The organism is Phenylobacterium sp. (assembly GCF_041913825.1).
Taxonomy (GTDB): domain Bacteria; phylum Pseudomonadota; class Alphaproteobacteria; order Caulobacterales; family Caulobacteraceae; genus Phenylobacterium.
This window is the reverse complement of the sequence record NZ_JAYSEO010000002.1, coordinates 1-54,665: the sequence shown is the minus strand read 5'-3', so window position 1 is coordinate 54,665 and position 54,665 is coordinate 1. Positions and strand designations below refer to the sequence as shown.

Genomic DNA, 54,665 nt, shown 5'->3' with positions numbered 1-54,665 from the left:
AGATCCGCCTCAAGCTATCCGAGGAGCTGCACGTCCCGGTGACGCGGATCATCATCGCCGGCGACCGCGGGCCGTTCTCCGACCGCCGCGTGGGCCGGATCCTGCGCGACCGGCTCGCCCGCCAGGGCGGGCTCCGCGACGAGGCCTTCCTGGTGGACCCGTTCCAGGTGGCGATCGCTCGGGCCGACGGGCGCTGGCTGGTGGTGCGGCCTGTGAAGGGCTTCGGGCTCAGTCCCTGGCAGCAGCGGATCGCCCTGTGGTTCGTCCTCTCGGCCATGGCCATGGCGCCCGTGGCCTATGTCTTCGCCCGGCGCCTCTCCGCCCCGATCCGCCTGTTCGCCGACGCCGCCGAGCGGCTGGGCCGTGATCCGCAGGCGCCGCCGCTGGCGGTGAAGGGCTCGGCCGAGATCGCGGTGGCGGCCGGCGCCTTCAACGAGATGCAGGAGCGGCTGCGCCGCTACGTGGAGGACCGCACGGCCATGGTGGGCGCCATCGCCCACGACCTGCGCACCCCCCTCACCCGCCTGAGGTTCCGCATCGAGACCCTGCCCGACGACGAGCAGAAGGCGAAGATCGCCGCCGACATCGACCAGATGGAGGAGATGATCTCCGCGGCCCTGACCTTCGTGCGCGACACCACCCGACCCGGCGAGCGGACCCCGCTGGAGCTCTCCTCCCTGTTGGAAAGCCTCTGCGACGAGATGGCCGAAACCGGTGCGCGCACCGAGGTGGAGTTCGGCGAGAAGGTGGTGCTGCACGGCGACCCCATGGCGCTGCGGCGGCTGTTCTCCAACCTGCTGGAGAACGCGGTGAAGTTCGGCGGGGGGGCCCGGGCGCGGATTCTGCGCGACGGGGCCAACGCCGTGGTCGAGATCGACGACGACGGCCCCGGCATCCCGTCCGCCGAGCAGGAGCGGGTGTTCGAGCCCTTCTACCGCCGGGAGCCGTCGCGCAGCCGCCAGACCGGCGGGATCGGCCTGGGCCTCGCCGTCGTGCGCTCCATCGCCCGCGGCCACGGCGGGGACGTGGCGCTGAGCAACCGGGCCGGCGGCGGGCTCACCGCCAGGGTCACCCTGCCGCTGTGAGCGGCGGCGGAGTCACGCATTTGTTAGGTCCTGCGGCACGCCCACGTTGAGGGGCGGCGGCGCACGCGACCTCACGTTCTCAGCAAAACCGTCATTTTCGAACGCAACCTCTGCTGCGCCTCAATGGTTAGCCTGACCGCAACCCAAGGCGAGACGCGATGTCCGAGCTGGACCAGCGACACGAAGACGAACCGCAGCCGGAGCCCGGGCGTGCGAACGGCACGCCGCCCGGGAACGCCGCGGACCGGGATGAAAAGCCGGTCCCCGGGGGCGCCTCGCCAGACCTACCCCTGTCGTCGCCCGATTGAGGAGAGCAGTACTGATGGCCAGCGTTGACACTGGAAAGCCGCGAGCCCGCCGAGGCTTCGCCGCCATGAACCCCGAACGCCGTCGCGAGATCGCCCGCAAGGGCGGCGCCTCGGTCCCCGGCGAGAAGCGCAGCTTCGCCAAGGATCGCGACCTCGCGGCCTCCGCCGGCCGCAAAGGCGGCGAAGCCAGCCGCGGCGGCGGCCGCAGCCGGGGCCGCGAAAGCTAGGCCCTGAGAAGGACCACGGCGAAGGCTGGGGCGGGGCTCACCCATTCCCGCTCCAGCCGCCAGCCCGCCCGTTCCGCCAGGCGGGCGAACCCGTCCACGGTGAACTTGTAGGAGTTCTCGGTGTGCAGGGTTTCGCCGGCGGAGAAAGCAAAGGCCCGGCCCGCCACATGGACGGTCTGGGCCTTTGTGCTTTCCAGGTGCATCTCGATGCGGCTCTCGTCGGCGTTCCACACCGCCCGGTGAGCGAAGGCGTCGAGGTCGAAGTCGGCGTCCAGCTCGCGGTTCATGCGGGCCAGGAGGTTGCGGTTGAAGGCGGCGGTGACGCCCAGCCCATCGTCGTAGGCGGCGACCAGGGTCCCGGCGTCCTTCACGAGATCGATGCCGACCACGAAGGCGGCGCCCTCCCCCAGCAGCCGCCGTGCGCCGGCCAGGAACGCCTGGGCCTCGCCGGGCGTGAAGTTGCCGATGGTGGAGCCCGGGAAGAAGCCCACCACCGGCCGCCCCGACGCGGCACGGGGCAGCTCCAGAGCGCGGGTGAAGTCCTCGACCAGCGGCGCCACCGTCAGCCCGGGGTAGTCGGCGGCGATGGCCCGGGCGGCGGCGGCCAGCGCCTCGGGGCTGATGTCCACGGGGGCGTAGACCGCGAGCTGGGGCGCCGCGTCGAGCACCAGCCGGGTCTTGCTGCTCGCCCCGCTCCCGAACTCCACCAGCGCCGCACCGTCCGGGATAGCGGCGGCGATCTCGGGCGCGATGCGGCCGAGCAGCGCCGTCTCGGTGCGGGTCGGATAATATTCGGCGAGTTCGCAGATCGCCTCGAACAGCCGCGAGCCCTCGGCGTCGTAGAAATACTTGGGGGGCACGGACTTGCGCGGCCGCGCGAGGCCCTCGAGCACGTCGTCCTCGAAGGTCGAGGCGCCGGAGACGCCGTCCTTGGCCAGGCGCACGCCGGAGAACATCCAGCGCTGCTGGGGATAGAAGAAGTTGCGGTAGCTCGGCCGCACGTGGCCGGCCGGCGTCACGCAGGCTCCGCCGCGCATCACGAACTGCCCGGCCATGAACTTGCCGTTGTACTCGCCCACGGCGCCCCCGGCGGGCCGGAAGCCCGGATAGGGCGAGTAGGCGCTGCGGGTCCATTCCCACAGGTCGCCGAACATCTGCTTCAGGCCGTGGCCGGGCGCGGCGGGCGCGGGCTCGAGCCGGCCGACGCCCGGCAGGGCGCCGTCGAGCGCGAGGCCGCCGGCGGCGTGCTCCCATTCGGCCTCGGTGGGCAGGCGCGCGCCGGCCCAGGCGGCGTACGCCTCGGCCTCGTAGAAGCTGACGTGGCTCACCGGCTGGGGCGGGTCCACCGGCCGCAGGCCGTGCAGGGTCATGGCCTTCCAGCCGCCCTGGTCCCGCTCCCAGTAGAGCGGCGCCTCCCAGCCCTCGGCCTGAACGCGCGCCCACCCCTCGGACAGCCAGAGCTCCGGCCGCCGGTAGCCCCCGTCGGCCATGAAGGCCAGCCACTCGCCGTTGGTGACCAGCCGATCGGCCAGGCGGAAGGGCTCCAGCCAGACCTTGTGGCGCGGACCCTCGTTGTCGAAGGCGAAGCCCTGCCCGCCATGGCCGATCTCCACCAGGCCGCCCTGGAAGTCCAGGAAGGCCATGGGCGGGGCGGCGGCCGCGCCCGGCGCGGCGCGCGGCGGGGCGTAGGCGGGCTTCAGCGGCGAGCTGGAGAACAGGTGCAGGATGTCCATCAGGATCAGCTCCTGATGCTGCTCCTCGTGGGCCAGGCCGAGGTCCAGCAGCTCGGCGAAGTCTTCGGCGCCGTCGGCCAGCAGCCTGGCCATGCCGGCGTCCACATGGGCGCGGTAGGCGATCACGTCGGCGAGCGACGGCCGCGTGAGCAGGCCGCGCTGCGGCCGCGGCTGCCGCGGCCCGAGGGCCTCGTAGTAGGAGTTGAACAGGTAGTGGAAGCGCGGGTCGAAGACCTTGTAGCCGGCCAGCCGCGGGGCCAGCAGGAAGGTCTCGAAGAACCAGGTGGTGTGCGCCAGATGCCACTTGGTGGGGCTCGCGTCCGGCATGGACTGGGCGAGCTGGTCCTCGGGGGTCAGGCTGCGGGTGAGCGCCTCGGTGGCGTGGCGCACGGCCCGGTAGCGGGCAAGCGCGGCGGCCTCGGCGGCCGGGGCTGGCGCGCGGAGGCGGGCCTCTTCGGGGATCTGCGCCATGGGCCCTCCGCTTGTGTCGTTTCCCGGAGATGGGGACGGACGGCGGCCTTCTCAATTGTTGAGCTTGCCCCCTGCACGGCCCCAACGTCGGCCTGTCGACGAAGTTCCGGAAACGGCATGGTTTTCGGGCTGTGGACTGCCGGAACAGATGGAGGGGGGTTGCGTTCATCCGGCGCCAAAACCGGCAGATCGTGAAAAGAGCCCCGGGTTGGGCCGACAAGAGGGCGCCCATGAACGCGACGACCAACTGGCGCGACCAAGTCGTCGGATTGATCCCTGCGCTTCGGGCGTTCGCCTGGTCGCTGAGCCACAACGGCTCCGACGCCGACGACCTCGTGCAGGACACCCTGATCAAGGCCTGGACCAACCGCGACAAGTTCGAACCGGGCACCAACCTGCGCGCCTGGCTCTTCACGATCCTGCGGAACACCTACTACACGAACGTGCTGCGCCGCCGGCGTGAGGTCCGCGACGAGACGGGCGAGTACGCCTCCACCCTGAAGGCGGCCCCGACCCAGGACTGGAGCGTGGCCATGCGCTCGCTGCAGCAGGCGCTGCAGCAACTGCCGGACGAGCACCGCGAGGCGCTGATCCTGGTGGGCGCGGCGGGCCTCTCCTACGAAGAGGCGGCCGAGATCTGCGGCTGCGCCCTGGGCACCATCAAGAGCCGGGTGAACCGGGCCCGCGCCCGCCTGCTGAAGATCATGGACGCCGAGGACGCCACCGACGTGATGGCCCTGGACGACGTGATCGCCGCCCGCGCCTAGCCCAGCCTGCGGACCCGCTCGGGGGCTTCTTCGTCGAGCTGGTCGACCACAGACTTGATGCGGTCCGGGATCGCCCGGACCTCGATCCCACGGAACATTCGCACGAGCGCCTGGTCGAGGGCTGCGGCCTGCTGGCGGCGCTTGGCGGTCCGGTGGGTCATGGCGCGGCATGTCGGACATGGCCCCGCGCGCCGCAAGCGGCGCCGCGACGCCTGCGACAATCGGGGTCAGGCTGCGGCGCGGCCGGAACAGCGCCTCCGCCTCGTGGGTTCAGCCCGCAACAATTGCCGAGGAAGGAGTCAGCAATGGCCAACCGGGACGATTATCGAGGCTATGGCGGCCAGGGCCGCGACCGCTGGCGGCGCGACGACGACCAGCGCCAGATGGGCGGGCGCTATGGCGGCCGCGGCGACGAGCGCCGCTCGTTCGGCGACGAGGGCCGCTTCAATTCGGACCAGGCGCGCTCCGGCGACGGCTGGCGCGGCGGCGGCGGCGACGGCGGCGGCTGGCGCGGCGGCCGTGGCGAGGGCGAGCAGGACGCCTGGCGGCGCGACCGCTACGGCTCACGCTTCGACCAGGACCGCACCAACTACGGTTCGGGCTACGACCGCCAGTCCGGGGACTACGGCCGCGGCGAGGGCAGCGGCTACGGCGGCCAGGAGTACGGTCTGGAGGGCGGTGGGAACCGCAATCGCGGCCAGGGCGGTCAGGGCGGCCAGTTCGGGGGCCGCAACGAGCGCGAGCAGTGGCGCCCCGAGGGCTCCAGCCCCTACGGCCACACCGAGCTGAACCCGAGGGCGAGCGGCGTCGAGGAGTTCGGCGCGCCGCACGACTACGCCTACCATCCGCGGCAAGGGCACGAGTTCGACGCCGACTACACCCGCTGGCGCGACGAACAGCTCCGTGGCCACGACCGCGACTACCAGGAATGGCGCCGCCACCAGCACGAGCAGTACGACGACGAGTACCGGAAGTTCCGGGCCGAGCGGCGGGACACCTTCGGCAAGAACTTCCACGAGTGGCGCTCGCAGCGGAACATGTCGACCGGCATGGGCCGCCAGGACATCGCGCCCGGCATGCATGGCCAGCACAACTTCGCCGGCGGCTTCGGCGGCGGCAGCGACATGCCGTCCGGCCGGTTGGAGAGCCGGTCGGCGCTGACCAACAGTCCGGCCATGACCCAGACCGGCGGCCAGGCCACCGGCCACACGGGCGGCCAGACCGGCAGCGGCCAGACCGGCAGCGGCCAGGCCAGCGGCGGCCAGGCCAGCGGCGGCCAGGCGACCGCGGCCAGCGGCGGCTCCGAGTTCGGGAAGGTCGCCCCGGCGGTGAAGGCGGCGTCCGACGGCGACATCCGGCGCGACACCGACAACGACCACGACAACGACGACAAGCGCACGGGCGGCGACGCCGACAAGAGCTGAGCCGGTCCACGGCGCTGACCAGGGGCCCCGGCGGGCGACCGCCGGGGCCTTTGCGCATGGTGGCGCGGCGCGCCGTTGCGCCGTAAGACCCGCTCATGACCCGCGACGACGCCCGGGCGCTGGACGCCCAGGACCCCCTCGCCCGCTTCCGCGACGCCTTCGACCTCCCTCCGGGGATGATCTACCTGGACGGCAACTCCCTGGGCCCGCCGCCGAAGACCGCGCTGGCTGGCCTACGCGACGCCGCCGAGCGGCAGTGGGGCCGGGACCTGATCACGAGCTGGAACGTCAACGGCTGGATCGACGCGCCGCTCCGGGTCGGCGGCAAGATCGCGGGGCTGCTGGGCGCCCGGCCGCACGAGGTGGCCGTGGCCGACTCCACCTCGGTCAACCTCTTCAAGCTGGCCGCCGGCGCGCTCGGCCTGCGGCCCGGCCGGCGGGTGATCCTGTCGGAGACCGGCAACTTCCCCACCGACCTCTATGTGCTGGAGGGCCTGGCGCGCACCGCCGGGGCGGAGCTTCGCGCCGTCCATCCCGACCGGCTGCTGGACGCCCTGAACGAGGACGTGGCGGTGCTGGTGCTGACCCACGTCCACTACCGCACCGCCCGGCGGTGGGACATGGCCGCCCTGACCGCGGCGGCTCACGCGAAGGGCGCGCTCGTGCTCTGGGACCTCAGCCACAGCGCGGGCGCCGTGGCCGTGGACCTGAACGACTGCGGCGCGGACCTGGCGGTGGGCTGCGGCTACAAGTACCTGAACGGCGGCCCCGGCGCGCCGGCCTTCCTGTTCGTGGCCGAGCGCCACCTGGGCGCGATCCGCTCTCCCCTGTCCGGCTGGATGGGCCATGCGGAGCCCTTCGCCTTCGAGCACGGCTACCGGCCTTCCGGGGACATCCGCGCCCAGCTCTGCGGCACGCCCGGCGTGCTCGGCCTGGCGGCGCTGGAGGCCAGCATCGACCTTCAGGTCCAGGCCGACCCTGCCGCCATCGAGGCCAAGGGCCAGTCGCTGTGCGACCTGTTCATCGCCGAGACGGACAGCCGCTGCGGGCGGTTCGGCGTCGAGCTCGCCACGCCCCGGGCGGCGCGCGAGCGCGGCCTGCACGTCTCGTTCGCCCACCCGCAGGGCTACGCCGTCGTTCAGGCGCTGATCGCGCGCGGCGTGGTCGGCGACTATCGCAGCCCCGACCTGATGCGCTTCGGCTTCTCGCCCCTCTACCTCAGCCACGCCGAGGTGTGGGACGCGGTGGCGATCCTCGAGGAGGTCCTCGCGACCGGCGCCTGGGACCGTCCCGAGTTTCGCGCCCGGGCGGCGGTGACCTGAGCCTCGTGGCTCAGGCGTCGGGCTTGTAGCCGTACGGCAGCAGGTAGCGGTAGCCGCTGATCCCGGTGGGCGCCTTCTCGTCCGATGCGCCGACCGGTGTGAGGTCCCAAGGCGGCTGCTGGCCTTTCGGGAAGGCGGCGACGTTGACATCGCCGGTGCCCACGTTGCCGGGATAGGCCTTGGGCGACGTCGGCGTCGCGAAGGGCGCGTAGAACCAGTAGAGGTCGTAGCCCGCCTTGAAGAAGACCTCGTTGACCTCGGCGCGGGCTTCCGGCCGACTGCCCACCGCCTCCACCAGCCAGACGGCCGAGCGGTTCTCGATCAGGCGGCGCGCGCCGGCGATCACCTGCGGCTCGAAGCCCTCGACGTCGATCTTCACCAGCCGGGTGTCGGGGGGCGCGATCTCGTCGAGCGTGAGCATGCGGACGGCTTCCTTCGGCCCTTCCATGTCGACGTTCAGCAGCCCGAAGCGCATGTCGGTCGAAAGATCGATGGCCGGGAACTGGATGAGCCCGGGCTCTGCCCCGGCGGCCGCGTGCACGGCGTCCACCTTGTAGAGCCGATTGTTGAGGGCGTTGGCCGCCAGCAGGCTGGCCATGCCGCGGTGGGCCTCCACCCCGATCACCCGCCATTCCGGCCGGCGCTGGGCGAACGGCAGGGCGATGGCCCCGAGGTTCGCGCCGACGTCGATGAAGGTCCCCCGCTCGCCGGCGCAGGCGACCAGGAAGTCGATCTCCGGCTTGGCGAATTCGCCATAGAACCGCAACGAGTTGCCGATCGCCCGGTCGAGGGCGGGCACCAGGAACGTCAGCCCGTAGGCGATGGTGGAGTCCAGCATGGCTCCCGGATAGCGAGGCGCCCGGGTGCTGGCAATGCGGCGCTCAGGCGTCCGGCTCGAAGGCCAGGAAGCCCATCTTGGCGAGCACGCCGGCGGCGAGCGCGACGCTGCGCACCGGGCGTCCGAGCGCGGCCGCCGCGGCCTCCAGGGTCGTGGCCCCGCCCTCCAGCAGCCCCCAGAGCGGCGCGGCCGTGGCCTGGGCGGCCGCCCCGCTGGGGAACAGCGGGTGGTCGGCCAGGGCGCGGTAGGCGGCGAGCGTCGCGCCCGGGCGCAGCGCCACGCGGGTCTGCGGGCCGAAGGCATGGGTCGGATAGGCTGCGAAGGCGGTGAACGGGTCCAACTGCGCGCCGGGACGGACGGCCTGCAGGCCCGCGCCATCGCGCCGCCGGCGGGCGTCGAGCTCGCCCCAGAGCTCCACGTACCGCCCATAGACGCGGGCCCAGTCGAACTCGGCGCGGGCCCGGGCCTGGCCCGCCGCGCCCATGCGCCGGCGCAGTTCCTCGCTGACGACCAGCTCCGAGAGGGCGCGGACCAGTCGCTCGGGGTCGACGGACGTGGCCGCCGCCGCCCCCCAGCTCAGGGTGTCGTCGGTGATGGTGCGCGCCTGGTGGGCGTAGGCCAGGTGGGCGCCCAGGCCGGGGGCCGGCGCCCAGGTGGGGATGAGGAAGCCGTCCACTCCGTCGCGGACCGTGTCGCGGTAGCCGTCCCAGTCGCTCGCGACCACCGGCAGCCCCGCCGCCATGGCCTCCAGCGGCGTGAGGCCGAAGGTCTCCTGGATGTTGTCGGAGAGGGAGATGAAGAGATCGGCGGCGTTCCAGGCGTCCGCACGGGACAGGGGATCGTTGCCGTCCACCCGCAGCCGCCGTACGCCGGGCGCGAGCAGCGCGCCGCCGCGCTCGAACGCCAGGCGATCGTTGTCGGTCTTGGGCCAGCCGCACTCGATGAGGACGAGCCGCCGCCCGGTCCGCGCGGCCGCGACCTCCAGGCCCTGGTACATCTGCCCCGGGTGGGCCTTGGACATCAGCGAGAGCCGGCCCACGAAGAGCGCCGCCACCTCGTCCTCGCCTACGGCCAGGGCCGAACGGGCGGCCGCGCGGGCAGCGTCGGGGCGCAAATGGTCCTCGCAGTGCACGCCCAGCGGGATCACCGGCAATTGCGGCAGCGACGGAGCAGCCTCGGTCCCGTAGCGCCAGCGGGCGTACTCGAGTTCGGCCTCGAGCACGGCGGCGACGGCGGCCCGCAGGCTGTGCGAGGTGCAGACGAGCGCGTCCCACGGCATCAGCGGCTCGCGGGCCAGCAGCGCGAGCTCCGGCAGGCGGTTGAACACGGTGTGGGCGACCGCGGTGATCGAGTATCTCCCCAGGCCAACCCAGGCCCGCGCCGCCACCTCCGCCTGGATGGCGGGATCCATGCGGTGGACCGCCCCCTGCGCGGCCAGCTCCTCGGCGTCGGTGGTCAGCAGCCAGCGGGCGGGCGCCGCGGGGTCGATGGCCCGCACGGCCTCGGCGAACGCGCCGGCGTGCCCCGCCTCGTAGCCGTAGCCGACCACCTCGCCCCCGCCGCGCCCGGCGACGGCGGCGCGCAGGAAGGCGGTATTGGCAACGCGGCGGCCGAGGGCGGCCTGGCCGGCGTGGTAGGTGTCGGGCGTGAAGCTGAGCGCGGCGCGGACCATGCAAGGGCGGTGTGAGGCTGACGCGAAGGCCTTATCGCGGGTCGCCGGGCATGACCAGAACGGCGGCTCCGGCAGCTCCGCCAGAAACCCTCACCCACGCGTTGCCCAATCTCGCCACTTTCGATATGGAGAGCCCTCCCCGCGCCGGAGCCGCCCCCAAGGCGGCGCCAGCGGTCGCAAGACACCGGGGAAACGGGAGAAAACCCGTCCAAAATCAACTGGTGACGTGGCCGAGTGGCTGAAGGCAACGGTTTGCTAAATCGTCATACTCGAAAGGGTATCGAGGGTTCGAATCCCTCCGTCACCGCCACCTTCCCCTGAAGCTCCGGAAGACCGCCGCCGCCCCGTTCGCCGGGCGGCGATTTTTTTTGCGCGAGCGCGGATGGAGCGCCGCGCGCCTGTCGTTGGATCATCAGACGGTCGCCTCCCGTCCCTCTTTGGCGACCGTTCCGTCGGCCCCCGGCGTCGCCCCCTGGCGGCGTCGGGGGATCCGCAGGCGAGCAAGCTGAACTATACAATTTACGCGTGAGCCCAACCTGGGTTAGTGTTGGCCGGGCCAGGGCGTGACAACATCTAGTCGCCAATACGGGGACGGCGATGCGCACCTTTTCTCTGTTCATCGAGGACCGGCGCTATTCCGCGCCGACACTGCAGTTCGTCATCGCGGCCGACGAACACCGCGCCCGGGAGCTCGCGCTGCGCGAGCTGGTGGCGTCGGGCGAACACCTCTCGGTCGAGGTGCAGGAGAACGGCCGCACCCTCTTCCGCGAACAGCGCCGCGAAGACCAGGCGGCCTGCCGCTAGGCGGCCCGGCTCAGCCCTGGGCCAACCACTCGCGCGCCTGGCGCTGGGCCTCGGCGATGTCGTCCGCGCCCATCTCGCCCGAGAGCTCCTTGCGGTAGACCTTGGCCTCGACCGAGCCGCGCATGGCCGCCAGGTTGAACAGCATGTGCGCCGAGACGTAGTCGAGCGGCGCGCCGCCCTGACCCGTCGAATACAGCAGCCCCAGTCGGAACAGCTCGTCGCCGCTCGCGTCCGGCGTCGGAAGCGGCAGGCCTTCGCTCACCATTTCCATGCTCGCAGGCATGATTCCAAATCCCTTCTTGGCCGCCCGATTCTGGGTCCATGGCCTTATGGGGACATAGGAAACGCGCGTTAGGCTGAACACATGGTTAAGCCTGCCGTTGTCCGGCCTTCATGTTCAGAAGAGCGGCCAAGCATTCGACCGCTCTTCTGAGTGAAAGTCTCAGCGGGCCCGCTGGCCGAACAGGATGCGGCGGGCGTCTTCCGCCTCCTTGCCCGAGGCGTTCAGCCCGGGGCCGCGGCGGATCTCCTCGGCGCGCTTCAGCGCGCGCTGGACGGCCTCGCGCTGCTCGATACGCTGGTACCAGGCCTTGAGGTTCGGGAACTCGTCGAGGATCACGCCGAAAGCCTTCCAGCCGGTGATCCAGGGCCAGGACATCATGTCGGCGATGGAGTAGTCGCCAGCGAGATAGTCACGGCCGTCCAGGCGCTTTTCGAGCACGCCGTAGAGCCGGTGCACCTCGTTGGAATAGCGGATGGCGCCGTAGGCGATGTGCCGCTGGTCGGAGGTGACGCTCGGGGCGTAGTTGCGGAAGTGGTTGGCCTGGCCGCTCATGGGGCCGAGGCCGGCCATCTGCCACATGATCCACTCGTCGACGGCTACCCGGGCGCGCTCGTCCTGCGGGTAGAACTGGCCGGTCTTGCGGCCGAGGTACTGGAGGATGGCGCCCGACTCGAACACCGAGATGGGCTCGCCGCCCGGCCCTTCCGGGTCGACGATGGCCGGCATGCGGTTATTGGGGCTGATGGCCAGGAACTCGGGCTTGAACTGGTCGCCCCGGCCGATGTTCACCGGCACGATCTCGTAGGGCAGCCCCATCTCCTCCAGCGCGATGGTCACCTTGTGGCCATTGGGGGTGGGCCAGTAGTGCACCTCGATCGGCTGGGGCATGGGCGCGTCCTTTTGTCTCGTGGATTGAAGCCTGGCCGATAGATGGCGCCGCCTGCGCCCGAGGCAAGCGGCGATGCGGAGCCCCGGCGCGCGCCGTGCGTTGTTGACCGCGCCCCGGCGCCCGGCGAGGCTTGACCATGCCTGGGCGTTCTCGGCCGTTTTCAATCGCTTGCCGCCGCGTTCAGCCACAGTTCACGCGTCTGGCGGCAAGGTCGCGACGGAACAAGGAAGATTCGAGTTCACGACCCGCACCGATGAAGCGCCTGCTCGCCATATTCCTCGCCGCCGCGACCGTCGCGGGGCCGCTCGCCACGGCGCCGGCCCTGGCGCTGGACGGCGACCGCTGGGCCCAGCGCGGCGACCGCGGCCGGGGCGGCTACGACGCGCCCGGTCGGCGCTGGGGCGCGGACGATCGGGGGCCGGGCCCCGGCCGGGGCCGCGGGCCGGAGCGACGCTACGAGCGCGACGACGGACGGAACTACTACGGCCCGCCGCCGGGGGCCTATGCGCCGCCCAGGGCCTACGGCCTGCGCCGCGGCGGCTACCTGCCGCCGGAAGCGCGCGGCTCGGCCATCGAGGACTACGGCCGCCACCGCCTGCGGCCGCCGCCGCGCGGCTTCCGCTGGATGCGGGTGGACGGCGCCTACGCGCTCGTCGGTCCCGACGGGCAGATCTTCGACATGATCCGCTAGCGGCCCCTCCCCGTCATGGGGAGGGTTCCGCCGTCAGAGGCCCAGCTTCGACTTCAGGAGCTGGTTCACCGTGCCCGGGTTGGCCTTGCCCTGGGTGGCCTTCATCACCTGGCCGACGAACCAGCCGATGGCCTGGGGCTTGTCCTTCACGGCCGCCGCCTGGCCGGGGTTGGCGGCGATCAGGTCGTCGATGATCTTCTCCAGCGCGCCGGTGTCCGAGACCTGCTTCAGGCCCTGCTTCTCGACGATCTCGGAGGCCCGGCCCTCGCCCGCCCACATGCGCTCGAACACGTCCTTGGCGATCTTGGAGGAGATCACACCCTCCTCGATGAGCTGGACCAGCTCGGCGATGGCGTCGGGTGCGATGGGCGAGTCCCCGATCTCCAGCCCGCCCGCCGTGAGCTTGGCGGCCAGGTCGTTGGTCACCCAGTTGGCCACCAGCTTGGCGTCTCGGCCCTTCGCCGCCGCTTCGTAGAAGTCGGCCTTGGCCTGGTCTGAGATCAGCACGCCCGCGTCGTAGGCGGACAGGCCGTACTGCGACTGGAAGCGCCCCTTCTTGGCGTCTGGAAGCTCCGGCAGGTCGGCCTCGATGCGCTTGATCCAGGCCGGGTCCAGTTCCAGCGGCAACAGGTCGGGATCGGGGAAGTAGCGGTAGTCGTGCGCCTCTTCCTTGGAGCGCATGGACCGGGTCTCACCCTTCACCGTATCGAACAGGCGGGTCTCCTGGTCGACCTTTCCCCCGTCCTCGAGGATCTCGATCTGGCGGCGCGCCTCGTACTCGATCGCCTGCTGGATGAAGCGGAACGAGTTGACGTTCTTGATCTCGCAGCGCGTGCCGAGGTGGCCGAAGTCGCCGGAGGCGCGGAACTTCTCGTAGTCGCCCGGGCGGCAGACCGAGACGTTCACGTCGGCGCGCAGGTTGCCCTTCTCCATGTCCCCGTCGCAGGTGCCCAGGTAGACAAGGATGGTGCGCAGCTTCTTGACGTAGGCCGCGGCCTCTTCCGAGGAGCGCATGTCCGGACGCGAGACGATCTCCATCAGCGCCGTGCCGGCGCGGTTCAGGTCCACGTAGGTGAAGTTCGGATCCTGGTCGTGCAGGCTCTTGCCGGCGTCCTGCTCGAGGTGCAGGCGCTCGATGCGCACGGTGAAGGTGGAGCCGTCGTCGCGCTCGACGATGACCTCGCCCTCGCCGACGATCGGGTCCTTGAACTGGCTGATCTGATAGCCTTGCGGCAGGTCCGGGTAGAAGTAGTTCTTCCGGTCGAAGCGGCTCTTCAGGTTGATCTGCGCCTTGAGGCCCAGGCCGGTACGCACCGCCTGCTCGACGCAGTGGCGGTTGATCACCGGCAGCATGCCCGGCATGGCCGCGTCCACGAGGCTGACCTGCTCGTTCGGCCCCGCGCCGAAGCCCACCGCCGCGCCCGAGAAGAGCTTGGCGTTGGACGCGACCTGGGCGTGGACTTCCAGGCCCAGCACGATTTCCCAGGGGCCGGTGCGGCCTTGGATCACCTTGGTGTTCTCGCTCATGGCCGCTTCCCTACTGCCGGTCGCCGCGCAGGTGAAGCGCGTTCACAAGGCCACTTGCGCAATCGTCGCAAAATAGCCTCAAGCTTGGGCGCGCTTAGACGCTCCAACACCCCGGGGGAAGGAACACCCACATGAAGACCATCGCGCTCGCCGCCGTCGCCGCGGCCCTGATCGCCGGCCCGGCGCTGGCCCAGGAACACAACCACGCCAATCACGCCGCCGCCGCGGCCCCGGCCGCCGGCAAGCTGTCGGTCGAAAGCACCCCGATCGGCGAGATCGTGAAGAACGAGAAGGCCAAGGCCGCGCTCGAGAAGGCGCTGCCGGAGATCACCGCCTACTACGACCAGATCAGCACCATGACGCTGGCCCAGGTCGCCCCCATGAGCCAGGGCGCCATCGACGACGCCAAGCTCAAGGAGATCCAGGCCGAGTTCGACAAGCTCTGATCGGATCGCTCCCCCACCGGGGGAGCCGCCCCGAAAGGGCTGAGGGGGTCCGCTCAGGCCTGGGCCGACCCCCTCCCTCTCGCCGCGTCGCGGCGAGCCACCTCCCCGACGGGTAGGACCTCAGGTCACCTCACCACCACTTCTGGGGCTTGGCCTTGAAGTCAGCGGCCTTCTCGATGGCGCCGCCAAGCGAGAACAGGGTGCCCTCGTCCAGCGCGCGGCCGATGAGCTGCAGGCCCAGCGGCAGCCCGTTGGCGTCGACACCCGCCGGCACGCTCATGCCCGGCAGGCCGGCCAGGTTCACCGTCACCGTGAAGATGTCGTTCAGGTACATGGCCACGGGGTCGTCCGACTTCTCGCCGAGCGCGAAGGCCGCGGAGGGCGCGGTGGGGGTGAGCAGCGCGTCCACCTTCTCGAACGCCTGGTCGAAGTCGTCGGCGATGCGCCGGCGCACCTTCAGCGCCTTCAGGTAGTAGGCGTCGTAGTAGCCGGCCGAGAGGACGTAGGTGCCGATCAGGATCCGGCGCTTCACCTCCGCCCCGAAGCCCTCCGCGCGGGTGTTCTCGTAGGTGTCGGTCAGGTTGCCGCCTTCGACGCGCAGGCCGTAGCGCATGCCGTCGTAGCGGGCGAGGTTCGACGAGGCCTCGGCCGGCGCGATGATGTAGTAGGCCGGCAGCGCGTACTTGGTGTGCGGCAGGGAGACCTCGACGATCTCGCAGCCGGCGTCCTTCAGCCAGGCGATCCCCTGCTCCCAGAGCTTCTCGATCTCGGGCGGCATGCCGTCGACGCGGTACTCCTTCGGGATGCCGACCCGCAGGCCCTTCACCGGCTTGCCGACGAACTGGGCGAAGTCGGGCGTCTCCACCGGCAGGCTGGTGGAGTCCTTCGGGTCGTGGCCGCACATGGAGGAGAGCAGGATCGCCGCGTCCTCGACGGTGCGCGCCATCGGGCCGGCCTGGTCGAGCGACGAGGCGAAGGCGACGATCCCCCAGCGCGAGCATCGGCCGTAGGTCGGCTTGATGCCGACGGTGCCGGTGAAGGCGGCGGGCTGGCGGATCGAGCCGCCGGTGTCGGTGGCCGTGGCGCCCAGGCAGAGCTCGGCGGCGACCGCCGCGGCCGAGCCGCCCGAGGAGCCGCCCGGCGTAAGCTGGGCGTTGCCGCCCCGGGCCCGCCAGGGGTTCACCACCGGACCGTAGGCCGAGGTTTCGTTGGACGAGCCCATGGCGAACTCGTCCATGTTGAGCTTGCCCAACATGACCGCGCCGTCGCGCCACAGGTTGGTGGTGACGGTGGACTCGTAGGTCGGCCGGAAGCTGGCGAGGATCTTGGACGCCGCCGCGCTCTGCACGCCCTCGGTGCAGAACAGGTCCTTGATGCCGAGCGGCGCGCCTTCCAGTCGGCCGGCCTCGCCGCGGGCGCGGCGCTGGTCGGAGGCGCGGGCCATCTCCAGCGCCTTCTCCGGCGTGGCCACGGAGAAGGCGTTCAGCGCCTTGGCGGCCTCCACGGCCTCGACATGGGCCTGGGCGAGCTCCACGGCGGAGAACGACTTGGCGGCCATCCCGTCGAGGGCGGCCTTGAGGGTCAGCGAGGTGAGGTCGGACATGGCTATTCGACCACCTTCGGCACGACGAAGAAGTTGTTCACGGACTTGGGGGCGTTGGACAGCACCTTGGCCGGGTCGCCGCCGTCGGTGACCACGTCGTCGCGCATGGGCAGCGGCGTGTGGATGGCCGTGGTCATCGGCTCGACGCCGTCGGTGTCGACCTCGTTGAGCTGCTCGATCCAGCTCATGATCGCCGTCAGCTCCCTGGCCAGCGGCTCCAGCTTCTCTTCGGGCTCGGCGATCCGCGCGAGCCGGGCGACCTTGCGGACGGTCGCCGCGTCGATGGCCATGACCATCCCTCCTTGAACTCAGGCGCGTGGGTTAGCCGTGGCGGGCGTGCTTTTGCAAGCTATCCCGCCTAAAGAGCCGCCATGGCCGTGATCGACCTCCTCGAGCTGCCCGCCGCGACGGCGCCCTACTCGCCCCTCGTGGGCCTCGACCTGGGCGAGAAGACCATCGGGGTGGCGGTGTCGGACGCGACCCGCACGGTGGCCTCGCCGCTGGAGCTGATCCGCAAGACCAAGTTCACCGACGACGCCAACGCCCTGTTCCGCGCGATGGAAAGCCGCGGAGCCCAGGGCATCGTCATCGGCCTCCCCGTCAACATGGACGGGACGGAAGGCGCGCGCTGCCAGTCCAACCGCGCCTTCGCCCGCAACCTGCTGCGGCTGAAGGACATCCCTATCGCCTTCTGGGACGAGCGGATGAGCACCATGGCGATCAACCGGATGCTGATCGGCGAGGCCGATCTGACCCGCGCCAAGCGGGCCGAGGTGGTCGACCGCGCCGCCGCCGCCTGGATCCTGCAGGGCGCGCTGGAGCGCCTCAGGAACGCCTAGCGGCGAACACCCCGTGGAAGGACACCGGCAGGGCGACGTCCGCCCGCCAGGTGCAGAGCGGCCCGTCGGCAAGATGGCGGGCGTCGAACACGTGCAGCTCGGTCGCCCGGGCGTCGAGGTTCACGCTCGTCCCCACCAGCCAGCCGTCGAACTCGCCTGCGCCGCGCGGCACGAAGACCATCTCCTCGACCAGCGTGCGAGGACCGAAGTCGAACACCTCGGTGCGGTCGCGACGCCAGTCCTGCACCGCCACCGCCTGGAAGAAGGGGCTCCTCGGGTCGGTGCGGGTGAGGACGACGGTGCGGGCGCGCGCCCGGCCGGCCACTCGCGGATCGGAGCGCGGGAACTCGGCCGGGGTGGCGGTGTGCTCGATGGCGCCCGAGCCGTCTGGCCGAAGCGTGACGAAGCTGAGCCGCGTGGCGTCCGCCCCGGCCGGCGCGCGGCCGGCGACGAGGTCACGGGCGCCCTGCACCGCGAACTCCGGCGTCGGCGTCGTGCAGATGTCGAAGCGGATCGTCCCGTCCGCATCCTCCCAGGCGTCGCCCATGTGGAAGGCCGAGAAGGCCGGCAGCTCGTAGACGCGGCGCCGCGAGAGGTCGTCCTTGTCGAGCACCAGGACCTGGGTTCCGGCGTCGGCCCGCCAGACGTAGCCGGCCGAGACCGGCGCGACCATGCGCTCATGGATCCAGGGCTGCAGGACGATGACCAGGTGGCGCGCCGTAGCCGTGAAGTCGTGCAGGTAGCTGGCCCTGGGCAGGGTGAGAGGGGTGGCTGCCTCCAGGGCGCCGTCGGGCGAGAGCCGCCAGACCACCGCCCGGCTGCCCGAGACCCCGAGATTCCAGACGCGGCCGTCCGGCTCGACGCGCGGGTGCGCCAGGAAGGGCATGCCCTTCAGGTCGGGCCGGAAGGTGTGGAAGCCGCGGGTCTCCAGGGTGTCAGGATCGAGCGCAGCCGGGGAGCCCGCTTCCCACAGGGCCCACAGCGCCTGGCCGGCCATCATCACCGAGGTGTTGGCGGCGTTCACGTCATCCGGGCCCCGGACCTGGGCGCCGGGCCCGGCCGCGGTGCCGAAGCCGGGGGTGACGATGGCGCCGACCGCGGTGTCGACCCGCCGCTTAGGCGTATCCACGAAGCGGGCGGCGAGCTGCGCCTGGCCATCGGCGATCGCGTAGCGGCGCACCAGGCCGTCCCCGTCGAACCAGTGGCCCACGGCCGAGCCGCCCCGGCGGAACCGGGCCGGCCCATTGCGGTAGAGGACGCCATCGAGGCCGGCCGGCGCGCGGCCGTGGACACGAGCCAGCTCCCGCGGGGCGACGTCGCCCTCCACGTCGGCGAGGCCCAGGGTCCAGTCGGCGCCGTTGGCGGCGGCGGCGAACACGGTCTCGGGCGAGAAGGCCAGCGCGCCGAGACCGGCGGCGGCGGAGAGGAAGGCGCGGCGGTTCATCGGATGGCTCCGGGCTTCGGCGGGGTCAGTCAAGGGTGATGGTCTGGGCGCCGGCGCCCGGGCCGAAGGCGAAGGCCGCCTCGGCCCACTTGGGCGGCCCCATCATGCCCCTGGCGTTGTTCGAGAAGGCGAACGGCTCCGTCGGGATGCCGAAGGGATTCGTCCCCATCCGCCCGTCGCCGTCGACGTCATGGAAGACCTTGATGCCGTAGCGGCCGGCCGGCAGCTCGAAGCGCGCCGTGGCGGCGGCCCCGGTGACCGGCACGGCGAGCGCGCGCAGCGGCTTGCCGCCACGGTCGAAGCTCGCCTCGGCGTCGTAGAGGGCGACCATCAGGGCGCCGGCGGGGGTCTTCAGCCCCTCGAAGGCTACGGTGAGCGGCGCGTCCTCGGCGCGGGCCAGATCCGGCGCGGCGAGGGTCAGGACCGCAAGGGCGAGGGTCACAAGGGCGGGGCGGGACATGGCGGGCTCCGGGTTGCGTCGGAGCCGTCCTGCCAAGCCCTCCCCTCCTCTGTCCCGGGCCTATGCGCCGCCCGCCGCAGCGGGTTCGTGAACCGCCGCCGGCCGCCGTTCACGCATCGCGAACGACGGCGTTGGGACTCAGAGCCCGCCGGCGAAGAAGTCCCGTTTGCCGAGCGCCGCGCCCTTATGACGGGCGATGGCGTAGGCCATGGAGAGGTGGAAATAGAAGTTGGGCGTGGCGAAGCCGGTCAGCCACTGGGCGATCGGCAGCGTCGGCTCCATGACGCCGATGTTGAACGTCAGCGGGACCTCGTCGCGGCCCTGGAACTGCTCGGGCTTGAGGGCCGAGAGATCGGCCTTGGCCTCCTGGATCGCGCCGAGCAGGCCCGGCAGGTCGAGATCGTCGGCCAAGGCCGGCGGGACCTCGACGCCGGCGGCGCGCGCCGGCCAGCCGCGCGCGAAGCTGAGCACCGTGTTGGCCTGCTGGCGCAGGTTGAACATGTCGGGCGCGAGCCGCCAGTCGAGCATCTCGGCTTCGGAGACGCCGACGGCGCCCGCGTGATCGCCGGCCTTGGTGAGCACATTGGCCAGGACGTCGAGGCCGCGGCTGTAGACGCCGACGGTGGTGTAGAGATCGACCTTCATTGTTTCCCCCTTGCTGATCCGTGACCGCTGATATGGCGCTGCGGCCAAGCTTCGGAAAGGGCTTTCCGGCGGCCCCAGCCTCGTCTAGGAGGGCGCTTTAATGAGCGGCGCCCCTCCTGGTCTGAACGAGGTCCTCGGCCGGACCTTCCCCTTCCCGAAGCGCCACTTCCTGTCGGTGACGGACCTGAACGAGGTCGAGGTGGCGAGCCTGCTCGACCTCGCCGACGGGTTCGTGCAGCTCAACCGCCAGACCTCGAAGAAGCTCGACCTCCTGAAAGGTCGGACGCTGATGAACCTGTTCTTCGAGAACTCCACCCGCACCCAGAGCTCATTCGAGCTGGCCGGCAAGCGGCTGGGCGCCGACGTGGTCAACATGAGCCCCCGCTCCTCGTCCATCGCCAAGGGTGAGACCCTGATCGACACGGCGGTGACGCTGAACGCCATGCAGCCGGACCTGCTGGTGGTGCGGCATTCGTCGTCCGGCGCGGCCTCCCTGCTGTCGCAGAAGGTCACCTGCTCGGTGATCAACGCCGGCGACGGGCAACACGAGCACCCGACCCAGGCGCTGCTCGACGCGCTCTCCATGCGGCGCGCGTTCGGGCGGATCGCAGGGCTGAAGGTGGCCATCTGCGGCGACATCCTGCACAGCCGGGTGGCCCGCTCGAACATCGCCCTCCTGCAGATGCTCGGCGCCTACGTCCGGCTCGTTGGCCCGCCCACCCTGATCCCCACCCAGGCCGACCGCTGGAACGTCGAGATCCACCACGACCTGCGCAAGGGCATCGACGGCTGCGACGTGGTCATGATGCTGCGCCTGCAGCTCGAGCGGATGGACGGGGTGATGGCCCCCTCGCAGCGCGAGTACTTCCGCTATTGGGGCCTCGACCGCGAGAAGCTGGCGCGCGCCGCGCCGGGCGTGCGGGTGATGCACCCGGGGCCGATGAACCGCGGCGTGGAGATCGACTCGGAAGTGGCCGACGACCTCTCAGTCAGCCTGATCCAGGACCAGGTGGAGATGGGCGTGGCCGCGCGCATGGCGGTGCTGACGGCGCTCGCCGCGCGCCTGGACAATCAATGATGGCCGCCCGTCCCCTCGCCCTCACCAATGTGCGCCTGCTGGACCCGGCCTCCGGCTACGACGGGCCGGGCGCGGTCATCGTCACCGAGGGCGTGATCGCCGACGTGGTGCGGGCCGGCGATCCGGGCGCGCTCGGACCGGACGTCGAGGTCGTCGACGGCGGCGGCAAGCTGCTGATCCCGGGCCTCGTGGACCTACGGGTGAAGACCGGCGAGCCGGGCGACGAGCCCAAGGAGACGCTGAAATCCGCCTCGCTCGCAGCGGCGGCCGGCGGCGTCACCTCGATCGTCGTCCAGCCCGACACCAAGCCGGTGGTGGACGACCCGTCCGTGGCCGACTTCATCCTGCGGCGCGCCCGCGACATCGAGCTGGTGCACGTCTACCCCGCCGGCGCGGCGACCAAGGGCTGCGACGGCCAGCGAATGGCCGAGATCGGCCTGATGCGCGAGGCGGGCTGCGTCTACGTCAGCGACGCCGACCGGCCGATCGTGGACTCCAAGGTGTTCCAGCGGGTGCTGGCCTACGCCAAGCAGTTCGGAGTGCTGGTCGCCCACCGCCCGGTGGACCCCTGGCTGACGGCCGGCGGCGCCGCCACGTCGGGCGAGTTCGCCTCGCGCATGGGCCTGCCGGGCCAGCCGGCCATCGCCGAGCGGATCGGGCTGGAGCGCGACCTGGCGCTGGTGGAGCTGACCGGGGCGCGGCTGCTGGTGGACCAGGTGACCACCGCGGGCGCTCTGGAGACCCTGCGGCGCGGGCGAGGGCGCGGCCTGCCGGTCACCGCCTCGACCTCGATCAACCACCTGTCGTTCAACGAGATCGACATCGGCGACTACCGCACCTTCTGCAAGCTCGACCCGCCGCTGCGCGGCGAGGACGACCGCAATGCGCTGATCGAGGCGGTCGCCTCCGGGCTCGTGCAGATCGTCGTCTCGGCCCACGCCCCCGCCCCGGCCGAGGACAAGCGCCGGCCCTACGACGAGGCCGCCCCGGGCGCCATCGGCCTGCAGACCCTGCTGCCGGCCCTGCTCACCCTGCACCACGAGGGACGCGCGCCGCTGATCGACCTGGTCCGCACCGTGACCAGCGCGCCCGCCGACCTGCTGGGCCTGCCCGCCGGCCGGATCGCCAAGGGCGCGCCCGCCGATCTGGTGCTGCTCGACCCCAACGCCCCGATCCTGGTGGACGCCGACAAGCTGATCTCCAAGTCGAAGAACTCGCCATTCGACGGACGCCGGCTGCAGGGCAAGGTCCTGCGGACCCTGGTGGACGGGCGCACCGTCTACCAGGCCTGACGTTCACCCTCTGTTCGCAAGCGTCACGGCTGTGCTAGGCTGGCGCGACACGCTGGGAGCGTGACGGGCCGGGACGGCGCAGCTACGACTGCGGACCGGAATCGGGGGAGTTTTCGATGTCTGACGTCCTGATGCTGCTCGGCGCCGTGGCGCTCGGCGGCTACCTGCTGGGGTCGATCCCCTTCGGCGTCATCGCCACCAAGCTGGGCGGGGCCGGCGACGTCCGGTCCATCGGCTCGGGCAACATCGGCGCGACCAACGTGCTGCGCACCGGTCGCAAGGACCTGGCGGCCATCACCCTGATCGGCGACGGCGGCAAGGGCGCGGTGGCGGTGCTCATCGCCCACCTGATCAGCCTGGACCTCCCGGCGCAGCAGCATGCCCTGCTCGTGGCGGTGGCGGCCGGCGCGGCCTTCCTGGGCCACCTGTTCCCGGTCTGGCTGGGCTTCAAGGGCGGCAAGGGCGTGGCGACCTTCTTCGGCACCCTCCTGGCCGCCGCCTGGCCGGTGGGCATGGCGGCCGGCGCCACCTGGATCGTGGTCGCCTTCCTGTTCCGGATCTCCTCGCTGGCGGCGCTGGTCGCCGCGGCGCTGGCCCCGGTCTACGTCTTCGTGTTCGGCCGCCCGACCGAGATGGCCTGGCTCGCCTTCTTCATGGCCGCGCTCATCTATATCCGCCACACGCCCAACATCCGCCGCCTCCTGAAGGGCGAAGAGCCGCGGATCGGCGGCGGCAAGAAGGAGGCGGGCGCGGCGTGATCCGGGCGCTGTCGGAGGCCCAGCGGCGCGACTGGCTGCGGCTGGCGCGCACGGAGAACGTCGGCCCGGTCACCTTCGACCAGCTTATCCAGCGCTATGGGGAGCCCAGCCTGGCGCTGGCCGCCCTGCCCGACCTCGCCCGCCGCGGCGGTCGCATCAACCCGATCCGGATCCCAACCGAGGCGCAGGCCGAAGCCGAGCTCGCGGCCGGCGCGGCGCTCGGCGCGCGGCTGATCTGCGCCTGCGAGCCGGACTTCCCGCAGCCGCTCGCGGCGCTGGACCCGCCGCCGCCGCTCATCTGGACCCGCGGCAAGATCGAGCTGCTGCGCCGGCCGACGGTGGCCATCGTCGGGGCGCGGGTGGCGTCGGCCGCCGGTCAGCGGTTCGCCCGCGGGCTGGCCGCCGAACTGGGCGAAGCCGGCCTCGTGGTGGTCTCGGGAATGGCCCGCGGCATCGACGGGGCGGCGCACGAGGCGGCGCTCGGGACCGGAACGGTGGCGGTGCTGGGCGGCGGGATCGACGACGTCTATCCGCCGGAGCACGGCGAACTCTACGGCCGCATCTGCCGTGACGGCTGCGTGGTCTCGGAGAGCGAGCCCGGGCGCACGGCCGTGGCCCGGGACTTCCCGCGGCGCAACCGGATCATCTCGGGCCTGTCGCAGGCGGTGGTGGTGGTCGAGGCCGAGCTCCGCTCGGGCTCGCTGATCACCGCCCGGCTGGCGGCCGAGCAGGGGCGCGAAGTGCTGGCGGTGCCCGGCTCGCCGCTCGATCCGCGGGCCAAGGGCTGCAACGACCTGATCCGGCAGGGCGCGGCGATCTGCGAGGGGGCGGAGGACGTGCTGCGCGCCCTGGAAGGCCTGCGCGGCTTCCGCGAGCCCGACCGACGGTTCGCGCCGCCGCCGGGTCCCGAGCCGGACGACGGGCTGCGCGAAAAGGTGGCCGCCCTGCTCTCCCCCACCGCAGTCAGCCGCGACGAGATCGCCCGCGCCGCCGGCGGCCCGCCGGCCGCCGTGTTCGCCGCGCTGGTGGAGCTGGCGCTCGCCGGCCGCGCCGAGCTGCAGGCCGGCGGCATGGTGGCGGCATGTTGATCCGACGAAGTTCCCCCGTAGGGGGAAGCGGGCGGACGGCCCGGCGTGCGCCGCCGAGGCCCGTTGACAGGGCTTGGGCGCCGCCCCCACCTTCCGCGCACTTCGAACCGGGCCTGCCGCCCGGGAAAGGCTGCCTCAGGACAATATGAAAGTCGTCGTCGTCGAGAGCCCGGCCAAGGCCAAGACCATCAACAAGTACCTGGGCTCGGACTACAAGGTCCTGGCGTCGTACGGTCACGTGCGCGACCTGCCGGCCAAGGACGGCTCGGTCCGTCCGGACGAAGACTTCGCCATGTCCTGGGACGTGGATGCGAAGGCCGCCAAGCGGCTGGCCGACATCGCCGACGCCGCCAAGGGCGCCGACCGCCTGATCCTCGCCACCGACCCCGATCGCGAGGGTGAGGCCATCTCGTGGCACGTGCTGGAGGTGCTGCAGAAGAAGCGCGCCCTCAAGGACGCCGCGGTCGAGCGGGTGGTGTTCAACGCCATCACCAAGTCCGCCGTCACCGAGGCGATGAAGAACCCGCGCCAGCTCGACATGGAGCTGGTGGAGGCCTACCTCGCCCGCCGCGCCCTGGACTATCTGGTGGGCTTCACGCTCTCGCCGGTGCTGTGGCGCAAGCTGCCGGGCTCGCGCTCGGCCGGCCGGGTGCAGTCCGTGGCCCTGCGCCTGATCGTCGACCGCGAGATCGAGATCGAGCGCTTCAAGACCCAGGAATACTGGACCGTCGAGGCCGAGGTCAGCGCCGGCGCCGACCCGTTCACCGCCCGCCTGGTCAAACACGAGGGCAAGCGGCTCTCCAAATTCGACCTGGCCAACGAGACCAGCGCGTTCGCCGCCCGCGACGCGGTGAAGGCCGCGACCTTCAAGGTCGCCGCGGTGGAGAAGAAGCCGGCCCGGCGCTCGCCGCCGCCGCCCTTCACAACCTCGACCCTGCAGCAGGAGGCCGCCCGCAAGCTCGGCTTCTCGGCCCAGCGCACCATGCAGGCCGCCCAGAAGCTCTACGAGGGCGTCGACATCGGCGGCGAGACCGTCGGCCTGATCACCTACATGCGGACCGACGGCGTGCAGGCCGCGCCGGAAGCCATCGACGAGGCGCGGACGGTGATCGGCGGCCTCTATGGCCGCGAGTACGTCCCCGAGGCGGCGCGGGTCTACAAGACAAAGGCCAAGAACGCCCAGGAGGCCCACGAGGCGATCCGGCCGACCAGCCTGGCCCGCAACCCCGGCCGCCTGCGGCTGGAGGGCGATCTCGGCCGGCTCTACGAGCTGATCTGGAAGCGGATGATCGCCTCCCAGATGGAGAGCGCCCGGATCGAGCGCACGACCATCGACCTGGAGAGCCAGGACGGGAAGACGGGCCTGCGGGCCACCGGCCAGGTGGTGCTGTTCGACGGCTACCTCGCCGTCTACGAGGAAGGCCGCGACGATCCGGACGACGAGGAAGGCGGCCGCCTGCCGCAGGTGGCCGAGGGCGCCGCCGCCAAGGTGGCCTCGGCCAAGGCCGACCAGCACTTCACCGAGCCGCCGCCGCGCTATTCCGAAGCCAGCCTGGTGAAGAAGATGGAGGAGCTCGGCATCGGGCGCCCCTCCACCTACGCCTCGATCCTGACGGTGCTGCGTGACCGCGCCTATGTGCGGATGGAGAAGAACCGCTTTGTCCCCGAGGACAAGGGCCGCCTGGTGACCACCTTCCTGGAGGCCTTCTTCCGGCAGTGGGTGGAGTACGACTTCACGGCCGCGCTCGAGGAGAAGCTCGACCAGGTGTCGGCCGGCGAGCTCGACTGGAAGGTGCTGCTGCGCGAGTTCTGGCAGGACTTCCACGCCAAGACGGAGGAGATCGGCCAGCTCCGCACCCGCGAGGTGCTGGACTCGCTGGACGAGGCGCTGGCGCCCTTCCTCTATCCTCAGAAGGCAGACGGCTCGGACGCGCGCACCTGCCCGACCTGCGGCAGCGGCCGGCTGGGCCTGAAGACCAGCCGCTACGGACCGTTCGTGGGCTGCTCCAATTACCCGGAGTGCCGCTACACCCGTCCGATCGCCCAGGCGGAGGACGCCGACGGCCAGGCCGAGAGCGGCGACCGCGAGCTGGGCGTCGATCCCGAGACCGGCGAGACCGTCTATCTGAAGAGCGGCCGGTTCGGCCCCTATGTGCAGCTCGGCGAAGGCGACAAGCCCAAGCGCGCCAGCCTGCCCAAGGGCTGGAGCGCGCCGGACATGGACCTCGAGAAGGCGCTGCGGCTGCTCAAGCTGCCGCGCGAGGTGGGCGCCCACCCCGAGGACGGCCAGCCCATCCTGGCCGGCATCGGCCGCTACGGGCCCTTCGTGCAGCACGCCGGCACCTACGCGAACCTGTCGTCGGTGGACGAGGTGTTCGAGGTCGGGCTGAACCGCGCCGTGGCCGTGCTGGCCGAGAAGCGCGCCGGGCGGGCGGGCCGCGCCGAGGCCGCGGCGCTCGCGGAGCTGGGCGCCCACCCCGCGGACGGACAACCGGTGCGCGTGCTGTCGGGCCGCTACGGCCCCTACATCAAGCACGGCTCGACCAACGCCAACGTGCCGCGCGGCAAGGAGCCGACGCAGGTGACGCTGGAGGAGGCGGTGGCCCTGCTCGCCGAGCGCGAGGCGAAGGGGGGCGGCAAGAAGAAGCCTGCCCGCGCGACCAAGGCCAAGGCCGAGCCCAAGGCGGCCGCAGCCAAGAAGGCGCCCGCGAAGAAGCCCGCGGCCAAGAAGCCGGCCGCCAAGAAGGCGCCGAAGGCGAAGGAGCCGGCGTAGGGGGGCGCCCCTCGCTCCGGAGCATCCGGCATGCCTTTGGCCCAGGTGAACGGGATCGAGCTCTACTATGAGCGTGCGGGCTCCGGCCCGCCGCTGCTGTTCGTCAGCGGCACGGGCGGGGACCTGCGCAACAAGCCCAACCAGTTCGACGGGCCCCTGCCCCGCAGCTTCGACATGGCGAGCCACGACCAGCGCGGGCTCGGCCGGTGGGAAAAGCCCGACGTCCCCTATTCCATGGCCGACTACGCGGACGACGCGGCCGGGCTGCTGGACCACCTGGGCTGGGAGACCGCCCACGTCATCGGCGTCTCGTTCGGCGGGATGGTGGCCCAGGAGCTGGCGCTCAGGCATCCGCAGCGGGTGCGCCGGCTCGTCCTGGCCTGCACCTCGCCGGGCGGCGCGGGCGGGTCGTCCTTCGCCTTCCACGAGATCGAGCACCTGCGCGGGGAGGCCCGTGCGCGGCACATGATCCCGATCTCGGACATCCGCCGCGACGCCGCCTGGGCCGCCGCCAACCCGGACCAGTACGAGAAGCTTGTGGCGCTCTCGGCCGCCGAGCCGTTCGCCGACGAACCCGGCCACGCGGCCGGCGCGCGCCGGCAGCTCGAGGCGCGGGCGAAGCACGACACCTGGGACCGGCTGCCGGAGATCCGCTGCCCCGTCCTGATCGCCGCCGGCCGCTACGACGGGATCGCGCCCATGGCCGTCCAGACGCGGATGGCGGCGCAGATCCCCGGCGCCAAGCTGCAGGTGTTCGAGGGCGGCCACCTGTTCATGATCCAGGACCGGACCGCCACGCCGGCCATGGCCGCCTTCCTTCTCGAAAGCTAGGCGGCGAACCGCCCGCGCGGGTGGGCGTTCGTGCTAAGCAAGACCATGGCTCGACCCCGCATCCCCAAGGCCGCGCGATTCCCGCAAGGGCTTCCCGACCGCGACACCCTGATGAACTACCTGCGCGAGACGGGGGAATCCGACCGCGCCGCCATCGCCCGCGCCTTCGGCCTGAAGGGCGCCGACCGCCGCGCGCTGCGCGAGATGCTGAAGAGCCTGGAAGAGGAAGGCGCGCTGTCGCGCCGCGGCCGCAAAGGGTTCTCCGAGACCGGCGCCCTGCCCGAGGTGGGCGTGGTGGACGTGGCCGAGCGCGACCCGGACGGCGACCTGCTGGTGCGGCTGACCAAGGGCGAGGATGCGCCGCTGGTGGTGCTGGCCCCCGATCGCAAGGCGGAGGCCGGCCAGGCGCCGGGTCTCGGCGACCGGCTGCTGGTGCGGTTCGTGCGGCTCGAGAGCGGCGACTACGAGGCGCGGCTCATCAAGCGCCTGGGGCAGAGCGCCCACCGCATCCTGGGCGTGGTCCGCAAGGCGCGCCGTGAGATCCGGGTTGAGCCGGTGGACCGCCGCTCCAAGGAGACCCTGCTGCTGTCGGAGGCCGAGGCCGGCGATCTACGCGACGGCGACCTCGTCGTGGCGCAAGTCGGCCGCAGCGAGAGCCGCTACGGCCCCAAGCGCGGCAAGCTGCTGGAGGTGGTCGGCCGGGAGGACGAGCCGCGCGCCGCCTCCCTGATCGCCATCCACAGCCACGGCATCCCGACGGGCTTCTCCGACGCCGCCCTGGCCGAGGCCGAGAGCGCCCAGGAACCGACCCTGGCGGGCCGCGAGGACCTGCGGGAGATCCCCTTCATCACCATCGACCCGGCCGACGCCCGCGACCACGACGACGCGGTCTACGCCGAGCCGGACACCGACGAGAAGAACCCCGGCGGCTGGATCGTCTGGGTCGCCATCGCCGACGTCGCCGCCTATGTCCGTCCGGACAGCGCGCTGGACCGCGAGGCGCGCGACAAGGGCAACAGCGTCTACTTCCCCGACCGGGTGGAGCCGATGCTGCCCGAGCGGCTGTCCAATGGCCTGTGCAGCCTGCGGGAGGGCGAGAACCGCGCCTGCATGGCCGTCCGGATGGTGTTCGACGCCAGCGGGCGCAAGCGGTCGCACAGGTTCGTGCGGGGCCTGATGCGGTCGGCGGCCAAGCTTTCTTACGAGCAGGCCCAGGCAGCCTCCGAGGGCCGCACCGACGACAAGACGGGCCCCATCGCCGAGACCATCATCAAGCCGCTGTGGACCGCCTACGGCGTGATGAAGAAGGGCCGCGACGCCCGCTCGCCGCTGGCCATCGAGAGCCTGGAGCGGAAGATCCACATCGACGAGATGGGCCGCATCGCCTCGATCATCCCCCGGGAGAGCCTGGAGGCCCACCGGCTGATCGAGGAGATGATGATCCAGGCCAACGTCTCGGCCGCCGAGACGCTGGAGGCCAAGCGCACGCCGCAGATCTACCGGGTGCACGACGAGCCCAGCCAGGAGAAGCTGCAGGCGCTGGTGGACTTCCTGCAGACGCTGGAGATCCCCTGGACCAAGGGCGAGGCGCCGCGCACCGAGCGGTTCAACCGCCTGCTCGAACAGACGCGCGACACACCGCACGCCGAGATCGTCAACGAGGTCGTGCTGCGCAGCCAGATGCAGGCGATCTACTCGAGCGAGAACATCGGCCACTACGGCCTGAACCTCGCCCGCTACGCCCACTTCACCTCGCCGATCCGCCGCTACGCCGACCTGATCGTCCACCGGGCGCTGATCCGGGCGCTGGGTCTCGGCGACGACGGTCTTTCCGACCGCGACATCAGCCAGATCAAGGCGACGGCCGAGATGATCACCGCCGCCGAGCGCCGGGCCATGGCCGCCGAGCGCGACGCCACCGACCGCTACATCGCCGCCTTCCTGGCCGACCAGGTGGGCGCGGAGTTCGACGGCAAGATCACCGGCGTCACCCGCTTCGGCCTGTTCGTCCGGCTGCGCGACACCGGCGCCGACGGCCTGGTGCCGGTCTCCAAGCTGGGCTCGGAGTACTTCGTGCACGACGACCGCTCGCACGCCCTGGTGGGCGAGCGGACGGGCGCGCGCTGGCCGCTCGGCATGGCCGTACGGGTCCGGCTGGAGGAGGCGACCCCGGTGACCGGCGGGCTGCTGTTCGAGATGCTGAGCGAGCCGGCCCCGCCCGACCGCAACACGCCCCGGCCGAGGCTCGGCATGCGCGCCCGCGGCGACCGCCGCCCGGGCGGTCCGAAGCCGCGCAACGGCCGGCCGCCGGGCATCAAGAACACCCGCCAGCGGAAGATGGGCGGCAAGCGGCGCTAGTTGACGCTGGGTCGCACTATCCCCCGTGGCCCGGGCGGTCATACAGTTGTTCGCATGAGTGACGATCCGCCCGATCCGCCGGGCTTCAAGCCCGAGGGGCCGCCCCGCGTCCCCGGCCAGAGGGCGGTGCGGCCGAAGAACGCCGCCACGGTGATGATCATCCGGCGCGACGGGCCGAAGCCGCGCGTGCTGATGGGACGCCGCCATGGCGGGCACAGCTTCATGCCGGATCGCTGGGTGTTCCCGGGCGGGCGCATCGACCGCGCCGACTACCGTGCGCCGTTCGCCACCGACCTGCGCCCGGACGTCCAGGCGGTGTTCGACGCCTACCTGAAGCCCGGCCGCGGCCGGGCGCTGGCGCTGGCGGCCGTGCGCGAGACCTGGGAGGAGGCCGGGCTCCTGCTCGCGCGCCCTGCCCCCGTGCGACCCTCCGCGGGCCCGTGGCGTCCATTCGTGGACCAGGGCGCCCTGCCCGACCTCGAGGCGCTGGACGTCATCGCCCGCGCCATCACCCCGCCGATGGTCGGCAAGCGGTTCGACACCTGGTTCCTGCTGGCCGACGCCGAGCGGCTGATGAGCCTCGAGCGGCAGGCCGACTGCGGCGAGCTGGACGAGATCGCCTGGGTGGATTTCGACGAGGCGCAGGCGCTGCCCCTGCCCTCCGTCACCCGGATGATGTTGCGCGAGGCCGTGGCGCGGATGCAGGACCCGAACCGGCCCAAGCCCTTCCTGCGCTTCCGGGCGGGAGGCATGACGCCCAGCCACCTCTAGGCGGGCGGCAGGTCGTCGAGCGACAGTCCGATCACGAACAGGCTGTAGCCGGCCTCGGCGACGGCGGTGCGGACGTCAGGGTTGGTGTCGCCGGCGTCGCGGGTGCGCGTGTGATCCCAGTCCTCGGACCGGGCCCCCTCCGGCCAGGGTGCGCCGTCCTCGATCACCAGCCGGTAGCGGGGATCGCGCCGATAGACGTAGAAGCTGTAGCGCATCGCGTCCTCCGCCATTGACTTCCCGCTGCGGATTCGTATTTTCCGCCGCTCTTTCGAACACCCGCCGGCGGTGCGATCCGCTTTGGCCCCGCCCGAGGACGAGACCCATGGCGAAACCCGCCTCCATCAAGATCCGCCTGAACTCCACGGCGGACACCGGCTTCTTCTACGTGACCAAGAAGAACGCCCGCACCAAGACGGACAAGATGGTGCTGAAGAAGTACGACCCGATCGTGCGCAAGCACGTCGAGTTCCGCGAAGGCAAGATCAAGTAAGCCACGCGGACAACGCGCCTTTCGAACGCCCGGCCCGCAAGGCCGGGCGTTTTGCGTTGTAGGGCGTGTCAGGCGGCGTGGGCGATGACGCGGTTGCGGCCGGCGGCCTTGGCTTCGTAGAGGGCGTCGTCGGCGCGCTTGAGCAGGGCCTGCGGCCGCTCCTCGCCGGGCAGGCTCGCAGCCACGCCGATGGAGATGGTGACGGTCAGGAGCTCCTGGCCGGCCATGACGCGGAACGGCGAGCCGGCCACGTGCAGGCGGATGCGCTCGGCGATCCGGCGGGCGTCCACGAGCTGCGTGTCCGGCATGACGATGACGAACTCCTCGCCCCCGTAGCGCACCGGCAGGTCCACGGCGCGGACGTTGGAGGCCAGCCGCACGGCGAACTCCTTCAGCACCTCGTCGCCCACGTCGTGGCCGAACCCGTCGTTGATCTTCTTGAAGTGGTCGATGTCGAGGACCAGCACCGAAACAGGGCTGCCGCCCTGGGCGGCGCGCTTCATCAGCGCCTCGAGCTGGCCGCCCATGTAGCGACGGTTGTGCAGGCCGGTGAGTTGGTCGGTGACCGCCAGCTCCAGCGAGTGGTCGAGGTTGTCGCGCAGGTGCTCGGTGTAGCGCTTGCGGCGGATCTGGGTCTTGGCGCGGGCCGCCAGCTCCTGCGGGTCGATGGGCTTGGCGAGGATGTCGTTGACGCCGATCTCCAGCGCCTTCACCAGCCGCGCGCGCTCGTCGAAGTCGACGATCGCCAGGATCGGCAGGTTGCGGGTGGCCTCGTCCGAGCGCAGGCGGGCGCAGAACCGCAGGCCGTCGAACGACTTGGCCCCGGTGTTGACGATCACCAGGTCCACCGGTCCCCGAGCCGTCAGCAGGGCCTTCTCCGCGTCGTGCTCCACCACCGGGCGGTGTTCGATGGAGAGCTCCACGCCGATCCGCTTCGCCTGGCGATCCTGGTCGTCGACCACGAGGATCCGGCCGCCCGTGCCCCCCATGCGGCTCACCGCCCCGCCGATCAGGCCCATCCGCCGGCCGGAGGCCTCGCGCTCGCGAAGCTCGTCGATGACCGCCTTCAGCCGGGTCAGGCTGCGCACCCGGGCGAACAGCATGACGTCGTCGATGGGCTTGGTCAGGAACTCGTCGGCGCCGGCCTCCAGCCCCGCGACCCGATCCGCCCGGCCGTCGAGGGCGGTGACCAGCACCACCGGGATGTGCCGGGTCTCGGGGTCGTCTTTCAGGCGGCGGCAGACCTGGAAGCCGTCCATGCCCGGCATCATGACGTCGAGCAGGATGATGTCGGGCTTCTCGGCGGCGGCCACGGCAAGCGCCGTCGGACCGTCGGGCGCGGTGAGCACGCGATAGTATTCGGCCGAGAGCCTCGCCTCGAGCAGGCGTACGTTCGCCTCGATGTCGTCGACGACGAGGATCTTGGCCGACATCGGCCTAGTCCAGGAGGCGCTTGATGGTGTCCAGGAAGTGCGACACCGAGATCGGCTTGGAGATGTAGGCCTCGCAGCCGCCCTCGCGAATCCGTTCCTCGTCGCCCTTCATGGCGAAGGCGGTGACGGCGACGACGGGGATGGAGGCGAGGTCCTCGTCCTCCTTCAGCCACTTGGTGACCTCCAGGCCGGAGATCTCCGGAAGCTGGATGTCCATGAGAATCAGGTCGGGGCGATGCTCGCGGGCGAGCGACAGCGCGGCCAGTCCCTCGCGGGTCTGGAGCGTTTCGTAACCCTGGGCTTCGAGCAGATCATGAAAGAGCTTCATGTTCAGCTCGTTATCCTCGACGATGAGGACCTTCTTGGCCATTCGGGACCCGGCGCTGTTCCTTGAGGAAAACCCGGAAGGCCGTCCTCACCTCGCAACCATTCATCGGCGCGATATCCTTAAACTTCGTTAGCTGCGTCAGGACGTAAGCCTTGGCAGACCTTGTCACCCCCGCCGCGCCCCGCCTCGCTGACCTCGGCCTGTCCGTCGAACGACCGCTGGTGATCGTCGACGTGGACGAGGTGCTGGGCCTGTTCATGCAGGGCTTCGGGGCCTTCCTGGCGGCCCAGGGCTACGAGTTCCGGGTCGACCGGTTCGCCCTGTTCCAGAACATCTACCGCCCGGGCGCGGCCGATCACCTGCCGATCGCCGAGGGCAAGGCGCTGTTCGACGACTTCTTCCGCACCGGCTGTGGGGAGATCGAGCCCACGCCCGGCGCGGTGGACGCCCTGACCCGGCTCGGACGGCGTGCGGAGATCCTGATCCTCTCGAACGCGCCGGCGGACGCCGAGCGGCTGCGGTCGGAATGGCTGAAGCGCCACGGCCTGCCGCATCCGCTGATCCTCAACACGGGCCCGAAGGGGCCGGTGACCGCCGCGCTGGTGGGCCAGACGCCGCAGCCCGCCGCCTTCGTGGACGACCTGCTGCCGAACCTCGATTCGGTGGCCGATCACGCCCCCAGGGTAGCGACCTTCCAGCACGTGGCCGACGAGCGGCTGCGCCCGCTGGCGCCGACCTCCGACCGGCACCGACGAATCGACGACTGGGCCGAGCTGGCGGACGCGATCGAGCGGGCGATCTCCCGCTAACCGGCGATGGCCAGCCCGGCGTCCGCGGCGCGCTCGCCGAACCACGGGCGCAGCCGGCGCAGGGCCTCCTCGATCTCGGGCGTCGAGACGGCGAAGCTGAAGCGGATGAACCGGCGTCCGTCCACGGGATCGAAGTCCACGCCCGAGGCGGTGGCCACTCCGGTGTCGCGCAGCAGCCGCTTGCAGAACTCCAGGCTGTCGTCCGTCAGATGCGAGACATCGGCGTAGATGTAGAAGGCGCCGTCGGGCGGCGCGATCTCGGCGAGGCCCAGCGACGGCAGGGCGTCCAACAGAAGCTGGCGGTTGCGCCGGTAGACGGCCACGTGGCCCTCCAGCTCGTCGCGCGCGTCCATGGCGGCGAGGCCGGCGTGCTGGCTGAGCGAGGGCGCGGTCAGGAACAGGTTGCCGACGTAGGCGCGGGCGCGGGCCAGGTGGGCCGGCGGCGACACCAGCCAGCCCAGCCGCCAGCCCACCATGCTGAAGTACTTGGAGAAGCTGTTGACGATCAGCGCCTCGGGCTCGAACTCCAGCATGGAACGGGCCGGCGCCACGTAGCTGAGGCCATGGTAGATCTCGTCGGAGATGATCCGGATGCCGCGCGCGCGGCAGACCTCGGCGATGGCGGCGAGCTCGGGCGGCTCGATGATCGTGCCGGTGGGATTGGCCGGGCTCGCCAGGATCAGACCCTGGGGCGCGGGATCGAGCGCCGCGAGCGCCGCGGCGGTCATCTGGAAGCGGCTTTCGGGACCGCAGGGGATCTCCACCGGGACCATGTGCAGGGCGCGCAGGGTGTTGCGGTAGGCGACATAGCCCGGCCGCGCGGTCGCCACCCGGTCGCCGGGCGAGAAGCTGGACGCGAGCGCCAGCACGAGCGCTGGCGACGCCCCGCAGGTCAGGATGATCCGCTCCGGCGCGACCGTGACGCCGTAGCTGTCCTGGTAGTGGCGGGCGATACGCTCGCGCAGGGCAGGGCTTTCCCAGTAGCCCATGGCCTCGCTGTCGAGCACCTCGTGGGCGACGCCGATGGCCGCCTTGGGCGCGCCGGTGGACGGCTGGCCGAACTCCATGTGGATGATCGAACGGCCCTCGGCCTTCAGCCGGTGGGCGAGCGTACTGATTCCGATGGCGTGGAACGGGTCGATCTCGGCGGGCATGGCACCTGCTAGCGCGAGCCGTCGACTTCCGCCACCTCCGGGTCCAGCGCGGCGTTGACGCAGCGGCCGGCGCCGCCGCAGTGTGCCGGCCGTTCTTCGGGGGATCGCCCATGCGTCTGTATCCGTTCTCGCGTCACGCCCTGTCGGGCGCGGTGGCGCTCGCATTGCTGTCCGGCTACGGCCCCGCCGTGGCGGATGGCTACCGCACGCCGCCCGCGCCCATCGCGCAGATCGTCGACGCGCCGCCGACGCCCGGCGTGCAGCTCTCCAGCGACCGCCGCACCCTGGCGATCCTCGGCCGCGAAGGCCTGCCCTCCATCGCCGCCGTCTCCGAGCCGATCCTGCGGCTCGGCGGCTACCGCATCAATCCGCGGACGAACGGCCCGGTCGAGGCGCGGACCAACTGGAACAACGGCCTGTCGTTCAAGGACGTGGCGAGCGGCCGGGAGGCGCGGGTGGCCCTGCCCCAGGGCCTGCGCTTCACTCAGGCGCGGTGGTCGCCGAAGGGCGATGTCCTGGCCTTCGTGGGCGAAGCGCCTGCCGGGCTGGAGCTCTGGGTCGCGGACGTGCGCACCGGCCAGGCGCGCAAGCTGACCGGCCCCGTGCTGAACGCCGCCTTCGGCCCGGCCTTCGCCTGGCTGCCGGACTCCTCGGGCGTCGTGATCCGGGCGATCCCCGCCGGCCGCGGCGCCGCGCCCCCTGCCCCCGCCGCGCCCGCCGGCCCGATCGTGCAGGAGAACATGGGCCGCACGGCCCCCGCCCGCACCTACCAGGACCTGCTGACCGGCGCCCACGACGAGGCGCTGTTCGACCACTATTTCACGAGCGAGCTGGTCCGCGTCGACCTGGCCGGCCAGCAGCGCCGCGTGGCGCCCGCCGGCGTCTGGTCGTCGGTGTCGGTGTCGCCGGACGGCCGCTTCCTGCTTACCGAGCGCCTGAAGCGCCCCTATAGCTATGTCGTCCCCGCCCGCGCCTTCCCGACCGAGATCGCCGTGCTCGACTGGTCCGGCCAGGTGGTGAAGCAGGTGGCCGACCGGCCGCTGGCCGACGACGTGCCGCCGCCGTTCGACGCCGTGGTGAAGGGCCCGCGGGAGGTCCACTGGCGTTCCGACGCGCCGGCGACCCTGGTCTGGGCCGAGGCCCAGGACGGCGGCGATCCGCGCAACAAGGTGGCCATCCACGACCGGCTGCTGATGCAGGACGCGCCGTTCACGGGCGCCCCGCGCAAGCTCGCCGACCTGGCCGAGCGGTTCGAGGACGTGCAGTGGGGCCGCGACGACCTGGCCATCGTCGTCACCCGCTGGTGGACGAGCCGGCACGAGACCCGCCTGGCGGTGAACCCGTCGAACCCCGGCGAGCCGCGCGTGCTGATCTCGCGCAGCTACCAAGACCAGTACGGCGACCCGGGCGATCCGATGCTGGAGACCAACGCGGCCGGCAAGCCGGTGCTCCAGTTCACGCCGGACGGCCAGGGCGTGTTCATGGCCGGCGCGGGCGCGACGCCGAAGGGAGAGTACCCCTTCCTCAGCCGCCTGAACCTCGCCGACGGCTCGACCCGCGAGCTCTGGCGCTCGCAGTCCGGCTGGTACGAGGAGCCGATCTCCCTCGCCGACGCGGCGGGGACGCGGATCATCACCCGCCGCGAGAGCCAGAAGGCGGCGCCGAACTTCTTCATCCGCCCGGCGGCGGGACGCGCCCAGCCGACGGCCCTGACCGCCTTCAAGGACCCGGCGCCGCAGTTCGCCGGGGTCGCCAAGCGGCTGATCACCTACACCCGCGCCGACGGCCTGCCGCTCTCGGGCACGCTCTACCTGCCGGCCGGCTACGATCCGAAGCGGGACGGGCCGCTGCCGACCCTGCTCTGGGCCTATCCGGCCGAGTTCACCGACCCGAAGATGGCCGGCCAGGTGGTGGACAAGTCCTCCAACCGCTTCGTCCGGCCGGGCGGCATCTCGCATCTGCTGCTGGTCACCCAGGGCTATGCCATCCTCGACAACCCCTCGTTCCCCATCGTGGGCGAGAACGGCAAGGCGAACGACACCTACGTGGAGCAGCTCACGGCCGACGCCGAGGCCGCCGTGGACGCCCTGGTGAAGCTGGGCGTGGCGGAACGCGGGCGCATCGCGGTGGGCGGCCACTCCTACGGCGCCTTCATGACCGCCAACCTGCTGGCCCACACCGACCTGTTCCGGACCGGCATCGCGCGGTCGGGCGCCTACAACCGGACGCTCACCCCCTTCGGCTTCCAGGCCGAGGAGCGGACCTACTGGGAGGCGACGGACATCTACACGAAGATGAGCCCGTTCACCTACGCGCCGCAGATCAAGGAGCCGATCCTGCTGACCCACGGCGGCGCCGACGACAACTCCGGCACCTTCCCGGTGCAGTCGGAGCGGTTCTACGCGGCCCTCAAGGGCGCCGGCGCCACGGTCCGCTACGTGGTGCTGCCGAACGAGGCGCACGGCTACCGCGCCCGCGAGTCCAGCCTGCACACCCTGTGGGAGATGACCAACTGGCTGGACACCTACCTGAAGCCGAAGGCCGCGCCCGCCAAGGCGGCCGACTGACACGGCGTCCGACGCCCCGAGATGCGGTATGAAGCGCCGATGAGCCCCATCGGCGCTTCTTCATGAAGGCCTTCTGCCGCGACTGTTTCTGGACCGGGGAGCAGCCCGTGCGCCGCTGCCCCGATTGCGGGACGCCGCGGGTGGTGGCGCACGCCGAGCTGGACGGCCTGGCCATCGCCCACATGGACTGCGACGCCTTCTACGCCTCGGTGGAGAAGCGCGACCGGCCGGAGCTCCGCGACCGGCCGGTGATCGTCGGCGGCGGCAAGCGGGGCGTCGTCACCACCTGCTGCTACATCGCCCGCATCTCCGGCGTCCGCTCGGCCATGCCGATGTTCAAGGCGCTGAAGCTCTGCCCGGAGGCGGTGGTCATCAAGCCGGACTTCTCGAAATACCGCTTCGAGAGCCAGCGGATCCTCGGCATGGCCGGCGAGCTGACGCCGCTGATCCAGAACCTCAGCCTCGACGAGGCGTGGATGGACCTCTCGGGCACCGCCCGGCTGCACGGCGCGCCCCCCGCCCTGACGCTCGCCAGGCTGCAGGCGCGGATCGAGGCCGAGACGGGGCTGACCGTCTCCATCGGCCTCGCGGCCAACAAGTTCCTGGCCAAGATCGCGTCGGACCTGGACAAGCCGCGCGGCTTCTCGGTGATCGGCGCCGCCGAGGCGGAGAGCTTTCTGGCGACCAGGCCGGTGGGCATCCTGCCGGGCGTCGGGCCGGCCATGGTGGCCTCGCTGGAGAAGGCCGGCTTCCGCACCGTCGGGCACCTGGCTCGCGCAGATGTGAAGGACCTGGCCGGCCGCTGGGGCGCGCACGGCTTGCGGCTGCACGAGCTGGCGCACGGCCGCGACGCCCGCGCCGTCAACCCGAACGAGGCGCGCAAGGGCATCAGCGCCGAGACCACCTTCAACACCGACCTGACGAAGCTGTCCGACCTCGAGGACGTGCTGGCCGAGCTCTGCGAGAAGGTCGCCCGCCACGCCCGCAAGGACGGCATCGCCGGGCGGGTGGTGACGCTCAAGCTCCGGACCACCGACTTCCGCATTCACACGCGTCGCAAGACCATCGCCGTGCCCACCCAGACCGCCAGGACCCTGTTCGCGGTCGGCCGCGAGATGCTGGCCCGAGAGGCCGACGGTCGGCCCTTCCGGCTGATCGGGATCGGCATGGCCGAACTGGTGGAGGCCGACGCGGTGGAGGCCGACTTCTTCGCGGGCGAGGAGCGCCGGGCGCTGGCTTCGGAGAAGACCCTCGACACTCTGCGGGCGCGATTCGGCGCGGGCGCGGTCACCTCAGGGAGGATTTTGCGTGCAAAGACGGCGCTCAAGGAGGATTGATGAGCACTGGAGCCGCCGCGGCCGTCGGGGCGCCCCGAACTGGGCCCCTTAGCGCCCGCGTGACAATTCGACCCTAGCAAATGCCGATGTTTGACATATCTAATCGTACGAGGACGGGGCGCAGGCTTCGTCAGGAGATCCGCGGGATGAGCGAACGCAAGCAAGGTGACTCGGGCGCCGGCGTTCGATCGGCGGTGATCACTCAGACAAAACCCAAGACGCAGAAACCCTCGATGTACCGGGTGCTTCTGCTGAACGACGACTACACCCCGATGGAATTCGTCGTTTATGTGCTTGAGCAATATTTCAACAAGTCGCGCGAAGACGCGACTCGGATCATGCTGCACGTCCACCAGCACGGTGTCGGCGTCTGCGGGGTGTTCACATACGAAGTGGCGGAAACAAAAGTGGCCCAGGTCGTTGATACGGCACGCCGGCACCAGCACCCGCTGCAGTGCACCATGGAAAAGGATTAGAGGCACTTGCCTTCATTTTCGCGCCAGCTCGAAGAGTCCCTTCATCGCGCCGTCGCCTACGCCAACCAGCGCAAGCACGAGTACGCGACGCTCGAGCACCTGCTGCTCTCCCTGGTCGACGACGAGGACGCCGCGGCGGTGATGCGGGCCTGCGACGTGGACCTGGGTTCCCTTCGCACAACCCTCACCAATTACGTCGACAACGAGCTGCGCTCGCTGGTGGTCGATGACGGCGAAGACGCCAAGCCGACCGCCGGCTTCCAGCGCGTGATCCAGCGCGCGGTCATCCACGTCCAGTCCTCGGGTCGGGAGGAGGTGTCGGGCGCCAATGTGCTCGTCGCCATCTTCTCCGAGCGCGAGAGCCATGCCGCCTACTTCCTGCAGGAGCAGGACATGACGCGGTACGACGCGGTGAACTACATCGCCCACGGCATCGCCAAGAAGGCCGGCGCCTCCGAGGCCAAGCCCGTCAAGGGCGCCGAGGAAGAGGACAAGCCCTCGGTCAAGACCGGCGGCGAGGCCCTCGAGGCCTACTGCGTCAACCTCAACGAAAAGGCCAAGCAGGGAAAGGTCGATCCGCTGATCGGCCGCATGGCCGAGGTGGAGCGCGCCATCCAGGTGCTCTGCCGGCGGACCAAGAACAACCCGTTGCTGGTCGGCGACCCGGGCGTCGGCAAGACCGCCATCGCCGAGGGCCTGGCGCGCAAGATCATCAACAAGCAGGTCCCCGACGTGCTTGCGGGCGCCACCATCTTCTCGCTCGACATGGGCGCGCTGCTGGCCGGCACCCGCTACCGCGGCGACTTCGAGGAGCGCGTCAAGCAGGTCGTCAAGGAGCTGGAAAACCACCCCGACGCGATCCTGTTCATCGACGAGATCCACACGGTCATCGGCGCTGGCGCGACCAGCGGCGGGGCGATGGACGCCTCGAACCTGCTGAAGCCGGCGCTGGCCTCGGGCACGCTCCGCTGCATGGGCTCCACGACCTACAAGGAGTTCCGCCAGCACTTCGAGAAGGACCGGGCCCTCGTCCGTCGCTTCCAGAAGATCGACGTGAACGAGCCGACGATCGAGGACACGATCAAGATCCTGAAGGGCCTGAAGTCCTACTACGAGGACTTCCACAAGCTGAAGTACACCAACGACGCCATCAAGGCGGCGGTGGAGCTGTCGGCCAAGTACATCACCGACCGCAAGCTGCCCGACAAGGCGATCGACATCATCGACGAGGCCGGCGCCTCGCAGATGCTGCTCTCGGAAGGCAAGCGGAAGAAGACCATCGGCCTGAAGGAGATCGAGGCGGTCGTCGCCAAGATCGCCCGGATCCCGCCGAAGTCGGTCTCCAAGTCGGATACCGAGGCCCTGAAGCAACTGGAGACCGACCTGAAGCGGGCGGTCTACGGCCAGGACGAGGCCATCGAGCAGCTCTCCGCGGCCATGAAGATGGCCCGGGCCGGCCTGCGCGACGCCAACAAGCCGATCGGCTCCTACCTGTTCACCGGCCCCACCGGCACGGGCAAGACCGAGACGGCCCGCCAACTGGCCTCCACCCTCGGCATCGAGCTCCTGCGGTTCGACATGTCCGAGTACATGGAGCGCCACACGGTGAGCCGCCTGATCGGCGCGCCTCCGGGGTACGTGGGCTTCGACCAGGGCGGGCTGCTGACCGACGCCGTCGACCAGCATCCGCACGCGGTGGTCCTGCTCGACGAGATCGAGAAGGCGCACCCGGACGTCTACAACATCCTCCTGCAGGTCATGGACCACGGTCAGTTGACCGACTCCAACGGCAAGAAGATCGACTTCCGGAACGTCGTCCTGATCATGACGACCAATGCCGGGGCGGCCGACGCCCAGCGCAACTCCATCGGCTTCGGCCGCGGCAAGGCCGACGGCGAGGTGGAAGAGGCGCTGAAGCGGCAGTTCACGCCGGAGTTCCGCAACCGCCTCGACGCGGTGGTGCACTTCCGCGCCCTGACCCCGGAGATCATCCGGCAGGTGGTGCAGAAGTTCATCATGCAGCTCGAGGCGCAGCTCGCGGACCGCCACGTCACCATCGAGACGGACGACGAGGCGGCCGACTGGCTGGCCAAGAACGGCTTCGACGAACTCTACGGCGCCCGTCCGCTGGGCCGGGTGATCCAGGAGAACATCAAGAAGCCGCTGGCCGACGAGATCCTGTTCGGCCGGCTGATCAAGGGCGGCCACGTCCGCGTGGTGCTCAAGGACGGCAAGCTGGGCTTCGAGATCGAAGGCGAGACGCGCGAGCGCGGCGCCCCGGTCATCGAGAACCCGGCGGAGGAAGAGGACGCCGCCGAGCTCACCCAGTAGCTCCGCGGCGCTGCCGAAGACAGAAAGGCCCCGGGCGGCGACGCCCGGGGCTTTTTGCTGGGCTCAGCTCTCGGCCACGAACGGCCGGCGGAAGACGCGCTTCAGCACCGCCGCCAGGACGGGGTTGCGTCCGGGATAGACCCGCCGGCCGTTCCGTCTGGGCCAGGTCCAGCCGCCGGTGGCCACATTGGCCGGCAGGCGGAGCGACAGGCGCCCACCCTCCACGTCGGAGGTCATGGGCGTGTAGTAGAGGCAGTCCTCGAAGTACCAGTGGACCACGAGCGAGCGGCGGGTGGAGTCCGGGTCGGTCAAGGGCGAGCCGCCGTGGGCGAGGTTCGCCGCCCAGACGAAGGCCCAGCCCTTCGGGATGATCGCCCGCTCCTCCGGCAGGCCGGCGGCGTCCAGGCGCTCGGCGAACCGCTGCACGAAGCAGGTGGCGTAGTGCTCCGGCGTCGGCCGGGGATCGTTCACGCCCGCGTCGCGCATGGTCATCACCGGCAGGCGGTGGGAGCCCGGCAGGTAGACCAGCGGCCCCGCCCCCGGACGCACGTCCTCCAGCGCGATCCACACCCCGCACATGAAGCGCTCGGGCACGCTGTGGAAGTGGATGGAGTCGGGGTGCAGCCCCTGCTGGCTGCCCTTCAGGAAGTTCAGCGTCTGGAAGGGGAAGCCCGCGCGGCCGTAGGCGGCCCGCAGCAGCCGCGCCACCTTCGGCCAGGCGGCCAGGCGCTTCACCGCGCTCGACCGCAGCCAGGCGTCCTGGATCCGGTTCATGCCGGGTTGCGCGGCGAAGATGCGATCGGTGTCCGCCACCGCCCGGTCGATCAGGGTACGGGCCTCGTCGCCCAGGTCGACCAGCGCATAGCCGCGTTCCGCCAGGCTGCGGACGAAGGCCTCCGTCTCCGCGTCGACGCCCGCGCGGGCAAGGTAGGCGTCGAGCTCCGGCCCCTCGAACGGCGGGACCTCGGGAGGAGCGCTCACGCGATCTTCGCGGCGATCTGCTGGGCGAGCGTCTTCAGCTCGTCCATGTCGGCCATGCCGCCGGAAGCGTGCCGGCCCACGGCCACGCCGTCCCAGCGCGGGATGATGTGGAAGTGCAGGTGGAACACCGTCTGGCCGGCGGTCGCCCCGTTGAACTGGGTGATCACCACCCCGTCCGGGCTGAGCGCCGCGCGCACGGCCTTCGCCACCCTCTGCACGCCGAGGATCAGCTCGGAGAGCACCTGCGGCTCCTCGTCGAGGAAGTTGCGCGCCTGGGAGTGCTTGGGGATCACCAGGGTGTGCCCCCTGGCCTGCGGGAAGACGTCCATGAAAGCCAGCACGTGGTCGTCCTCGAACACCCGTGCACACGGCATCTCGCCGCGCAGGATCTTCGCGAAGATGTTGCCGTCGTCGTAGGTCCCGTCCAGGCTCATGGCGCGCTCCGAGGTGACAGGCTCGCCTCGTAGCAAATCGCAATGGGAGGGGGAACGATGGCCGGCGACGCGCGCAAGCCCGCCCAGCTCACCGAACGCCAGCAGAAGTGGTTCGCCGCGGTCCGCGCCGGCCTGGAGCGGGACACCGGCAGGACGCTGGAACAGTGGGTGGCCATCGCCCGCACCTGCCCCGAGACCCGGCCCCGGGCGCGGCTGGTCTGGCTGCGCGAGCGCTACGGCCTGGGCCAGAACCGGGCCGCCACCGTGCTCGCCGAGGCCTTTCCATCCGACCTGGGCTGGGACGAGCCCGAGCGGCTGCGGGACGCGCTGTGGAGCGATCCGGGCTCGCGCCGGATCCTCGAGGCGGTGGAGGCCGCGGTGGCCGACCTTCCCGGCCTCACAGGGGGACAGCGCAAGGGTTTCACGGCCTTCTCCAGGACGGTCCAGTTCGCCGCCCTACGCCCGGTGAAGGGCGGCGGGGCCATGCTCGGGGTGGCTGTCGAGCCGTCGGCCGACCCGCGGCTGGAAGCGCCGCGCAACGAGAGCTGGTCCGAGCGCCTGAAGGCCCGCCTGCCGCTGGCCGATGCGGCCGAGGTGGACGACGGCCTCAAGACGCTGCTGAGGCAGGCCTGGGAACGGTCCTAGGTCTCCGCCCGGAACGGGGAGTACTCCTCGGCCAGCCATTCCATTTCCTGTTCCACGCCCTCGCGTTCCTGGGCGAGGAAGCGCTCGACCGGCTCGCGCAGCCGCGGGTCGGCGATCCAATGGGCGGAGTAGACGGGCTTCGGAAGGTAGCCGCGGGCGATCTTGTGCTGGCCCTGGGCGCCGGCCTCGACGCGGGGCAGGCCTCGGCCGATGGCCCATTCGATGGCCTGGTAGTAGCAGAGCTCGAAGTGCAGGAAGGGCACATCCTCGATGCAGCCCCAGTTGCGGCCGTAGAGGCAGTCGTCGCCGATCAGGTTCAGGGCGCCGGCGATCCAGCGCGCGTCGCGGCGCGCCATGACAAGCAGGATCCGGTCGGCCATCCGCTCGCCGATGAGCGAGAAGAAGTCGCGGGTCAGATAGGGCCGGCCCCACTTGCGCGAGCCGGTGTCCATGTAGAAGCCGAAGAACGCGTCCCAGTGATCCTCGGTAATGTCGGCGCCGGTCAGGCAGACGATCTCCACCTCGGCCTGGGCGTCGCGCCGCTCCCGGCGGATGGTCTTGCGCCGGCCGGACGATAGCGCGCCCAGGAAGTCGTCGAAGGTGGCGTAGCCGCGATTCTCCCAGTGGTACTGCTGGCCTTCGCGGAGGGCGAGGCCCTGCCCGCCCATCCAGCGCCACTCGTCCTCGCTCGGGAAGTTCACGTGCAGCGAGGAGATGTCGTAGCGCTCGCAAAGCGTCAGGGCGCCGCCAAGCAGGAGCGCCCTGCCCTCGCCGGCGTCCACGTCCGCCCGAACCAGCAGGCGCGGCCCGGTGGCCGGCGTGAAGGGCGCGGCCGACAGCAGCTTGGGATAGTAGCGGCCGCCCGCCCGCTCATAGGCGTCCGCCCAGGCGTGGTCGAAGACGTACTCCCCCTGGCTGTGGGATTTCAGGTAGAGCGGCATGACCGCCGCGGTCGCGCCGGCCTCGTCCTCCACCACCAGATGGTGCGGTCCCCAGCCGGTCTTCTCCACGGCGCAGTTGGCCGCCTCCACCGCATCCAGGAAATCGAAACGGACGAACGGATTGCCGGCGTAGGCGGGATTGTCGGCGCAGGCGTCCCAGGCCTCGCGGCCGATCTCGGAGATGCGGCGGCAGACCTTGACCGCCGGCTTCAGGCTCACGCGCGGAAGCCCTCGAAGATGAGGTTGTCGCAGCCGCCGCGGACCGCATCCCACTGCGCAGGCTCGCGCACCGTCCAGGCGATCACCGGCAGCCCCTGCGCCCGATACTCCGCGGCGCGTTCCGACGGCAGCATGTCGAGCCCCAGCGCCAGGAAGTGCGGCCGGGCGATGGCCACGTGCTGCAGGTCGGCCCAGGCGCGACGCTGATCCTCCGACAGATGCGGCGCCTTGCGGTAGGCGTAGCTGTCGAGGCCGCGGAGCACGCCCGGGAACCGGTCGGCGAACCAGGCGTGGCTGTAGGGATTGAAGCCGATCACGCACAGCGGGCCGGCATGGTCGACGATGATCTCGTGGACCCGCTGCTCGAGCGGCCCGACCCGGCCGGGCGGCGTCTTCAGCTCCACGTGCACCATGGCGCGGCGGCCCACCAGGGCGAGGGTCTCGGCCAGGGTCGGGATCGTCTCGTCGGAGCCCGCCAGCCGGAGCTCGGCCAGTTCGGCGGCGGTGCGGTCGCCGATCCGGCCCTCGGCCCCGGTCATTCGCCTGAGGTCGTCGTCGTGGAAGACCATGGCCTCGCCGTCCCGCGAGAGCTGGACGTCGAGCTCGATCCCGTACCCGGCGGCGCAGGCCGCCTGGAAGGCGCCCAGCGAGTTCTCCGGCGGGCCATCGGGGCTCCACAGCCCCCGATGCGCGATCGGCGGGTGGAAGAGGAGATCCCAGGCCTCGCCGAAGCGCGCCTTCACGAGAGCTGCACCACCGCGTCGACCTCCACCGCGAAGCCGAGCGGCAGCCGGTAGACGCCCACCGCCGATCGCGCGTGGCGGCCGGCGTCGCCGAAGGCCTCGACCATCAGGTCCGAGCAGCCGTTCACCACCTGCGGGATGTCGAAGAAGTTGGGGCCCGCCTGGACGAAGCCGCCCAGCTTCACCACCCGGACCACCCTGTCGAGGTCGCCCTCGCAGGCGGCCTTCATCTGGGCGAGCAGATTGATTCCGCAGAGGCGCGCGGCGCGCCGGGCGTGCTCGGCGTCGACGTCCTCGCCGACGATCCCCTTGATGCCCCCCTCGGCGTCCACCGAGACCTGGCCGGAGATGTGCAGGAGGTCGCCGGCCCGGACGAACGGGACGTAGTTGGCGACGGGCGGGTTCGGTTTCGGCAGGGTGATGCCGAGCTCGGCGAGGCGATCTTCGACCTGGGACATGGCCGCTGGTCTAGCGCCCTCCCCCGCATGAGAAAAGGCCCGGACCTGAGGTCCGGGCCTTCCGAGTTCCGAAGCCAGGGAGGAGGAGCTTCGGAGCTGTCCCTTAGCGGGCCGCCTGCATGCGCTCGACCAGGGCGGTCACGCGCTCGTTCAGCGGCTTCATGCTGTCCTTCACCGAGGCCGAGACGGTCTCGGACATCTGGCCGACCTGGGCCATGTAGGTCTCTAGCGCGCTCTTGGCGAAGGCGGTCTGCAGCTCGATCACTTCCTGCACGCTCTTGGCGGAGGCGAGCGACCGGGCGGCCGACACCTGGGTGTCGAACGCGGACTTGGAGAAGGACATCGCCTGCGCGCCGAGCGCTTCGGCGCCCTTCGTGGCGGCGGTCATCGAGGCGACCATGGCCTCGAGGTTCTTCTTGGAGTGGGTGTTCACTTCGTTGAGCGCCGTCAGGGTCTTCTCCACGCCATCCTTGAAGGCGACGTTGGAAGCGGCGGTGAATTGCTCGACGGTGGACTTGACGGTTTCAGCGGCGGCCATCGTTGAAACTCCTGGACTGAAAAGGCTGGGCGGGACGCGGCTTGTCACCGCGGTGCAACAAACTCGGGACATAGGTCCCCTAAACTCACGACGCTTGTCTCATGTTGCACTGCAGCAGTCAAGCGACTTTTGTGCACCGCACAAAACAGTCCGGGCCACTTTCCGGGCGCCACACGGCCAAGGCGCGACAATTGCGCCCGTTCAAGCCTTGTTTACTGTCGAGCAAGGGTCCTTAAGGCATCTTAGTGCGGATTCCGGCGGCGGGGGGCCGCCACAACCCTTTGATTCGACGGACGAAGCATGTTCCAGCACGCCCGCCGCCTGTTTGTAGCTTTCGGCGCCGCCGCAGCCGTCGCGTTTACGACTGTCGCGCCCCCCGCAGCCGCGCAGCCGGCCTTCCAGCAGCTCGCCACCGCCTCGCAGAGCAAGTACGCGGCCATCGTCGTGGACGCGAAGACGGGCGAGGTGCTCTACGCCAAGCGCGCCGACGCGCCGCGCTATCCGGCGTCGATCACCAAGGTGATGACGCTGTACCTCACCTTCGAGGCGCTGGCGGCAGGCAAGATCCGGCTGGACGACCCGGTGGTGATCTCGCCGCGCGCGGCGGCCCAGTCGCCGACTAAGCTGGGCGTGCCGGCGGGCCAGACGATCACCGTCTCCGAAGCCATGCAGGCGCTGGCCATCAAGTCGGCCAATGACGTGGCCGTGGCCATGGCCGAGAAGCTGGGCGGCACCGAAAGCCGCTTCGCCGCGCTGATGACCCTGCGGGCGAAGGAGCTGGGGATGACCAACACCCACTTCGCCAACGCGTCGGGCCTGCCCGACAGCCGCCAGATCTCCACGGCGCGGGACATCGCCATCCTCTCGCGCGCGGTGATGCGCGACTATCCGCAGTACTATCGCCTGTTCAGCCAGCGGGAGATGACCTTCCGAGGCCAGACCATGCGCAACCACAACGGCCTGCTGCACCGGATGCCCGGCGTCGATGGGCTGAAGACCGGCTTCACCAACGCCTCGGGCTTCAACCTCGCGGTTTCCGCGGTGCGCGACAATCGCCGGCTGATCGCCGTGGTCATGGGCGGCCCGACCACCCGGGCCCGCGACGAGAACGCCCAGTCCCTGCTGCTCACCGGCTTCGACGTGATCCGCCGCCGCGACCTCGGCGAGAAGATCACCATCGCCCAAAACCTGTTCGAACCCGAGCCCTCCGGCCGGGTGCAAGGCAGCACCGAACAGGGCGACCAGGACATGAAGATCGTGCTGGCCTCCGCCGCCCCGCCGCCGCGCACCTCGAAGATCGAGGTCGTGCAGCCGAAGTCGCGGCAGACCGAGGCCAAGTCGGCCGACAGGTGGGCCGTCCAGGTCGGCGCCTTCAAGGCCCGCTCCGACGCCCGCGAGCAGATCGACCTGATCGAGAAGCGCTTCGGCAAGCAGGTCGCCGGCGCGAAGCCCGTCACCGACAAGGCCGCGGGCCGCTACCGCTCGCGCTTCGTCGGCCTGTCCGAGCGGGAAGCCAAGACCGCCTGCAAGGCGATCAAGGCCAAGGGCATGGCCTGCCAGGTGATCGAGCCCAAGGCCTGATCCGAGCCGCCACCGAGACGGAGGAGCCCCGGGCGAAGCCTGGGGCTTTTTTCTTGCCCAGTGTCGCGGCGCGGGCCGCTGCTACTTCTGAAGCAGGCGATCGCGGGCGGCGTTGAGCTGCGCCGCGAGGCCCGTGGTGCCGCCCTTGTCGGGATGCACGCTGCGCATCAGGCGGGTGTATGCGGCCTTGATCTCGTCGGGGCGGGCGTCGGCGCCCACGCCGAGGATGGCGCGGGCCTCATCGAGGCTCATGCGGCCCTTGCCCGGCTGCGGCGCGAGGCCCGTGCGGCGGGTGGAGACCGCAAGCCAGAGGCCCAGCACCATCAGGACGATCCCCGAGCCCCAGCGGCCGCTGACGCTCAGGTAGGTGGCGCCCGCGAAGGCCGCGATCGCGAAGGCGCCGGACAGGAACCGCCACTCCCGACGCTTCAGGATCGGCTTGCCGCGACTGATCATGAGGATCAGGGCGAGCGCGGCGGCCCCGAGCGCGAGATAGAGCATGCGGCTATTCCGCCGCGATCTTCTCCGCCTCGTCCAGCCCCTGGAAGCCCAGCGCGGTCATCAGGGCGCGCAGCTCCTGGCGGGCGGCCACGTGCTGCAGAGACATGGCCACAGGCCGGATGGTCGGCGACAGGTCGGCGATGGTCAGACCGAACGGGAACAGCTCGCGATAGATCACCCGGTCGCGCAGACCAGGGCCGACGCGGAAGCCGACCTTGCGCGACAGCGCGGTGATCCGCTCGTCCAGGCGCTTGCGGTTGCGGGCCTCGGTGGGCGCCAGGCGGTTGCGCAGGACGACCCAGTCGATCTGCTTGCGCTCGACCGTGGCGCGCTGCTTGCGGCAGGTCCAGACGGTCTCGGAGTAGAGGCTGTGACGGGTGAGCTCGAGCGTCACGGGATCGACGATGCCCAGCATGTCGAAGTCGACGAAGCTGTCGTTCATCGGCGTGACGATGAGGTCGGCCTTGGCGTGAGCGGCGCGGCTGATCGCGGTGTCCGCCCCCGGTGTGTCGATGAGCACGAAGTCGGCCTGCTGGGCCACTTCGGCGAAGGCCTGTTCGAATCGGGTGAGCTGATCGGCGTCCGAGGCCTTGGCCAGCGCGTCGCCCGCGGAGCTGATCCCATGCTCGACGGGCATCGGCGCCTCGGCCTTGTTCGCCGCGAGCCACTTGGCGCGGTTGGCGAAGAAGTGGCCCATGGTCTGCTGGCGCAGGTCGAGGTCGAGGACCGCCACCTTGGCGCCGCCGTGCAGCAGCGCGACCGCGATGTGGATGGCGAGTGTGGACTTGCCCGCCCCGCCCTTTTCATTGCCGACGACGATGACGCTCGCCATGCGCATAGCTCCCCGGGGCCGCGAAGCGCCGCCCGATCCGGCCGCTAGGTGAACGCTTGCACAGAGTCGGGTCAACGCGCGGTTTGCCGCCGTGTGCAGATGGACGCGACTCTGGAGCTCCGCCATAAGCCCTACATGTCCGAGACTCCGCTTCCGCTCGTACGCACCGTGGCCGATCTTCGCGCGCAGGTGCGCGCCTGGCGGGCGGAGGGCCTTCGCGTCGGTTTCGTCCCGACCATGGGGGCGCTGCACGAGGGGCACCTCTCGCTGGTCCGGCTCGCGCTCGCCAACGCCGACCGGGCCGTGGCCAGCGTGTTCGTCAACCCGACGCAGTTCGGGCCCAACGAGGATTTCGACGCGTACCCTCGTGGCGAGCAGCGGGACGCCGAGCTCCTGGCCGGCGCCGGCTGCCACCTGCTCTACGCCCCGACCGTCTCCGAGATGTACCCGGAGGGCTACGCCACCAAGGTGACGGTGGCGCGGATCACCGAGCCGCTGGACGGCTCCGCCCGGCCCGGCCACTTCGACGGCGTCAGCACGGTGGTCACCAAGCTCCTCCTGCAATGCGGGCCCGACGTGGCCGTGTTCGGCGAAAAGGACTTCCAGCAGCTCCAGGTGATCCGCCGGATGGTGCGGGACCTGGACATCCCAGTGGAGGTCCTGGGCGCGCCCACCGCCCGCGCCGACGACGGCCTCGCCCTATCCTCCCGCAACGCCTACCTCTCGGCAGCCGAGCGCGCGGTCGCGGCCAAGCTGAACTTCACCCTGCGCGCCGCCATCGCCCACCTGCAGGCCGGCCACGCCGTGGCCGCGGTGGAGACCGCCGCCGTGGCCGCCCTGGACGAGGCCGGCTTCGACCGGGTGGACTATGTCGAGGTCCGGGACCCAGAGGACCTGTCTCGACTCGGGCCGGGGCCCCTCGCCGGTCCGGCGCGGATACTGGCGGCCGCCGTCATCGGCCGCACGCGGCTGATCGACAACATGGCGGTCTGAGCTCGGCTGTGGCGTTCCGTCGCACGGCGCCGCTTGGGTCGCGAATGGCAAAGCTACAAGTCCACTGACTTCGGGCACTTAAGCTCGCGAAGCTTAGCCTTTTCAGGCACATGGCGAGGCCGTTCCGGCCCGCTGCGACAGTCCGCCTGAAGAGGGCGGAAACCTTCCCTGGCTAGCTTGGCCTGCACCGGCGGGGGCGCCGGGGGAGTCCAGTGCCATGTCCTACCTGAAGTACGACGGCGCCGCGGCGCGCGTCGCCGCCGAGCCCAGCCTGAACCTGTCCGGCGCGGGCGGGGCCGAGACCCTCACGGGCACGGCGGCGGGCGAGAACCTCTACGGCGCCGCCAAGGGCATGACGCTGGTGGGCGGGGCCGGGGACGACGTCTACTGGCTGCAGACCCACCTGCCCTACCTGACCATCACCGAGGCGGCGGACGGCGGCCTCGACACCATCAAGGCCTGGCAGAACGTCAACCTCGCCGACTTCGCCCACGTGGAGAACCTGTCGGTGGGGCTGGACGGCGTCTGGGGGGCCGGCAACGACCTCGACAACGTCATCTGGGGTGGCGACGGGGCGCAGCAGCTCTACGGCGGCAAGGGGCAGGACGTCCTGGTCGGCGGCGCCGGACGCGACACCTTCATCGTCCACAAGGGCGAAGGCTCCGACGTCATCCAGGACTTCAGCGCGGCCGAGGACGTGGTCCGCCTGAAGGCCGGCCTCACCAGCTTCGCGCAGGTGCAGGCGCGGCTCAGCCAGGCGGGCGCGGACGTCATGCTGGACCTCGGCGGCGGCGAAGGGCTGCTGTTCCGCAACCTGACCCTGGGCCAGCTCACCGCCGGCAACTTCCAGCTCGAGCTGGATCTCAGTGGCTTCGCGCGCACCTTCTCCGACGAGTTCGACAGTCTCTCGCTCCGCGACCCGGAGAGCGCGCCCGCCGGGACCTGGCGCACCGACTACGGCTACCAGGGCCCGCAAGGGGTCGGCAGCTACACCCTGATCTCCAATGACGAGAAGCAGATCTACACCTCGCCCTATTTCCGGGACCACCCGGGGGACTTCGCCGAGAGCCCCTTCGTCGTGAACGGCGACGGCACGGTCTCCATCTGGGCGAGGCCGTCCGCGAACCCGGAGATCTTCGGCTACGGCTACACCTCGGGCCTGCTGAGCTCGAAGGGCGGCTTCAGCCAGACCTACGGCTACTTCGAGATGCGCGCCGACCTGCCGGACGCGGTCGGAGCCTGGCCCGCCTTCTGGCTGCTGCCGGCCGACGGCTCCTGGCCGCCCGAGCTCGACGTCATGGAATCCCTCGGCGACGACCAGACGTCGTGGACCACGGCCCACTGGGGCACGCCGGCGAACCACGGCGCCAAGGGGGTCCAGAACCTCGTCCCCGGCGACGGCTTCCACACCTACGGCGCGCTTTGGACCGCCGAGAAGATCGTTTGGTACGTGGACGGCGTGGAGGTCTTCTCCCAGGCCACCCCGGCCGACATGCACAAGCCGATGTTCATGATCGCCAACCTCGCCCTGGGCGGCTGGGCGGGCGCCGTGGATCCCGCGCGACTGCCGGCCGAGATGCGACTGGACTATATCCGCGCCTACCAGTTGCCGGAGGCTCCGCCCCCTCCTCCTCCTCCTCCGCCGCCGCCGCCGCCGCCTCCTCCTCCTCCGCCCTCGCCCCCGCCCCCTTCGCCCCCGCCCGCCTATGACGGCGGCGGTGGCGGCGGCGGCGGCAGCGGCGGGCCCCGGATTCTCTATGCGGCCGACGGCGGCGACAGTCTGCAGGGCGGCGGCGGCGACGATCTGCTGACCGGCGGCGCGGGCGAGGACACCATCGAAGGCGGCGCGGGCGCCGACCGCCTCTACGGCGGCGGCCGCTGGGACAAGCTGCAGGGCAACACCGGCGACGACGTGATCTACGGCGGCGGCGGCAACGACTGGGTGGTCGGCGGCAAGGACAACGACGCGCTGTCTGGGGACGACGGCGACGACATCGTCTACGGCAACCTCGGCGCGGACACCTGCATCGGCGGCCTGGGGGCCGACCTCGTGCGCGGCGGCCAGGGCGACGACCTGGTCCTCGGCGACGCCGGCGACGACTGGCTGTCCGGCGACCGCGGCGACGACACCCTGACCGGCGGGATCGGGGCCGACACCTTCCACGCGTTCGAGGGGTCGGGGGTCGATCTCGTGACCGACTTCCGCATGTCCGAGGGCGACCGGGTGCAGCTCGCCCCGGGAACGACCTGGTCCGCCTCCGACGTGAACGGCTCGGTGGTCATCGACCTCGGCGGCGCCGACCGCCTGGTGTTGCAGGGCGTCCAGCTTGGCGAGCTCGGGGTGGGCTGGCTGTTCTTCGGATAACGTCGGTTCGCGACGCCCCGCCGCAGCCGAGCGCGGCCGCAGGCCGCAGGCGCCGCAGCCGCGCCTGCGGCGCCCGCGCACACCTGAGCTGTGACAAGGCGCCACAGCAAAGCTGCGCACCGCCCTCCGGTTGAAGACGCTGCCGTAGCATGGTTCAGCCAGTTATCCGCGACTACGGTGAAGCTCGTTCAGTATCTTTTCCCAACGTCCACGAACACTTACCGAACAGGCTTGACTATACCATCCCCCTTACAGTGAAGCTTCGGGAACGAACTGCTTTCGACTGTCAACCCGCCCCCATAGCGCAGCTCTGCGACAACTTTGACAAGAGTTCCGAAAGCACGCCGCGGCTAGTCTTCATGCGTCGACCGGCTGTCGGGGCCAGGTGGACAGCGGCGGGGTCGGGCCCGCCTTCGAGAGACGGGAAAGACTAACGATGACGTACTTTAAGTACGACGGCGTTCGCGCCGCCGAGACCGCTGCGCATGTGTCCGATCTGTGGGGCACCGACCTTGCCGAGACTCTGACGGGGACCTCGGCGGCCAATTCGCTCTGGGTGGGCGTGGGCGACACCGCCATCGGCGGCGCGGGCGACGACACCTACTGGTTGCAGGCCCTGAAGGGCCAGTTCACCGTGACCGAACTCGCCGGCGGCGGCGTGGACAAGATCGCCGGCTGGCAGAGCATCTATCTCGGCGACTACGCGAACTTCGAGAACGTGTACGTCGGCGGCGACAACACCTACGGCGCGGGCGACGCGAAGGACAACGTCATCGAAGGCGGCCCGGGCGCGCAGCAGCTCTACGGCGGCAAGGGCCAGGACGTCCTGGTCGGCGGGGCCGGCAAGGACACCTTCATCGTCTATAAGGGTGAAGGCAACGACGCGATCCACGACTTCAACGCCGCCGAGGACGTCGTCCGCCTGAAGGCCGGGTACACCTCCTTCGCGCAGGTGCAGTCGAAGCTGGTCCAGGTCGGCGCCGACGTGAAGCTCGACATGGGCGACGGCGACGCGCTGGTCTTCCGCAACATCACCGTCGGCCAGTTCACGGCCAAGAACTTCCAGCTCCAACTGGACACCGGCACGCTGGGCGCCAAGACCTTCGGCGACGAGTTCTCGGGCCCGCTGTCGATCTGGGACGCCCAGAGCAATCCGAACGGCACGTGGCGGCCGGACTTCGGTTACCAGGGCGAGCAGGGCACGGGCAGCTACACCCTGATGTCCAACAACGAGCAGCAGATCTACACCTCGCCGTATTTCCGCGGCCACAACGGCGACTTCTCCGAGAGCCCGTTCGTCTCCAACGCCGACGGCACCCTGTCCATCTGGGCGCGGCCGTCCAACAACCCGGAAATCTTCGGCTACGGCTACACCTCGGGCTTCATCTCCACCAAGGAGAGCCACGCCCAGACCTACGGCTACTTCGAGATGCGGGCCGACATCCCGGACGCCGCCGGCGCCTGGCCCGCCTTCTGGCTGATCCCGGCCGACGGCTCGTGGCCGCCGGAGCTGGACGTGATGGAGGTGCTGACCTCCGACCCGCGCGGCGCCTGGACCACCGAGCACTCGGGCGTGGGCGGCCACAGCTCGAACGGCATGCTGTCCTTCACGCCTGACACCACCGACGGCTTCCACACCTACGGCGCGCTTTGGACCGCCGAGAAGATCGTCTGGTACATCGACGGGGTCGAGGTCTTCTCCCAGGCCACCCCGGCCGACATGCACAAGCCAATGTTCATGATCGCCAACCTCGCCCTCGGCGGCTGGGGCGGCGCGATCAATAACGGCCAGCTCCCGGCCGAGATGAAGATCGACTACATCCGCGCCTACGGCCTGGGCGACGGCCAGACCACCACCCCGCCGCCCGCCACCGGCGGCGACACCGGCGCCGGCGGCGTCAGCAACCCGCCGCCGGCGAACGACGCCGGCCAGGTGCTGACCTTCGCGGCGCACGGCGACACCCTGACGGGCGGCGCCGGCGCGGACACGATCAACGCCAGCCAGGGGGCGGACAAGCTCACCGGCGGCGCCGGCGCGGACACCTTCGCCTACAAGGCCACCCCGTGGAGCGCGGGCACGAT

The 54,665-nt window shown here is 70.9% G+C and carries 52 protein-coding genes and 1 tRNA gene (1 of these 53 running past the window's edge); 29 read left to right on the top strand and 24 right to left on the bottom strand.

All coding sequences use genetic code 11. The annotated features are described in order from the left end of the window. Positions 1–1,085, top strand: the 3' portion of a protein-coding gene (locus ACE3Q8_RS01645; RefSeq protein ID WP_374468271.1) for an ATP-binding protein. Its footprint begins 265 nt before the window's first position; the window shows 1,085 of its 1,350 coding nt (coding positions 266–1,350); its start codon lies beyond the left edge, outside the window; its stop codon occupies positions 1,083–1,085. A 322-nt stretch (positions 1,086–1,407) separates the two neighbouring features. Then, positions 1,408–1,620 (top strand): general stress protein, encoded by a 213-nt coding sequence (locus ACE3Q8_RS01640; protein ID WP_325458383.1) that lies wholly within the window; start codon positions 1,408–1,410, stop codon positions 1,618–1,620. On the opposite strand, the gene egtB is transcribed toward ACE3Q8_RS01640, so the two are convergent. Beyond that, entirely contained in the window at positions 1,617–3,824 is a 2,208-nt protein-coding gene (egtB, locus tag ACE3Q8_RS01635) for an ergothioneine biosynthesis protein EgtB (RefSeq protein WP_374468269.1), read from the bottom strand. The two genes, ACE3Q8_RS01640 and egtB, sit on opposite strands and share 4 nt — an antisense overlap. A 230-nt stretch (positions 3,825–4,054) precedes the next feature. Between egtB and ACE3Q8_RS01630 the strand changes: the two genes are divergently transcribed. Then, on the top strand, positions 4,055–4,591 hold the full coding sequence (locus tag ACE3Q8_RS01630) for a sigma-70 family RNA polymerase sigma factor (RefSeq protein ID WP_374468267.1): 537 nt from the start codon (positions 4,055–4,057) through the stop codon (positions 4,589–4,591). Here the strand turns inward: ACE3Q8_RS01630 and ACE3Q8_RS01625 are convergent. Further along, positions 4,588–4,752: a hypothetical protein gene (locus tag ACE3Q8_RS01625; RefSeq protein WP_374468265.1), complete on the bottom strand. Its 165-nt coding sequence runs from the start codon at positions 4,750–4,752 to the stop codon at positions 4,588–4,590. The genes ACE3Q8_RS01630 and ACE3Q8_RS01625 overlap by 4 nt on opposite strands. A 144-nt stretch (positions 4,753–4,896) precedes the next feature. Here ACE3Q8_RS01625 and ACE3Q8_RS01620 point away from each other — a divergent pair, with 144 nt between their 5' ends. Beyond that, positions 4,897–6,015, top strand: a complete 1,119-nt coding sequence (locus ACE3Q8_RS01620) for a hypothetical protein (RefSeq protein WP_374468263.1) — start codon at positions 4,897–4,899, stop codon at positions 6,013–6,015. A gap of 95 nt (positions 6,016–6,110) precedes the next feature. Next, positions 6,111–7,337 carry a kynureninase gene (gene kynU, locus ACE3Q8_RS01615; protein ID WP_374468261.1) on the top strand — a complete coding sequence of 409 codons (1,227 nt, stop codon included), beginning with the start codon at positions 6,111–6,113 and terminating at the stop codon, positions 7,335–7,337. A gap of 10 nt (positions 7,338–7,347) precedes the next feature. Here the strand turns inward: kynU and ACE3Q8_RS01610 are convergent, their stop codons facing one another. Beyond that, on the bottom strand, positions 7,348–8,175 hold the full coding sequence (locus tag ACE3Q8_RS01610) for an FkbM family methyltransferase (RefSeq protein ID WP_374468259.1): 828 nt from the start codon (positions 8,173–8,175) through the stop codon (positions 7,348–7,350). 43 nt (positions 8,176–8,218) lie between these two features. Next, positions 8,219–9,847, bottom strand: coding sequence for a glycosyltransferase family 4 protein (locus tag ACE3Q8_RS01605; RefSeq protein WP_374468257.1), 1,629 nt, complete (start codon positions 9,845–9,847; stop codon positions 8,219–8,221). Positions 9,848–10,067: 220 nt separating this feature from the next. Between ACE3Q8_RS01605 and ACE3Q8_RS01600 the strand changes: the two genes are divergently transcribed. Together ACE3Q8_RS01600 and ACE3Q8_RS01595 are read left to right on the top strand one after the other, a co-directional pair. Then, positions 10,068–10,157 (top strand) — tRNA-Ser (locus ACE3Q8_RS01600). A 287-nt stretch (positions 10,158–10,444) separates the two neighbouring features. After that, entirely contained in the window at positions 10,445–10,651 is a 207-nt protein-coding gene (locus ACE3Q8_RS01595; RefSeq protein WP_374468255.1) for a hypothetical protein, read from the top strand. A 10-nt stretch (positions 10,652–10,661) separates the two neighbouring features. Here ACE3Q8_RS01595 and ACE3Q8_RS01590 read toward each other — a convergent pair whose 3' ends face one another. Together ACE3Q8_RS01590 and ACE3Q8_RS01585 are read right to left on the bottom strand one after the other, a co-directional pair. Continuing rightward, positions 10,662–10,934 carry a sel1 repeat family protein gene (locus ACE3Q8_RS01590; RefSeq protein WP_374468253.1) on the bottom strand — a complete coding sequence of 91 codons (273 nt, stop codon included), beginning with the start codon at positions 10,932–10,934 and terminating at the stop codon, positions 10,662–10,664. 159 nt (positions 10,935–11,093) lie between these two features. Then, a complete protein-coding gene (locus ACE3Q8_RS01585; RefSeq protein ID WP_374468251.1) occupies positions 11,094–11,822 on the bottom strand; it encodes a glutathione S-transferase family protein in 729 nt (242 codons plus the stop codon). 254 nt (positions 11,823–12,076) lie between these two features. Here ACE3Q8_RS01585 and ACE3Q8_RS01580 point away from each other — a divergent pair, with 254 nt between their 5' ends. Continuing rightward, positions 12,077–12,514 (top strand): RcnB family protein, encoded by a 438-nt coding sequence (locus ACE3Q8_RS01580; protein ID WP_374468249.1) that lies wholly within the window; start codon positions 12,077–12,079, stop codon positions 12,512–12,514. Between the two features lie 33 nt (positions 12,515–12,547). Here ACE3Q8_RS01580 and gatB read toward each other — a convergent pair whose 3' ends face one another. Then, positions 12,548–14,041, bottom strand: a complete 1,494-nt coding sequence (gene gatB / locus ACE3Q8_RS01575; RefSeq protein ID WP_374468247.1) for an Asp-tRNA(Asn)/Glu-tRNA(Gln) amidotransferase subunit GatB — start codon at positions 14,039–14,041, stop codon at positions 12,548–12,550. 131 nt (positions 14,042–14,172) lie between these two features. On the opposite strand from gatB, the gene ACE3Q8_RS01570 reads away from it, so the two are divergent. Then, positions 14,173–14,487 (top strand): hypothetical protein, encoded by a 315-nt coding sequence (locus ACE3Q8_RS01570; protein WP_374468246.1) that lies wholly within the window; start codon positions 14,173–14,175, stop codon positions 14,485–14,487. Positions 14,488–14,617: 130 nt separating this feature from the next. Here ACE3Q8_RS01570 and gatA read toward each other — a convergent pair whose 3' ends face one another. Then, entirely contained in the window at positions 14,618–16,090 is a 1,473-nt protein-coding gene (gene gatA / locus ACE3Q8_RS01565; RefSeq protein ID WP_374468244.1) for an Asp-tRNA(Asn)/Glu-tRNA(Gln) amidotransferase subunit GatA, read from the bottom strand. A 2-nt stretch (positions 16,091–16,092) separates the two neighbouring features. Further along, positions 16,093–16,380: an Asp-tRNA(Asn)/Glu-tRNA(Gln) amidotransferase subunit GatC gene (gatC, locus tag ACE3Q8_RS01560; protein WP_374468242.1), complete on the bottom strand. Its 288-nt coding sequence runs from the start codon at positions 16,378–16,380 to the stop codon at positions 16,093–16,095. Positions 16,381–16,461: 81 nt separating this feature from the next. On the opposite strand from gatC, the gene ruvX reads away from it, so the two are divergent. Continuing rightward, positions 16,462–16,929 carry a Holliday junction resolvase RuvX gene (gene ruvX / locus ACE3Q8_RS01555; RefSeq protein WP_374468240.1) on the top strand — a complete coding sequence of 156 codons (468 nt, stop codon included), beginning with the start codon at positions 16,462–16,464 and terminating at the stop codon, positions 16,927–16,929. On the opposite strand, the gene ACE3Q8_RS01550 is transcribed toward ruvX, so the two are convergent. The 3 genes from ACE3Q8_RS01550 to ACE3Q8_RS01540 form a co-directional block, all read right to left on the bottom strand. After that, entirely contained in the window at positions 16,916–18,373 is a 1,458-nt protein-coding gene (locus ACE3Q8_RS01550) for a carotenoid oxygenase family protein (RefSeq protein ID WP_374468238.1), read from the bottom strand. The genes ruvX and ACE3Q8_RS01550 overlap by 14 nt on opposite strands. 25 nt (positions 18,374–18,398) lie before the next feature. Next, on the bottom strand, positions 18,399–18,833 hold the full coding sequence (locus tag ACE3Q8_RS01545; protein WP_374468236.1) for a DUF2141 domain-containing protein: 435 nt from the start codon (positions 18,831–18,833) through the stop codon (positions 18,399–18,401). Between the two features lie 138 nt (positions 18,834–18,971). After that, the gene (locus ACE3Q8_RS01540) at positions 18,972–19,478 is read right to left on the bottom strand and encodes a DUF1993 family protein (RefSeq protein ID WP_374468234.1); all 507 of its coding nucleotides are present in this window, start codon (positions 19,476–19,478) and stop codon (positions 18,972–18,974) included. A 100-nt stretch (positions 19,479–19,578) separates the two neighbouring features. On the opposite strand from ACE3Q8_RS01540, the gene ACE3Q8_RS01535 reads away from it, so the two are divergent. The 8 genes from ACE3Q8_RS01535 (at position 19,579) to ACE3Q8_RS01500 (ending at position 30,427) form a co-directional block, all read left to right on the top strand. Further along, on the top strand, positions 19,579–20,556 hold the full coding sequence (locus ACE3Q8_RS01535) for an aspartate carbamoyltransferase catalytic subunit (protein WP_374468232.1): 978 nt from the start codon (positions 19,579–19,581) through the stop codon (positions 20,554–20,556). Beyond that, complete coding sequence (gene pyrC, locus ACE3Q8_RS01530) at positions 20,553–21,848, top strand: dihydroorotase (RefSeq protein ID WP_374468231.1); 1,296 nt, start codon at positions 20,553–20,555, stop codon at positions 21,846–21,848. The genes ACE3Q8_RS01535 and pyrC overlap by 4 nt, the downstream gene beginning before the upstream one ends. A gap of 116 nt (positions 21,849–21,964) precedes the next feature. Continuing rightward, positions 21,965–22,606 (top strand): glycerol-3-phosphate 1-O-acyltransferase PlsY, encoded by a 642-nt coding sequence (gene plsY, locus ACE3Q8_RS01525; RefSeq protein ID WP_374468229.1) that lies wholly within the window; start codon positions 21,965–21,967, stop codon positions 22,604–22,606. Further along, positions 22,603–23,694, top strand: coding sequence for a DNA-processing protein DprA (gene dprA / locus ACE3Q8_RS01520; RefSeq protein WP_374468227.1), 1,092 nt, complete (start codon positions 22,603–22,605; stop codon positions 23,692–23,694). Before plsY ends, dprA begins: the two co-directional genes overlap by 4 nt. Positions 23,695–23,839: 145 nt before the next feature. Next, positions 23,840–26,467 (top strand): type I DNA topoisomerase, encoded by a 2,628-nt coding sequence (gene topA / locus ACE3Q8_RS01515; protein WP_374468225.1) that lies wholly within the window; start codon positions 23,840–23,842, stop codon positions 26,465–26,467. A gap of 30 nt (positions 26,468–26,497) precedes the next feature. Next, positions 26,498–27,298 carry an alpha/beta fold hydrolase gene (locus tag ACE3Q8_RS01510; protein ID WP_374468223.1) on the top strand — a complete coding sequence of 267 codons (801 nt, stop codon included), beginning with the start codon at positions 26,498–26,500 and terminating at the stop codon, positions 27,296–27,298. A gap of 45 nt (positions 27,299–27,343) precedes the next feature. Further along, positions 27,344–29,656, top strand: coding sequence for a ribonuclease R (gene rnr, locus ACE3Q8_RS01505; protein ID WP_374468221.1), 2,313 nt, complete (start codon positions 27,344–27,346; stop codon positions 29,654–29,656). Between the two features lie 54 nt (positions 29,657–29,710). Next, positions 29,711–30,427 carry an NUDIX domain-containing protein gene (locus ACE3Q8_RS01500; RefSeq protein ID WP_374468220.1) on the top strand — a complete coding sequence of 239 codons (717 nt, stop codon included), beginning with the start codon at positions 29,711–29,713 and terminating at the stop codon, positions 30,425–30,427. On the opposite strand, the gene ACE3Q8_RS01495 is transcribed toward ACE3Q8_RS01500, so the two are convergent. Continuing rightward, positions 30,424–30,642: a hypothetical protein gene (locus ACE3Q8_RS01495; protein WP_374468218.1), complete on the bottom strand. Its 219-nt coding sequence runs from the start codon at positions 30,640–30,642 to the stop codon at positions 30,424–30,426. The genes ACE3Q8_RS01500 and ACE3Q8_RS01495 overlap by 4 nt on opposite strands. A gap of 107 nt (positions 30,643–30,749) precedes the next feature. Here ACE3Q8_RS01495 and rpmG point away from each other — a divergent pair, with 107 nt between their 5' ends. Beyond that, complete coding sequence (gene rpmG / locus ACE3Q8_RS01490; RefSeq protein WP_257818325.1) at positions 30,750–30,917, top strand: 50S ribosomal protein L33; 168 nt, start codon at positions 30,750–30,752, stop codon at positions 30,915–30,917. Positions 30,918–30,985: 68 nt separating this feature from the next. On the opposite strand, the gene ACE3Q8_RS01485 is transcribed toward rpmG, so the two are convergent. Continuing rightward, complete coding sequence (locus ACE3Q8_RS01485) at positions 30,986–32,350, bottom strand: PleD family two-component system response regulator (RefSeq protein ID WP_374468216.1); 1,365 nt, start codon at positions 32,348–32,350, stop codon at positions 30,986–30,988. Positions 32,351–32,354: 4 nt separating this feature from the next. Then, a complete protein-coding gene (locus ACE3Q8_RS01480) occupies positions 32,355–32,720 on the bottom strand; it encodes a response regulator (RefSeq protein WP_374468214.1) in 366 nt (121 codons plus the stop codon). A 110-nt stretch (positions 32,721–32,830) separates the two neighbouring features. Between ACE3Q8_RS01480 and ACE3Q8_RS01475 the strand changes: the two genes are divergently transcribed. After that, positions 32,831–33,487, top strand: coding sequence for a hypothetical protein (locus ACE3Q8_RS01475; RefSeq protein WP_374468212.1), 657 nt, complete (start codon positions 32,831–32,833; stop codon positions 33,485–33,487). On the opposite strand, the gene ACE3Q8_RS01470 is transcribed toward ACE3Q8_RS01475, so the two are convergent. After that, a complete protein-coding gene (locus tag ACE3Q8_RS01470) occupies positions 33,484–34,641 on the bottom strand; it encodes an aminotransferase class I/II-fold pyridoxal phosphate-dependent enzyme (protein ID WP_374468210.1) in 1,158 nt (385 codons plus the stop codon). The genes ACE3Q8_RS01475 and ACE3Q8_RS01470 overlap by 4 nt on opposite strands. Before the next feature lie 110 nt (positions 34,642–34,751). On the opposite strand from ACE3Q8_RS01470, the gene ACE3Q8_RS01465 reads away from it, so the two are divergent. The 4 genes from ACE3Q8_RS01465 to clpA all read left to right on the top strand — a co-directional run bounded on the left by ACE3Q8_RS01465 (position 34,752) and on the right by clpA (position 41,352). Then, positions 34,752–37,208, top strand: a complete 2,457-nt coding sequence (locus ACE3Q8_RS01465; protein WP_374468208.1) for a prolyl oligopeptidase family serine peptidase — start codon at positions 34,752–34,754, stop codon at positions 37,206–37,208. A 62-nt stretch (positions 37,209–37,270) separates the two neighbouring features. Then, positions 37,271–38,545, top strand: a complete 1,275-nt coding sequence (locus tag ACE3Q8_RS01460; protein WP_374468206.1) for a DNA polymerase IV — start codon at positions 37,271–37,273, stop codon at positions 38,543–38,545. 146 nt (positions 38,546–38,691) lie between these two features. Beyond that, the gene (gene clpS, locus ACE3Q8_RS01455) at positions 38,692–39,021 is read left to right on the top strand and encodes an ATP-dependent Clp protease adapter ClpS (RefSeq protein ID WP_332049776.1); all 330 of its coding nucleotides are present in this window, start codon (positions 38,692–38,694) and stop codon (positions 39,019–39,021) included. 6 nt (positions 39,022–39,027) lie between these two features. After that, a complete protein-coding gene (gene clpA / locus ACE3Q8_RS01450) occupies positions 39,028–41,352 on the top strand; it encodes an ATP-dependent Clp protease ATP-binding subunit ClpA (RefSeq protein WP_374468204.1) in 2,325 nt (774 codons plus the stop codon). 63 nt (positions 41,353–41,415) lie between these two features. Here clpA and ACE3Q8_RS01445 read toward each other — a convergent pair whose 3' ends face one another. Together ACE3Q8_RS01445 and ACE3Q8_RS01440 are read right to left on the bottom strand one after the other, a co-directional pair. Beyond that, entirely contained in the window at positions 41,416–42,333 is a 918-nt protein-coding gene (locus ACE3Q8_RS01445) for a phytanoyl-CoA dioxygenase family protein (RefSeq protein WP_374468202.1), read from the bottom strand. After that, complete coding sequence (locus ACE3Q8_RS01440) at positions 42,330–42,767, bottom strand: HIT family protein (RefSeq protein WP_374468200.1); 438 nt, start codon at positions 42,765–42,767, stop codon at positions 42,330–42,332. Before ACE3Q8_RS01440 ends, ACE3Q8_RS01445 begins: the two co-directional genes overlap by 4 nt. A gap of 57 nt (positions 42,768–42,824) precedes the next feature. Here ACE3Q8_RS01440 and ACE3Q8_RS01435 point away from each other — a divergent pair, with 57 nt between their 5' ends. Beyond that, positions 42,825–43,412, top strand: coding sequence for a DUF4287 domain-containing protein (locus tag ACE3Q8_RS01435; RefSeq protein WP_374468198.1), 588 nt, complete (start codon positions 42,825–42,827; stop codon positions 43,410–43,412). Here ACE3Q8_RS01435 and ACE3Q8_RS01430 read toward each other — a convergent pair. From ACE3Q8_RS01430 to ACE3Q8_RS01415, 4 genes are all read right to left on the bottom strand, one after another. Beyond that, positions 43,409–44,572, bottom strand: a complete 1,164-nt coding sequence (locus tag ACE3Q8_RS01430; RefSeq protein WP_374468196.1) for a GNAT family N-acetyltransferase — start codon at positions 44,570–44,572, stop codon at positions 43,409–43,411. The two genes, ACE3Q8_RS01435 and ACE3Q8_RS01430, sit on opposite strands and share 4 nt — an antisense overlap. Continuing rightward, positions 44,569–45,315 (bottom strand): glycerophosphodiester phosphodiesterase family protein, encoded by a 747-nt coding sequence (locus ACE3Q8_RS01425; protein WP_374468194.1) that lies wholly within the window; start codon positions 45,313–45,315, stop codon positions 44,569–44,571. The genes ACE3Q8_RS01430 and ACE3Q8_RS01425 overlap by 4 nt, the downstream gene beginning before the upstream one ends. Further along, positions 45,312–45,773, bottom strand: coding sequence for a RidA family protein (locus ACE3Q8_RS01420; protein WP_374468192.1), 462 nt, complete (start codon positions 45,771–45,773; stop codon positions 45,312–45,314). Before ACE3Q8_RS01420 ends, ACE3Q8_RS01425 begins: the two co-directional genes overlap by 4 nt. A 103-nt stretch (positions 45,774–45,876) precedes the next feature. Next, a complete protein-coding gene (locus tag ACE3Q8_RS01415; RefSeq protein WP_374468190.1) occupies positions 45,877–46,311 on the bottom strand; it encodes a phasin family protein in 435 nt (144 codons plus the stop codon). 300 nt (positions 46,312–46,611) lie between these two features. Here ACE3Q8_RS01415 and ACE3Q8_RS01410 point away from each other — a divergent pair, with 300 nt between their 5' ends. Continuing rightward, positions 46,612–47,892, top strand: a complete 1,281-nt coding sequence (locus ACE3Q8_RS01410; protein ID WP_374468188.1) for a D-alanyl-D-alanine carboxypeptidase — start codon at positions 46,612–46,614, stop codon at positions 47,890–47,892. Between the two features lie 81 nt (positions 47,893–47,973). On the opposite strand, the gene ACE3Q8_RS01405 is transcribed toward ACE3Q8_RS01410, so the two are convergent. Together ACE3Q8_RS01405 and ACE3Q8_RS01400 are read right to left on the bottom strand one after the other, a co-directional pair. After that, positions 47,974–48,393, bottom strand: coding sequence for a J domain-containing protein (locus tag ACE3Q8_RS01405; RefSeq protein WP_374468186.1), 420 nt, complete (start codon positions 48,391–48,393; stop codon positions 47,974–47,976). 4 nt (positions 48,394–48,397) lie between these two features. Further along, positions 48,398–49,231, bottom strand: coding sequence for a division plane positioning ATPase MipZ (locus ACE3Q8_RS01400; protein ID WP_374468185.1), 834 nt, complete (start codon positions 49,229–49,231; stop codon positions 48,398–48,400). A gap of 129 nt (positions 49,232–49,360) precedes the next feature. Between ACE3Q8_RS01400 and panC the strand changes: the two genes are divergently transcribed. The 3 genes from panC to ACE3Q8_RS01385 form a co-directional block, all read left to right on the top strand. After that, on the top strand, positions 49,361–50,218 hold the full coding sequence (gene panC, locus ACE3Q8_RS01395) for a pantoate--beta-alanine ligase (protein WP_374468183.1): 858 nt from the start codon (positions 49,361–49,363) through the stop codon (positions 50,216–50,218). A 217-nt stretch (positions 50,219–50,435) separates the two neighbouring features. Beyond that, positions 50,436–52,583, top strand: a complete 2,148-nt coding sequence (locus tag ACE3Q8_RS01390) for a family 16 glycosylhydrolase (protein ID WP_374468181.1) — start codon at positions 50,436–50,438, stop codon at positions 52,581–52,583. A gap of 436 nt (positions 52,584–53,019) precedes the next feature. Beyond that, positions 53,020–54,665 (top strand): family 16 glycosylhydrolase (locus ACE3Q8_RS01385; RefSeq protein WP_374468179.1); only part of this gene is annotated, 1,646 nt, incomplete at its 3' end.

Bases quoted from the DNA above. Each gene is read 5' to 3' on its own strand.
- ACE3Q8_RS01640 (WP_325458383.1), top strand. From the start codon at position 1,408: ATGGCCAGCGTTGACACTGGAAAGCCGCGAGCCCGCCGAGGCTTCGCC.
- egtB (WP_374468269.1), bottom strand. From the start codon at position 3,824: ATGGCGCAGATCCCCGAAGAGGCCCGCCTCCGCGCGCCAGCCCCGGCC.
- ACE3Q8_RS01630 (WP_374468267.1), top strand. From the start codon at position 4,055: ATGAACGCGACGACCAACTGGCGCGACCAAGTCGTCGGATTGATCCCT.
- ACE3Q8_RS01625 (WP_374468265.1), bottom strand. From the start codon at position 4,752: ATGACCCACCGGACCGCCAAGCGCCGCCAGCAGGCCGCAGCCCTCGAC.
- ACE3Q8_RS01620 (WP_374468263.1), top strand. From the start codon at position 4,897: ATGGCCAACCGGGACGATTATCGAGGCTATGGCGGCCAGGGCCGCGAC.
- kynU (WP_374468261.1), top strand. From the start codon at position 6,111: ATGACCCGCGACGACGCCCGGGCGCTGGACGCCCAGGACCCCCTCGCC.
- ACE3Q8_RS01610 (WP_374468259.1), bottom strand. From the start codon at position 8,175: ATGCTGGACTCCACCATCGCCTACGGGCTGACGTTCCTGGTGCCCGCC.
- ACE3Q8_RS01605 (WP_374468257.1), bottom strand. From the start codon at position 9,847: ATGGTCCGCGCCGCGCTCAGCTTCACGCCCGACACCTACCACGCCGGC.
- ACE3Q8_RS01595 (WP_374468255.1), top strand. From the start codon at position 10,445: ATGCGCACCTTTTCTCTGTTCATCGAGGACCGGCGCTATTCCGCGCCG.
- ACE3Q8_RS01590 (WP_374468253.1), bottom strand. From the start codon at position 10,934: ATGCCTGCGAGCATGGAAATGGTGAGCGAAGGCCTGCCGCTTCCGACG.
- ACE3Q8_RS01585 (WP_374468251.1), bottom strand. From the start codon at position 11,822: ATGCCCCAGCCGATCGAGGTGCACTACTGGCCCACCCCCAATGGCCAC.
- ACE3Q8_RS01580 (WP_374468249.1), top strand. From the start codon at position 12,077: ATGAAGCGCCTGCTCGCCATATTCCTCGCCGCCGCGACCGTCGCGGGG.
- gatB (WP_374468247.1), bottom strand. From the start codon at position 14,041: ATGAGCGAGAACACCAAGGTGATCCAAGGCCGCACCGGCCCCTGGGAA.
- ACE3Q8_RS01570 (WP_374468246.1), top strand. From the start codon at position 14,173: ATGAAGACCATCGCGCTCGCCGCCGTCGCCGCGGCCCTGATCGCCGGC.
- gatA (WP_374468244.1), bottom strand. From the start codon at position 16,090: ATGTCCGACCTCACCTCGCTGACCCTCAAGGCCGCCCTCGACGGGATG.
- gatC (WP_374468242.1), bottom strand. From the start codon at position 16,380: ATGGCCATCGACGCGGCGACCGTCCGCAAGGTCGCCCGGCTCGCGCGG.
- ruvX (WP_374468240.1), top strand. From the start codon at position 16,462: ATGGCCGTGATCGACCTCCTCGAGCTGCCCGCCGCGACGGCGCCCTAC.
- ACE3Q8_RS01550 (WP_374468238.1), bottom strand. From the start codon at position 18,373: ATGAACCGCCGCGCCTTCCTCTCCGCCGCCGCCGGTCTCGGCGCGCTG.
- ACE3Q8_RS01545 (WP_374468236.1), bottom strand. From the start codon at position 18,833: ATGTCCCGCCCCGCCCTTGTGACCCTCGCCCTTGCGGTCCTGACCCTC.
- ACE3Q8_RS01540 (WP_374468234.1), bottom strand. From the start codon at position 19,478: ATGAAGGTCGATCTCTACACCACCGTCGGCGTCTACAGCCGCGGCCTC.
- ACE3Q8_RS01535 (WP_374468232.1), top strand. From the start codon at position 19,579: ATGAGCGGCGCCCCTCCTGGTCTGAACGAGGTCCTCGGCCGGACCTTC.
- pyrC (WP_374468231.1), top strand. From the start codon at position 20,553: ATGATGGCCGCCCGTCCCCTCGCCCTCACCAATGTGCGCCTGCTGGAC.
- plsY (WP_374468229.1), top strand. From the start codon at position 21,965: ATGTCTGACGTCCTGATGCTGCTCGGCGCCGTGGCGCTCGGCGGCTAC.
- topA (WP_374468225.1), top strand. From the start codon at position 23,840: ATGAAAGTCGTCGTCGTCGAGAGCCCGGCCAAGGCCAAGACCATCAAC.
- ACE3Q8_RS01510 (WP_374468223.1), top strand. From the start codon at position 26,498: ATGCCTTTGGCCCAGGTGAACGGGATCGAGCTCTACTATGAGCGTGCG.
- rnr (WP_374468221.1), top strand. From the start codon at position 27,344: ATGGCTCGACCCCGCATCCCCAAGGCCGCGCGATTCCCGCAAGGGCTT.
- ACE3Q8_RS01500 (WP_374468220.1), top strand. From the start codon at position 29,711: ATGAGTGACGATCCGCCCGATCCGCCGGGCTTCAAGCCCGAGGGGCCG.
- ACE3Q8_RS01495 (WP_374468218.1), bottom strand. From the start codon at position 30,642: ATGCGCTACAGCTTCTACGTCTATCGGCGCGATCCCCGCTACCGGCTG.
- rpmG (WP_257818325.1), top strand. From the start codon at position 30,750: ATGGCGAAACCCGCCTCCATCAAGATCCGCCTGAACTCCACGGCGGAC.
- ACE3Q8_RS01485 (WP_374468216.1), bottom strand. From the start codon at position 32,350: ATGTCGGCCAAGATCCTCGTCGTCGACGACATCGAGGCGAACGTACGC.
- ACE3Q8_RS01480 (WP_374468214.1), bottom strand. From the start codon at position 32,720: ATGGCCAAGAAGGTCCTCATCGTCGAGGATAACGAGCTGAACATGAAG.
- ACE3Q8_RS01470 (WP_374468210.1), bottom strand. From the start codon at position 34,641: ATGCCCGCCGAGATCGACCCGTTCCACGCCATCGGAATCAGTACGCTC.
- ACE3Q8_RS01465 (WP_374468208.1), top strand. From the start codon at position 34,752: ATGCGTCTGTATCCGTTCTCGCGTCACGCCCTGTCGGGCGCGGTGGCG.
- ACE3Q8_RS01460 (WP_374468206.1), top strand. From the start codon at position 37,271: ATGAAGGCCTTCTGCCGCGACTGTTTCTGGACCGGGGAGCAGCCCGTG.
- clpS (WP_332049776.1), top strand. From the start codon at position 38,692: ATGAGCGAACGCAAGCAAGGTGACTCGGGCGCCGGCGTTCGATCGGCG.
- ACE3Q8_RS01440 (WP_374468200.1), bottom strand. From the start codon at position 42,767: ATGAGCCTGGACGGGACCTACGACGACGGCAACATCTTCGCGAAGATC.
- ACE3Q8_RS01435 (WP_374468198.1), top strand. From the start codon at position 42,825: ATGGCCGGCGACGCGCGCAAGCCCGCCCAGCTCACCGAACGCCAGCAG.
- ACE3Q8_RS01420 (WP_374468192.1), bottom strand. From the start codon at position 45,773: ATGTCCCAGGTCGAAGATCGCCTCGCCGAGCTCGGCATCACCCTGCCG.
- ACE3Q8_RS01415 (WP_374468190.1), bottom strand. From the start codon at position 46,311: ATGGCCGCCGCTGAAACCGTCAAGTCCACCGTCGAGCAATTCACCGCC.
- ACE3Q8_RS01410 (WP_374468188.1), top strand. From the start codon at position 46,612: ATGTTCCAGCACGCCCGCCGCCTGTTTGTAGCTTTCGGCGCCGCCGCA.
- ACE3Q8_RS01405 (WP_374468186.1), bottom strand. From the start codon at position 48,393: ATGCTCTATCTCGCGCTCGGGGCCGCCGCGCTCGCCCTGATCCTCATG.
- ACE3Q8_RS01400 (WP_374468185.1), bottom strand. From the start codon at position 49,231: ATGCGCATGGCGAGCGTCATCGTCGTCGGCAATGAAAAGGGCGGGGCG.
- panC (WP_374468183.1), top strand. From the start codon at position 49,361: ATGTCCGAGACTCCGCTTCCGCTCGTACGCACCGTGGCCGATCTTCGC.
- ACE3Q8_RS01390 (WP_374468181.1), top strand. From the start codon at position 50,436: ATGTCCTACCTGAAGTACGACGGCGCCGCGGCGCGCGTCGCCGCCGAG.